This is a genomic window from Cupriavidus sp. IDO (assembly GCF_000812465.1).
GTDB lineage: Bacteria > Pseudomonadota > Gammaproteobacteria > Burkholderiales > Burkholderiaceae > Cupriavidus.
Map to the genome: position 1 here is coordinate 1 of NZ_JWMA01000013.1, position 46,128 is coordinate 46,128.

Genomic DNA, 46,128 nt, shown 5'->3' on the forward strand with positions numbered 1-46,128 from the left:
CCCATCCCCTTGGTTCCGGTTGTTCAGACGACCAAGGTTAACAGCTTGCCGGAAAGGTTAACAGCCCCCTCTGGGTCTTTTTGAAACGGTCTCTAAGGCAGGATGAACCGTTCTGATAACACTGTCTCGTATAAAGGCGTACGTGCTGGCCTTTACGCATCGCTGCAGCATGAGCTTGCCGGCAAGGGTGTGCGGGTCCAGGCCGTGCTGCCAGGGGCAACCCGGACCGAGTTCTGGAACACCGCCGGCTAGGCGATCGAGAACCTGCCGCAAGCATGGGTCATGCGTGCCGACGACCTGGTCGACGCCGGCCTGGCAGGACTGGCCTTGATGGGGAGGGAGGGTTTATGGTTTTGAGTCTTTTTGCAAGAGCTTCTCGTGCAACTCGACGGTCAGCGTTTCGACACGCACAGTTAATTTTTGGGTAAGTTCGGTCAGTTCCGTATTCCGCTGCAGCAACTCCAGCAGTTGTGCCGCGTTTTGCGCGGCAATTGCCTGCCGCTGCTCGTTAGCGACAGCAAGGGCCTCCCTGTGTTGCGCGTCAGCCTCGGCGTGCGCGTTGTCTCGCGCTGCCTGTCGCGTCTGAGCAAGCAAAATGAGCGGCGCGGCATAGGCTGCTTGGAGACTGAATGCCAGATTAAGGAGAATGAATGGGTAGACGTCGAACCTGGTGAAACCGAAGGCGTTCACCCCAATCCAGATGGCGACGATTACCGTCTGTGCCCCTAAAAAAACGGGCGTCCCAAAAAAACGCGCGAAGGCTTCGGCCTTGAGCGCGAACCTGTCGTTGCCGAACGCCGGGGCAAGATGTGCGTGAGGCCGGTGGAAGCGAAAGTGATCAACGTTCGGAACGTCGAACGGAGCGGCATGGGAGCCGGAGTTCGGTGTTTTCATACATTCCCCAAGTAAGTAATTGTTCGAGACCAGTCCGCAGCAACGTCTGCGGCACTATACCGAGGAAGGAGACACTCAATGAAGAACGGAAGCCTATCGTCAGACCATTCCTCACCGCAGGCAACGCGGCGGGGGAGCGAACAGAGTGTAGTACGAAACACCCGCAGAACGATTTCACGAATCCGTTGCATCCAGCGGATTCCATCAGGGACCGCAGGCATGTGCCCGAACCAAGTCCGGATACATGGCTGCAATCCTCCTTTCTCACCGTCGACGATGCGCGAAGCTTGGCAAATCGGGGGCGTCCATAGCTGACTCCTCGCTCCGGCTCGACGCCGTTGCCCTTTCAGGCATGAGGCGAGGTCTCCCCAGGTAAGAACGCACTCCTTCGCTGCACAACCGCCGGATTTATGCCGCCTTCCCTTGATCACGAGAACTTCGCGGTTCTATGCCCGCTCGCCCTGGTCGGCACCGCCTTCGATCCGGTTCGTGTTCCTCGGCTCGCAGCTTCCTCCCCACGGTCGGTCGCCCTTTAGCGGTGGTAAGTAGGCCGGAGGAATTTCACCTCCAGCCTCTCTCAGAACCGGACGTGAGCCTCGCGACTCATCCGGCTCCCATCATCCAACCTTTCACGTCATGCGCCAGTGCTCGAACATTCCTGGGCAAGCGTCCTTGATCTTGCACAGCCACTCTCCGCTGCCTCGTTTGCGACGTTGCAGTGATTTGTACTTGCGCCGCGCCCAACGCTCGAGCCTGTAGTCCATATAGCGCCACAGGTCGCGCAAGGCGCTCGGATAGAACGCTCCGTAGTAGTTCCACCACCCGCGCACTGCGGGATTGCATTGCTGTGCCAACTCCGCCAGGGTTGCTGGCGTTTGCTGCGTGAGTCGCCACCGTCTAACGCTCTGTCGCATCCGCTTCAAGGCCGCCTCACTCACTCCCGGTAGGAAGCTGGTGAATAGGCAGCCCTGCCGGTTCTTCGCGTAGCGCGGCCGGAACGTGAAGCCCAGGAACGTGAAACTCACGTCCGAATAGGCTTGCGTTCGGTTACTGTCCTTGCAATACACGACCTTGGATTTCTCCGGGTGCATCGTCAATCCACATTCGGCCAGCCGGCAGGCAATGGCCTTCATCACCTCTTGCGCTTCTTCCTCGCTGTGGCAGTGCACCACGGCATCATCGGCGTAACGGGCAAAGGGGCAGTGGACAAACATACGCTGCATCCAGCAGTCGAACGCGTAGTGCATGAACAAGTTCATCAAGATCGGACTGATCACACCGCCTTGGGGGGTACCCCTATCCCTTGTAAGGCGAGTTCCCTCCCCAGTCTCGAACGGCGCCCGTAGCCACCGCCCGATGTACAGCACGATCCAATCTTCCTTGATGTGCCTGCGAACCGCCTTCTCCAGCAGCGCATGATCGATTTGATCGAACGCTGCCTTGATGTCAAACTCCACGACCCAGTCATATTGCCAACACCGCTGTCGGGTGACAGCAACTGCCTGTTTCGCCGAACGCCCCGGTCGATACCCATAGGAATCCCTATGGAAGATCGGATCGAGAATCGGCTCTATGAGAAATTTGACGACGGTCTGCGCAATGCGATCCGCAACGGTGGGCACGCCCAGCTTTCTCGTCCCACCCGAGGCCTTGGGAATCTCCACTTGCTTGACCGGCGGCGGGAAGTACGACCCCGACGACATTCGGTTCCATAGCTTGTACAAATTCCTCGACAGGTCCCGCTCGAACTCGACGATGGTCTCATCGTCAATGCCGGCGGCCCCTCGGTTGGCCTTGACTTGCTGGTACGCCTCCCAAACAGTGCGCTTGGCAATGCTGTAAGGTTTCGCCGAGTTCACATCACTCCTCCCCGCAGGTTGGTAATGTTCGTCGGCAGGATAACGCCACCCCTTCGCTCCACCCTCATTACAAGGGCTTCATCACTACTACGGGCGGCTCCGCCCCTCGCTTCGGCATCGGTATTCTTCCTTGCGGTGTTTGCCACTTGTCATTTCCCTTCTCATCCGAAACAAGGTTCTCACGTTCCATGCCTGAGCCTGCATTGAGATCATGCCGCCTATACACCGGCTGCCACCGGGGCCGTAAACAGGTATCGCCCCGATTGCTCCTGGGGTAAGCGCACGCCCCCAGTTTTGACAGCGCCTTGGAAGTAACGATGCGTCATCGGACGGTTCACTTTCGTTCATCTTCTCAACGCCTACCTGCCACCCTCTTGGGTGACTTTTCCCCAGTCGCTCACCACCACGTCTTTTGCTCGCAGCAGCACTGGGCGGTTTGAAGCCTGCTCCTGCAAGCCGACTTCGGGAGGCCTACTCCCATCTCAGTCACAGCACCACGAACTCACGTTCGTGTTCGTGACACACTGCGCTTCGCTTCGCTCGCTGTGATCAACTTACGGGGGGACACCCACAAGAGTGCGCCCATGCTCGGCGCACATAAAAAATGCCGTTCGGTTCTTAACTGAACGGCCTTACCCCCCAGGAAGGCGTCCAACACGCCAGCCGACGCGAGTCCTGTGCACAGTGTATTGGTGCGCAGGACCTGGGCCCGCGGCGGGTAATGTGACAGCCTCCTCGAAGGTGCCGCCCGCCGACATGCTGCGCACATCAGGCAAAAAGCCGCCTTCACGCATGCACGCGGAAGCGGCGCTTGGCGGCGGCCTGGATTGCCGCCGCAAGCTCTTTTAGCCTTTATGCCAGCAGGTAATTAGCGCTGGCCTTGCTGGCCGCCCTTCTGGCCTTGCTGGTTCTGCTGCCCAGCCTGGTCGGTCCGTTGGCCTTGTTGCCCTCCCTTGTCGTGCTGGCCGCCTTGTTGGCCTTGGCCACGATCCTGTTGCTGTTGTTGGCCGCCCTTCTGGTCCTGGCTGCCGGACTGGCCGCCTTGCTGGCCGGATTGCTGCTGTTGCTTGCTTTGGTCTCGCTGGCCTTGGCCGGGTTGCTGTTGCTGTCCCATCGTGCTCTCCATGGCGCGGCGGAATGCCGCGTTTATGAAAGGGTGCAAGCTGCGTGCCACGCTTCGGGCCGCATGCCACCTCTCGATCAGTCGAAATCTAGCGCCAATAATTATTGCTAGCCAATAATTCACACTAATTGCTGGCCAGCAAACACGCTACCGGTCGCCCTCCATGCAGGCCCCATCGGAGAACACGGCGCGCCGATCACTTACATCCGAGCTCCATCGGAGAACACGTCGCGCCGGTCAGTCACCCGGGGCACCGTCCCTAGCATAGGCCCGTAAGCGTCACGCCGACACATCGCAGCAGATAGTTTTCTTATCGGGCTTATGACGCGCGGCTATATGAGATCGCGGCACCCGTGACGCGCACGCCGGGCGCGCGCAATACATACACCATTTCGTAATGGCCGCGGCTTGCAGGCAGAGCGGCGCGCCAGGTGCCGCAACCTTTGCACCTCAAGTCGCCGACAGGTCAGGCAACAAGCGATCAAACTCCCGCTTCACGACCGCGTAGCATTCGCATACGCGTTTTTCCAGCCCCACCCGGTCGAGTACCGCTATATGCCCATGGCTGTAGCGGATCAGGCCCGCGGCCTGGAGTTTCAAGGCGGCCTCGGTCACGCCGGAGCGCCGCACCCCGAGCATATTGGCAATGAGTTCCTGCGTCATCGTCAGGTCATTGGAGGGCAGTCGGTCGATGCTCAGCAGCAGCCATCGGCACAGTTGCTGGTCGATGGAGTGATGGCGGTTGCATACCGCGGTTTGCGCCATCTGGGTAATGAGCGCCTGGGTATAGCGCAGCAACAGGCGCTGCAGAGCTCCGCCCCGCACGAACTCCTGCTTCAGGATCGTTGCGCTCAGGCGGTATCCGTGCCCGGCGCTTTGCACGATGGCGCGGCTTGGGGTCGTTTCGCCCCCCATGAAAATGGCAATCCCGACCATCCCCTCATTGCCCACGATTGCAATCTCGGCGGAGGCCCCGTCTTCCATCACGTACAGTAGCGAAATGATCGAATCGGTCGGGAAATAGACGTAGCCTTGTTGATCTCCTGACTCGTACACGACATGGGCCAGCGGCAACTCAACCAGCGTCAGGTGTGGTGCGAGGCGCTCCCAGTCGACGGCCGGCAGCGCAGCGAGAAGGTGGTTGGACTTCGGATCGTGCGTGACGCTCATGACTACCGCTCAGGACAGGTTGATATCAGTCGACCTTGCCCGGGGCCTGGTGCCCAGACCACGGGACGGTAGAGGATCACTTGCCTTTGCCAATATAGGTCAGCGGGTGGACAAGGCAAATTCCGCACAAGAGTGCACTTAAAGCCACGCCAATTTCAGCGGATGCGCACTCCCGGGTTTTCCCCTGCCCGCTCCGGGCAATCTGACTGCAATGGAATAAATGTCCCGATCCGTACGCCTGCGGACGGCATTCGTCCCCTCTCCGGCTCATATTCCACAGCGGTGCGCAGCTTTCCGGCATCTGAAGTCAAGCAAGGGATGACGAGTGCCCGCGGCAACAATGGTGCCACGGCGCCTTTTTGCTTCCCGGACCGCTGATTGGTCCCGTCCATGGCTCGCGGAGGGGCCATTCACAGGCTATCCGCGCGTCTTCGGGCTGCCCTGGGCCTTTGTCGCCCACACCGACAGCTACCTCGACCCCGACATCCTGCGCCGCTTCATCGCCGCCTATCAGCGCGTCCAGCCGCTGACGATCGGCGAACTGTGGGCGGTGGCGATCACGCTGCGCATTGTTCTGATCGAGAACCTGCGCAGGCTCACCGGGCAAATCACCGCCGGCCGGGTTGCCCGCGCCGATGCGGATGCGCTGGCCGTGCGGCTGCTGGCCACAGGGGGTGCCCGCACGGCACTCGAAACGGATATTGCCGCGCGCCCTGCTGCGCCGCTTTCCGAGTTGTTTGCCGCGCAACTCGCCAGACGCCTGGCACTTCGGTCGATGAGGTAGTGCTGCACGCGCAGCAGCGGCAAGGCGCCCCCAAACGTGACGGTGCGCAACATCATCACGAGCATGCGGCTGATTATCGACTGGGCTGAGTGGTTCGAGAGCGTCAGCCTGGTCGACGCGCGGCTGCGCGGGGGCAGCGCCTTTGCCGAGATGAATTTTCCGACCCGAAACCTGTACCGCAACGCCATTGAGGAACTCGCGCGCGGCGCCTCCTGCCCGGAACTCAAGGTTGCCGAGCTGGCGCTCAGCGCCACGCCAATACCCTGACCCCATCTACAGCGCACAGCACGCGCACCGGGCCGGCTGGCGACAAGATCACGGCCGCATTTGGCCTGATCCTGGCGCTCGTCGCCATGTCCGCCGCGCCGGCATCTGGCGCAGTCGACCACCATGGGCCCACCTCGCAGCGGAATGCCTGGAGCCATGAGGATTCGCATGGCGCCAACCATCGGAACAGCCACCGCGATCAGCACAATACTTACTACCGGAGCGGCGGCAATGACTATCACGGCGTCTACCGCGATCCCTATGTCTACGCCCCGCCACCAGTGACCTATGTACCCGAGGCAACGCCGGGAATCACTCCCTTCTTCCCCCTGCAGTTTCGTTGAGCAGGGGGAGTACCGGAATGCCTGAAGGTGCCTCTCTCATGCGTACGGCACCGGACTGACTTGAGATTCCATCACAATTATCCTGGTCAGGATGAGGATGTTTCTCGAAGTGGGAGCAACAAGTACTTCAGCGAATCCCTCGAATCGGTGTTCTGGATTTCATGGCATGGCCATCGACAACGCGATCCGCTAGAACGGCTGCCATCCGCCTGGTTGAATCAGCGCAAGGCATGTTTTTGCAGAACAAGGAGCGCATCATGTCAATTGGACTCTTGTTGTTGATTGTCTTGGCTATCTTCCTCGTGGGGGCAATCCCCACCTGGTCGTACAGCAGCGGATGGGGCTACGCGCCATCAGGCACTCTCGGGGTGCTTTTGGTTGTGGTCCTTGTCCTGTTGCTGCTGGGCAGACTCTGAGGCGGGCTTTCGGAAACGTCCCGGACACCGTGAGCCGCCGTTGCAAGGCAGGCTCATGGCTGGCTTCCTGAATCGCCGAAATCCAATCTGAGGAGCGCGCTACCGGGCACGCGCTCGGTGACAACTTGGTTGCCACCTTCCATCGCACGTGCCAGGTTGCCTCAGCATCCGGCTCGCAACACCGATAAAGAGGGACACATCATGAACAAAGACCAAGTGAAGGGCCGGGTCACGGAGGCTGCCGGGAAAGTCAAGGAAGCCTTCGGCAAGATGACTGGAAACAAGCAAACCCAAGTTGCGGGAACGCTGAAGAAGGATCTTGGCAAGACGCAGGCAGCGTACGGCGACGTCAAGGCGGATATCAAGAAGGCTGAGTAACAGAATATGGAGAGGGCGAGCACCCGAGCCAATGCACTGCCGGCACGATGGCAAAGGCGGCGAGCCGACTGGCCGCCTTTGCCCGCCTTCGGCCTTTCCTCATTACATGCCGGCGTCAGGAGACAGCCATGCTGGACACGATGCTGAATCAATTCCCTCCCCTGGAGCAGGAGGCTTTCCGCGAGACCTGTCTGCGTAACGGGGTCGCACCCGACGGATTTACCGTGACAGCAATTGAAGACGCGGCAGGCGCTGTGCCGGCTCACGGCCGCACCATCTCGGTAGGCTTCGGCAGGGAAGTCCGCCAGTACGACGGAAACCTGGGTGCGCAATGGACCGTCGATTTCGAGGACGACCTGAAATCGCGCGTGTTCGGCTGAGCCTTGCTTCTTTGCGCCACCTTTGCGCCCGCGTACGCCAGCGGACCGACTTCTTGCGCCCATAAGGGGAACATTGTCTCGACACAGGCAGGCGACCGGGCCTTTGCAGCCGGATGCTCGGGACCTATGGAACAACGATACCCGGATCCCTGCGTGGCCGCAGGAGGTAGCAAGAAATGAAACGCACACAGATATTCCTCAAACGGGCGGCAATCCTTATCGCCGCACTTGGCATAGTCGCCTGTAGCGGCATGAGCCGGCGAGACACCGATACAGTAGTGGGTGCAGGCATCGGAGGCGTGGCGGGCGCCGTGCTGACCAGTGGCAGCGCGTTAGGAACTGTCGGTGGGGCCGCTGTAGGCGGCGTCATCGGCAATCAGGTAGGCAAGTAGCGGCAGCGGCGCGACGCAATGGACGCCGCGCAAACGATGCTCAGCGATTCGCGATGCTCGCCTTGCGCTGCCTCCATACGCTGTCGTACCACAATGCCATCCGCATTGACGTAGGCTGAATTCATACCTCGAACACTGGAGAGAATCATGCAACGGCGACGATTCATATTGATCTCGGTCGGATCCATTGTGGCCGCTGGCGCCTGATTGACTGGGATCGCGCTGCCAACGAGGGCTGGCCCAACCTGCGGTCGCCGTCCTGTCCCACGGTCAAGGGACTCTGCTCTGGAGCCTGGGGCCTCGGGCCTGGGCCGGAATGATTCCGCAAACATCCGCCGGTTCGCCGGAAGTGGAAATTGAAATTGAGTGAGGTAACACCATGCGTACGCTGCTGTATTTCAGGCTGAAGGACGTCATCACGGCGAGGCTGGCGCAAGCTCGATTAGACGAGCTGGCTGGTACATCTGCACTAGTCACGGGACCGTGGTTTGTCCAGCGCGACAATCAGCCAATTGACGGATTGCCAAGGGTTGATGCCGGTCAGACCACGTATCGCGAAGAAGCGGCGATCACCGGAATTTTTGTCGGCGCGATCGTCGCGGCGCTGGTAATTTTCAAATACGGAGTCTCTGTCGGTACGGGCGCCACTGCCATTGCGTATGTTGGCGCTATCGCGCTTGGCGCGATGATTGGCTGGTGGATCGGCGGATTGGTCGGCGTCAAAGTCGGTCGCCTCGAGCTGGGGCGGCAGAAAGCGCAAATGGCACCGGGCCAGTTGCTGATGATTGCCAGTTGCGACTCGAAATCCAAGGAATCCACGAAGCGGATGATCAACGAACTGGGCTGCGTCAGTATCGACGAGCACAGCGACGTGATGCCAAACTTCAGGTGGGTATGATTGCCAGAACGGATCTGCCGATGTACGGTCTCGGAAATATACGGTACGCGGCTAAAAAAAGGTTCTTCGCCGATTTGCGTGATCGTTTAGAAACAAAAAGGGCCAACCGCCCACCGCTGGTATCTTGGAGTTGCGACACAACAAGAATCAGGAAGGTGGAGGTTGGCCCCACGCGATTGTATGGCCCGGCTCGGCTGCTGGGAAGGCTATCGCTTGCGCGATAGCTGGGAGGAGACCCGTAATGGGCAGCGTTTTTGCATCATCCGGCTGGAACCCAAGGCACGTCGGAGGCGGTGCTGCGATGGCTGTGGTCGAGGTGTTAGCGGTATCCACGACCGAGTGGAGCGGCGCGTGCGGGATCTTCCGGTGTTCGAGATTCCGGTAGAGCTGGTCGTGCCGCGGCTTCGTCTAGCTTGCCGGCGATGTGGCCCGAAGCTGGAGCGCCTGGACTGGCTCGCACCCTATGCACGGGTCACGACGCGGCTAGCGGCCAGCGTAGCGCGACTGTGCAAGGTTATGTCATTGCGCCATGTCGCGGGTTTCTACCGGTTGGCCTGGACTACGATCAAGCGCATCGATCTTCGCCATCTGGAGCAGGAACTGGGGCCGGTCGACCTACGTGGCGTCACGGTGATTGCGATGGACGAGTTTGCTATCCAGAAGGGCCATCGCTATGCCACGGTCATCGTCGAGCCTTCGAGTAAGCGGGTGCTCTGGGTTGGACGCGGGCGCTCGCGTGAGGAAATCCGGCCTTTCTTTAAGCTGCTTGGCCCTGAGGGCTGTGCCCGACTGCGCGCCGCGGTGATGGACATGAATACCGCCTACGATCTCGAAGTACGGATGCATTGCCCGCAAGCCGAGGTCGTTTATGACCTGTTCCATGTGGTGGCCAAGTACGGCAGGGAAGTCATAGACCGAGTCAGGGTCGATGAAGCCAATCGGCTGCGCGGCGACCGGGCCGCCCGCCAGGTGGTGAAGTCATCTCGCTGGTTGCTGCTGCGCAATCGGGAGAACGTCACGCGTGAGGCCGATCAGATTCGGCTTGAGGAAATACTGGCTGCCAATAAGGCACTGATGACCGTCTACGTGCTCAAGGACGACCTCAAAACGCTTTGGGCATATCGGCATCCCGGCTACGCCAGGCGCTTCTGGCATGAGTGGTACGGCCGGGCCATGGCCAGCGGCATCGCCCCACTATGCCTCTTCGCCAAACGGCTCAAGCCATACCTGCCAGGCATCCTGGCCCACAGCCGCTGGCCACTGGGGACCAATCTGGTGGAAGGCATCAACAACCGGATCAAGGTCATCAAACGCATGGCCTACGGCTTCCGCGATGACCATTACTTCTTCCTGAAGATCCGGGCAGCCTTCCCCGGAAATCGGTGAAGAACCTAAAAAAATCCTCGGGGCCAAAGCCGAGGGCGTAGTGCGCCTGACGGACATTGTTGACCGCTTGGTCCGGTCATTCCCATGGCGCCTGGCTCCGACAGGAGGATGGACATGAAAGTCTTTCGTTTTCTTATGTGTGTTGTAACGTTGCCGCTTGTGCAGATGGGTTGTGTGTAGGTACCCGTTGATAACGATGGCGATGGACCAAATGGCGATCACCGCCGCGGCCCGGATGCCCAGTATGAAAGCCGTCCGGACTGGAACAACTACCATCTTGATGATCACGACCGGATTAACGCAACGGATCGGCGCGTTGACGACCGGTCGCGTGACCCGTTCATCAGGAAAGGATGGATGCAATAGGCATCGGAGAGTTGGGCAACGTCGATCACGCCGCCAAGCGTGTTGCCGCTGCCGCATCATCCGCTCGTCGCCTTCGCATATCGACAGCGGTTCTGCCGCGCCGCGTGCATGTCCGCCATCTACACCCTGGCGGAATCGTGCCAGTCTTCGCCCATGTGCGGGTAGATGAAAGGGCACGCCCAGCATTGAAGGTCTCAAGGGGAAGCCATGCTAAGTGTTCTCGTCGTCATACTGGCGATGGCCCTGACGGCAGCAGTTCCACCAATACCTCGATCCGCCGCTACCGCCGACTTCGGGAGGGAAGATCATGAAACTGGGCTACGACACACCGCTCTACTTGTTGCCCTTCGACCATCGCCAATCCTATGTGAGTGGCATGTTCGGATTCCGGCCGCCGCTGACGCCCGAGCAGCGCGATGCCATCATCGACAGTAAGCGGCTCATCTACGAAGGCTTCGAGGAAGCGGTCGATAACGGCGTGCCAGCGTCCAGGGCGGGCATTCTGGTCGACGAGGAATTCAGCACCGCCGTCCTCCGCGACGCGGTCAGGGATGGTTATGTCACCGCACTAGCGGTGGAGAAAAGCGGCTCGAACGAGTTCGAATTCGAGTACGGGAATGAATTTCCCCGGCATATCGAGGCGTTCCGGCCCACCTTCGCGAAGGTGCTGGTGCGCTACAACCCCGAAGGAGACATTGCGCTCAATGGGCGGCAGGTCGCGCGCCTGCGGCAACTCACCAACTACTGCCGCCAGTGCGCCCAGCGCTTCATGTTCGAGTTACTGGTGCCGGCCACGGCGGAGCAGATGGTGCAGGTGCAGGCGGACAAGGCGGCCTATGACCTGCAGCTCAGGCCCGCACTGATGCGCGGGGCGATCCGCGCCCTGCAGGATGCCGGCATCGAACCCGACGTCTGGAAGATCGAGGGGTTCGATAGCGGTGGACACTACGAGCAATTGGTGGATCTGATGCGGCGCAACGGCCGGCGCCAGGTCGGCTGCATCGTACTGGGACGGGGCGCCGACGAACACAAGGTCGTGAACTGGCTCGAAACCGCCGCGCCGGTGCCGGGCCTCATCGGATTTGCGGTGGGACGCACCACCTTCCGGGATGCCATTGCCGACTTCGGAAAGAAGAAGATGTCGCGCCAGCAGGCTATTTCACGCATCGCGGGGCAGTATGCCGAGTGGGTGGAAGTATTCGAGCGCGCTAGCGCACACAACACCAACACCAACAACACCACATCAGGGCACGGCGATGCCGGCACGCACGGCGCCACATCATGAATATCAGCCCGCTCGCAGGGAAACCGGCCCCGCCGTCTATCCTGGTGAACATTCCCCAGCTCATGACGGCGTACTACACCGATACACCCGATCCGTCCGTGGCCGCGCAACGGGTGACGTTCGGCACCTCCGGCCACCGGGGCTCCTCGCTGACGCGCAGCTTCAACGAATGGCATGTGCTCGCCATCAGCCAGGCCATCTGCGAATTCCGCGCCGGGGAAGGCTACGACGGCCCGCTCTTTCTGGGCATCGACACCCATGCCCTGTCGAAATCAGCCTGCGCCAGCGCGCTCGAGGTGCTGGCCGGCAATGGCGTAGACGTGTTGCTCGCAGAACATGACGAGTACACCCCCACGCCGGCGGTCTCGCTCGCCATTCTCGCTCACAACCGTGGCCGCACCAACCGCTTGGCCGATGGCATTGTCGTCACACCGTCACACAACCCGCCTGACAACGGTGGTTTCAAGTACAACCCGCCCAACGGCGGCGCCGCCGATACCGCCACCACCAGCTGGATCGAAGCCAGGGCCAACGAGCTGCTGCGGCGGGAGTTGCGGGGTGTCAGGCGGATGCCCTTCGAGCGCGCCATACGCCTGCCCACGACGCAGCGGTACGACTATCTCGATGCGTACGTCAGCGAAATCGGGAAGGTCATCGATATGGCGGCCATTCGCGCCGCCAACATCCGCCTCGGCGTGGATCCGCTCGGTGGCGCGGGCGTCCACTACTGGGGCGCCATTGGCGAGCGCTATGGCCTGGATCTGACGGTGATTGACGACGAAGTCGACCCGACCTTCCGCTTCATGTCAGTCGACTGGGACGGCCAGATCCGCATGGATCCGTCGTCGCCCTACGCCATCCGGCGCCTGCTCGAACTGAAGAGCCGCTTCGACATCGCCTTCGCCTGCGACACCGACCACGACCGGCATGGTATCGTCACGCAGAGCGTGGGCCTGCTCGCGTCGAACCACTATCTTGCGGTGTCCATCGACTATCTCTTCCGGCACCGGCCGATGTGGCCCAGCGCCGCGGGCGTGGGCAAGACCGTGGTCAGCAGCCAAATGATCGATCGTGTCTGTGCCCGGCTTGGCCGCAAAGTCTACGAGGTACCGGTCGGCTTCAAATGGTTCTGCGAGGGGCTATCGAACGCCAGCCTGGGTTTCTGCGGGGAAGAAAGCGCGGGCGCCTCCTTCCTGCGCCTGGGCGGTACCGTCTGGACGACGGACAAGGACGGCCTCGCGCCATGCCTGCTCGCTGCCGAGATGACGGCGCGCCTTGGCCTCGATCCGGGCGAGATCGATCGCAAACTTACGCAGGAGCTGGGCGATCCGCTCACCACCCGCGTCGAGGCGCCCGCCACGCTGGCGCAAAGGACGGTCCTGTCGGGACTCTCGCCGCAACAGATCAAAAGCACGGAACTGGCTGGTGAAAGCATTGAGCGTATCCTGGTACGGGCGCCGGGCAACGACGCGCCCATTGGCGGGCTGAAGGTCATCGCCAAAAGCGGCTGGTTCGCGGCGCGGCCTTCCGGCACCGAGGACCTCTACAAGATCTATGCCGAGAGCTTTCGCGGCGAGGAACATCTGCGCCGCGTGGTGGAAGCGGCCCAGGCCATCGTCGATGCCGCACTCAAGGGCTGAGGGCCGTCCGCTACGCGCCCAGCAACAGGGCTGCGCGCCTGCAGACGTTCTCCACCGTGAAGCCGTATTCGCTCATTATCGCCGCGCCCGGCGCAGAAGCGCCAAAGCGGTCCACCGCGAGCACATCGCCGTGCTCGCCGACGTAGCGCTCCCAGCCTTGCGAGACGCCCGCCTCCACCGCCAGCCTCGCACACAATGCGGGAGGCAGCACCGCTTCCCGGTAATCCAGTTGCTGGGCGTCGAAGAGCTCCCAGCTCGGCATGGAGACGACCCGCGCCTGGATGTCGCGCTGCGCCAGTTCCTGCTGCGCGGCGAGGACCAGTGAAACTTCCGAACCGGTGCCTATCAGAATCAGTTCCGGCTTGCCGTGCGGGGCATCTGCCATGACATAGGCGTCGCGGCGCAAGCCGTCCGCATCGGCAAAGCGGGGGCGGTCGAGCGTGGGCACGCTCTGCCGTGTGAGCACCAGCGCCACCGGACGATCGGCGGATTCCAGCGCAACGCGCCAGGCAACGGCGGTTTCATTGGCGTCCGCGGGACGGATCACCACCAGGCGCGGCAGCGCGCGCAGGCTGGCAAGCTGCTCCACTGGCTGATGCGTAGGGCCGTCCTCACCCAGCGCAATGCTGTCATGCGTGAAAACGTAGATGACATGCAGGCCCATGAGCGCGGCCAGACGGATGGACGGACGCATGTAGTCGGAGAAGATCAGGAATGTTGCACCGAAAGGAAGCGCCGCCGTGCGCCGCGATACCGTTCATGATCGCGCCCATGGCATGCTCGCGCACGCCGAAATGCAGATTGCGGCCGGCGGCTCCAGCCGCCGCCGCTGGAACCCTGGCGATCAAGCGCACAAATGCTGGTCGGCTCAAAGTCCCCGGCGCCATTCAATGCCGTGTAGGTGGATGGGTCCAAGTCAGCCGAGCCGCCGATCAGCGCGGGGTAATGCGCCGCGATGGCATTCATGACCTTGCCCGATGCAATCCGCGTAGCCATGCCCTTGTCATCCGCGTCAAAGCGCGGGATCGCCGCCGCCCATCCGGCCGGCTCGCCAGAGGCCGCGCCTGGCATGCGCTGCTTCAATTCGCGCGCCAGCGCGGGGAACGCCTTTTCGTAGGCTGAGTACTTTTCCAGCCATTCCGCCTCAGCGCGTTCCCCGCGAGCGCCCGCTTCGAGCCAATGCAGGCGCGCCGACTCGGGTACATGGAAGGAAGGTTTTTCCGGCCAGCCAAGATTCTGCTTGGTCAGTCGCACCTCTTCCACGCCAAGCGGCGAGCCATGAGCCTCGAAGCTGTCCTGCTTGTTCGGAGACCCATAGCCGAGATGCGTGCGCACCAGGATCAGGGACGGCCGGCTCGTCTCGGCACGGGCGGCATGCAGCGCCTGCTCGATCGCCGCCAGGTCGTTGCCGTCCTCCACACGTTGGGTATGCCAGCCATAAGCGGCGAAGCGTTGCGCTCGGTCTTCGGTAAAGGTCATGCCGGTACCGGCGGAGAGCGTGACGGCGTTGTCGTCATACAGGTAGACCAGCTTGCCCAGTTGCAGGTGGCCAGCCAGTGAGGCTGCCTCGGAGGCGACGCCCTCCATCAGGTCGCCATCACTCACGATGCCATAGGTGAAGTGGTTGACGATGTCGAACCCGTCGCAGTTATAGCGCGCCGCCAGGTTGGCCTCTGTGATGGCCATGCCCACGCCGTTGCCGAAGCCCTGGCCGAGGGGGCCGGTCGTCAACTCGACCCCGGGGCGTCAGGCCCCGCTCGGGGTGGCCCGGCGTGATGCTGCCCCATTGCCGGAAACGCCGCAGTTGTTCGAGCGGAAGCGCATAGCCGGCGAGGTGGAGCAGGCTGTATAACAACGTCGAACCATGGCCCGCGGACAGCACGAAGCGGTCTCGGTCGAACCAGTGCGGGTTGGCCGGATGATGTCTGAGAAAGCGGGTCCAGAGCACATAGGCCATCGGCGCCGCGCCCAGCGGCATGCCCGGGTGTCCGCTGTTGGCGTTCTGCACGATGTCCACCGACAAGAAGCGCAGGGTGTTGATGCAAATCCCATCCAGCGCGGCGGCAGGAAGACCGGAGGAAGTTATCGGGTCCACTCTGATCTCCTGAAATCGGCTCCCATATGACACGGTGGAGGCGGAAACAAGGCGCGAAAAACGTAGTGGTCTGTTCGGCTCGCCGCAACTGCGGCGTCATCCGGTCCAAACGCGTTGAGCGGCTTTTGCCGGGTCCCAGCCCTCGGCCGGATGGCCGAGGGCTGGGGAACACCGGGCTATCGTCCAGTGTGCCTATGCAAGCCTCGGAAGGATTCTCGGCGCTGCACTTGACTGGCTTTCTGTCACTTTCCCCACCCGTTCCGCATTCCGGAGGATCATGAGCGCGTCGTCATCAGCCGATACAGACGGACCCGCCACTTCAGACACCGGTACTTCGGGGAATAGTACCGGCAGGCTTTCCTTGATGAGCTTGTGCGACCCGAACGGTCCGAAGCGATAGGTGCACTTCTCTTCGATCTCGGCAAGGTGCCATCGCCGGACCAGGTCGGCAAAAACGTTTAACGTGTGTCCCGAAATCCTGGATTGCATATGCCCTTTCACCGTGACTGAGGTGCGATGGTTCCTCCGAAGCCAGGCGTGAGATCGATCAAGCTTGCTGCCTTGAAGGGCCAACTCTTCAGACTGGGGGAACAACATCTGCAGCGAGGATAGGCATGCGCCTGTCCGCTGTCGGTACGGTTCCGTACCGTGATGCGGTGTTCCCGTGCAGTCAGTCTGGCGCGGCGCCGGATATGCGTAAACATTTCGAGCACCGGTCCGCTATCTCCAGCGAGCTCCCGACGCGCTTGTGAAGTGCCTACTTGTCCGCCAGCGTACCGACTTCAGCATGGATTGGTGTCAGCCTTGGTCCCTCGGGGCTGCGTGATAAAGGAATGCTTCCTTCGTGATGCCACGGCGCGCGGCTGCCTGTTCAGGGCGGCTCGCATACCCCGGGGACACTCCGCGCCTGCAAACACTGATTTCGTCCGAATCGAGGTAGCTCAAATGAGATCCACCCGCTCCATCAGCTTCACCACCGGCGCAGCGTTACTCGCGCTCGCAGCTGGCTTCTACGCTCCCCTTGGCCAAGGGCAAGGCAATGCACCGCCTGCCTCGCCCACGAACCCCAACCCCACACATGAGACGGTCAGCGAGGGCATGTCTGATACGGCGATCACAACCAAGGTCAAGGCCAGCCTGCTTGATCAGAAGGATCTGAGTTCGGCGCACATCCACGTACGCACGCGCCAAGGCGTGGTACGCCTGACCGGCAGCGTTCCAACCACGAAGGAACGGCATATGGCAACCGAGGTGGCCAAGGGCGTGTCCGGGGTGACGTCAGTGGAGAACCATCTGGGCGTCCACAAGTCCTGACAGGTTGGCTGGTTCCTGGCGCGCCGCTGTCGGCCGGAGAGGCTGCGCCCGTACCTCGCCGACGTGCGCCGGTGGCCGTGGCCGGCCGGTTCACACCAACACAGGAGCAATCATGCACAGGGTCATTACCTCCGCACAGCACCGCAAGTCCGAGCCCCATGGCTGCGCGTCACAGCCTAGTCCCGAGGAAGGCGATACCTATCAGGCCGCCGTGGACGCCTCGCTGGAGATGACATTCCCGGCGAGCGATCCCATCTCGCCGGGCGCCGCCATGTACGCGGAACGACAGGTCAGTACCCCGCGCGACGAGACAGACTGGAAGCTGGCCGTCGGCAGTAAAAGCCAGCCTTCCGGCGCCGAGCCGGGCGCGCAACGCAAGGGCAAAACCCGTGCGCATTGACAAATTGCCCAGGCCAGCGCTCGACGCCGGTCCGATGGGCTAACCTGGAGTCACACCATGAGCATCAATGAATTAGACCATCGCAGCAGCGAACCGCGCGCTGCCATCGTCGGCAACAGCGAGCCTGACAACTCCGGACCCGGCCCCGTCATCATGGCTGCCGACACGCTCGAGGGCAATCTGGTTCTCGGCCCAGGTGGCGACAAGCTTGGCAAGATCAATCACATCATGCTGGATGTTCCCCGCGGGCAAATTGCCTATGCGGTGCTGTCATTCGGAGGTTTTCTGGGCGTAGGAACCAAACTGTTCGCCGTGCCCTGGTCGGCGCTGACGCTCGACACCGTGCGCAAGAGCTTTGTGCTGGGCATCGACAAGGAGCGGCTGGAAGCCGCGCCAGGCTTTGATCAGAACCATTGGCCGAGCATGGCGGATCCGCAATGGGCCACCAGTATCCACGAGTACTATGGCGCGCCCCCGTACTGGAAGGCAGGCCGGCACGAGCGGGAACTGGATCGCTGATCGCGGCTTGCGCAACGCGTCCTGAACAGTTTCGCAGCGGACTATCACCCGCACCGGGCCACGAGGCCACATCCGCATCGTCTCCCTGACCCGTCCCGACCTGGTCGCCTGCACGCATCATTCTGACGCGTGCCTGCGGGCAGGGTGACATGCGGCGTGGCAGATTTTCTGCGAGCCCGTGATCATGCCTGAACCGGCTGAACCGCGCCCCGCGAGGCAAGCGGCGCATCTGAAATTTTCCGAGTCCCCCAGCCTGCATGGCCTGGTCAGCCTCGCCATCGCCGTGACCGTTGTCGCCGGGCTCTATGTTGGGCGAGACGTTCTGATCCCCATCACGCTCGCGATCTTCCTCAGTGTCCTGGTAACGCCACTGGTCAGTTTCCTTTGTCGTATCAAGCTCGGCCGGATCGTCTCGGTTCTGGTCGCCGTGACAATTTCGGTCTCGGTATTGGTCTTGCTAGGCGGCGTGATCGCCGCCCAGATAACGGCGCTTGCGGTCGACATGCCTCGCTATCAGGCCACCATCGAGCAGAAAATCAACACCGTGCATCGTCTGACAATTGGAAAGCTCAGCAGTATGGCGGGCACCGCTGGCAGGGCGCTTCAGCAGGCAACCGTTGATTTGCCACAAGTAGCTCGCGAGCCCCGCTCTGCCTCATCGCAGGCACAGCCCCCCGCAGCGCTTCCGGTCGAGGTGATCGAGCCGGCTCCGAGCGCCTTTCATCTGGCACAGCAAGTGCTCTCCCCTGTCGTCAGGCCGCTTGAGACCGCCTTTATCGTATTCATCGTGACCATCTTCATCCTGCTACAGCGCGATGACCTCAGGGATCGGGCTATCCGGCTGTTCGGGTCGGGCGATTTGCACCGGACCACCACGGCGATGCATGACGCTGCGCGGCGCCTCAGCCGGTACTTCCTTTCGCAATTCGCTGTCAATGCTGGCGTGGGCGTTGCTATCGGGACCGGGCTCTTCCTGATTGGCATACCAAGTCCGGTGCTGTGGGGCATGTTGGCCGCACTGTTGCGCCTGGTGCCCTATGTGGGAATCTGGATTGTCGCCGTTCTGGCAACCGCCCTTGCCGCAGCAGTCAGTCCTGAATGGTCGTTGGCGATCTGGTCACTGGCGCTTTTCGTGATCGTCGAACTGCTGGCCGGTCAGGTCATCGAGCCGATGCTATATGGCCATAGCACCGGCATTTCCCCGTTCTCCGTTGTGGTTGCCGCGATCTTCTGGAGCTGGCTATGGGGCCCGGTCGGGCTTATCCTGTCCACCCCGCTGACGCTCTGCCTGGTAGTCCTCGGCCGGCATATCGGGGGACTCGAAATCCTCGACGTTCTTCTGGGTGATCAGCCGACGCTCACGCCAGTTGAGAACTTTTACCAGCGAGCGCTGGCAGGCGATCCGGATGAGATACTCGAACAAGCCGAAGTTCTGCTGCGCGACCGGTCACTCTCCTCGTACTACGATGAGGTCGCCATCAAGGGATTGCAGCTTGCGGCCAGCGACGTGTTGCGCGGCGTGGTAACAGCCGCACAACTGGCGCGAATAGAAACTACGGTGAACGATCTTGTCGAAGGTCTGGACAGCTTTGCCAACATTGAACCGAATCCAGGCGGGCCTGATGACCACACGGCTACGTTGGCACCGTACATCGCTGAGCAGGATTCGCACCAGCCTGGTCCCTGCCCCCCTTGCCGGGTATCGAAACGCTACCGGCGAGACGCGCCGACGGCCACGTCCTTTGCATCGCGGGAAGGGGCCCGCTTGACGAACTGGCGTCGACCATTCTCGTCCAGCTCCTCGGAAAGCACGATCTGGATTGCAGGGTTGTCCCTCATGACGCTGCCTCGCGCGCCGGGATGCAAGGTATGGTGGTCACCGCGCCGACGATTGTGTGTATTTTTTATTTGAACATTGAAGGCATCCCGTCCCACTTGCGCTATCTTGTCCGGCGCGTGCAGCAGCGTTTCCCGGATGCGTCGATCGTCGTCGGCCTCTGGCCAAGAGGTGATACGGATCATTGGAGCGAAACGCTCCAGAGCGCAATCGCGCGCCAATCACTATGCCACTTCGGTTCAGAGTATGGTTGAGGCATGTCTGGCCACGATCAGAACCGAAAATGCGATCGATCCTGAGCCACTTCCTGGCGACGTGGGAACATAGGCCTGTTCGCCAAGGCAAGGGAAGAATCACAGTGTCAGCTCAATAACGTAGACGGGCTGCGACATGCTCCTCTCCCGGCAACATTCGCCAACGCTTGCATTCTTGCGTCGCAACGATGTCTGGCTGATCATCCTGGCGCTGCTGCCAGTGTGGATGTTGTTGGCGGTGGTGATCACGGCATTTGCGCTGGGTGTACGTGTCCAGGGGCTCGGTTGGCAGAGCGGGCTGGAACTGGCGCATTGGCAAAGGCTACAAAACGGCTGCGTGCAGGCACGCGGCGAACGATTGCGGATCACCGGCTGGCGGCCCGTGACGATTGCCGTAGCGAGCGTGAGCCTGGCCAACTGCCAAGCTGGCGGCGAGACACTGCCTCCCCCATGGACGCCGTCATTCGATCTCATCATCGATGCACTTTCCATTCCCGGCTTGCCGCCGATAGCAGTCACCGTCCGCCAGCGCGATCAGCGCTGGCAGGTATGGGGAAAGTATCAGCACAGCAATGCGACCGCTACCTATGACCGCATTTCCGGGCGCTGGAGCGCGCAGGGCCAGATTCAGGCGGCTGACATCGCGCCCAGGCTCCTGGGCGCGCTGACCTTCACGGCCCATGGGTTGTGGCAAGCCAGCCGACTGGACGGCGATTTGCAGGCACAGGGGCAACAGCTGGGTCATCGCGGTCAGTCTCAACGGTCCGACATGAGGCTCGAGGCCAGCCTCGCCGCCAAAAAATGGCAATTGAATGCCGAACTGGGGGCACCGTTGACACTCGGCGGCGACTGGAGCCTGGAAGCCCGGCAAGTGCTACGGGCCAGCGGCAATCTGGAGGGGGTGGAGTCCCTGCGCCTGGACCTGCGAGCGGCAGGCCCGCAAGGCACCATAGTGCTGACCCTGGATACCGAGGGCACCGGCGTAGCACGCGGCCAGGGCATGCTGACACTGGCCGGGCCCTCGCTAGCTGGCAGAGTGCCTATTCGCTGGAATCAGCAAGGCTTGGAACTGTTGCCGGCGTCGATACAACTTCCCGGGGGGCTTCTGCTGCGCTGGCCTCGGCCTTTGACACTGCCGCTGGCATTGGCCGGTGAAAGCGCAATCTCGGCCGAGCTTCAGTATCACGATATGGAAATGAAAACCGTCGACAGCCGGTTAGCCTGGCAGCAAGCCAAGTGGAACTGGCAAGGACGGATTGACCTGGCAGGCAAAACCGCCGGATACAACCTGACCGGGTCTTGGCAAGGCCGCATCGATGCCTCCGGCCTGGCGGGCGAGCCAGCCAGCCTCACGGTCAGGGGGCCAGATCTGTTACTGGCGGTGCGCGTGCCGGTGCTCGACTTCCAGGCGCCGGGCTGGATCACACGCGCGGAGTTCAATGGTAACTATGGCAATTCCCCACTCACGGGAGCGCTCAGTGCCAACTTTGTGCGAGGGCGCTGGGAAGGTACGATTGATGGCAACTTGCGGCTCCCCTTCTATGCACGGGGCGGGGGCCTGAAGCTCGTCGCATCCTGGTTTGGCAAGGACGGGCAGTGGTACCTGGGCATTGGCAGTCGCGCCACGATAGCCGACGGGCTGGTCGGAACGACATTGATCAAGCCCATCGCCGTGGTCGCCACAACGCCTCTGCGCGTCGGGCCCCAGAGTGTATTCGGCAATCTGGAGGTCAAGGCGGAGGGCGTCGTTGCGACGCGCTGGGCACTGCCTGCCGTCACTGGGAAAATCGCCGTCGCCGGGCAGCAAGGCAGGGCCACGCTGCGTATGCCGGCCTGGCAATCCGAGCTGACCTTCACCGCAGAGCTGGCTGGCCGCGGAAGGAACACCGGAGCGAAAGGCATGATGGAAATCAGGACACCGCTGTCTGCATCCATGAGCCGCAGCCTCGGCTTCACCTTGAAGCAAGGCATGCTCAATGGCCAAGGCCACTGGCAGTGGCAGGATGACTGGCGGCTGCAAGGCGACATATTCGTGTCCGGGCTGGCGCTGGACTGGGGAGGCGTTCTGGCCACGGGTGGCAATGGGGCAGCGCATATTGAGCTGCACAGAAATGGCGTAACGCTCACAAGCATCGGCCCGATCATGCTCGCCAAACTGGATGTGGGCACCCTGGTGCGCAATATCCGCATGACGGTCCAATCTGACTTGACCACCTGGCACGCCGTCGATGTTTCCGCCGACGTGCTAGGAGGCCATATGCACGCCGCCACCTTGCAATGGCCGTCCTCTCAGTTTCAGGCCGTGACCATCAGTCGCATCAACCTCGCAGAGGTGGCCGCGCTGCAAAGCGATCCGAACCCGACCGTTCAACTCGCTGGCCGCGTGGGCGGCAATCTGCCGCTACAACTGACAAAGGACTCCCTGGCCTTGCGGGCGGGTCACGTGAGCAACGAGGGCCCATTATCACTCAAGGTCTTGCCATCTGCCGGGGTCACCGCGATGGGCCAATCCAATCGCGCAGTGGAACTGGCGCTTGATGCCCTGAGCAATCTGGCGATTAACGAACTCGAGGCGCGTCTGAATATGAAACCGGACGGCTGGCTGGACGCCGCGGTCACCATCAAAGGCCAGAACCCGCAGAAGACCAGCTTGCCAATCGTACTAAACTACACGCACCGGGAGAACGTGTTCGAACTATTGCGCAGCTTGCGCATTGGGGATGATATCTCCCGGCGAGTACTGAACCGGATGCCTGCAGAAGGCTCGCGCCGCGATGACGTGGGGGACACGCCATGAAACCCGTTTTACTTGTCGCTTTACTGCCTCTGGCTGCCTGCACGCCTCGGATCGCCCTCGAGGCCCCCAAAGACCCGATCACCATCAATCTGAATGTGAAGATTGATCATGAGATTCGCCTCAAGGTAGAAAAGGATGTCGATAAACTCATCAGTGAAGACCGCACATTGTTCTAGGAGCCAACCATGAAAATGGCGACACGATTGATGGCAGTGCTACTGCTGTCTTGCAGTACGCTGGCCATGGCATTGGGCCTGGATAATGCCAAGTCACAGGGGCTCGTAGGGGAGCAACCAGATGGTTATCTGGGTGTTGTCAAGGCGACCCCGGACGCAGTGGAACTTGCCGCGGATATCAATGCGAAGCGCCGCGCGGCGTACGACGCCATTGCCAAGAAGAACGGTGCCACCCTGGAGCAAGTGGCGATCCTCGCAGGACAGAAAGCCATAGAGAAGGCGGCGCCTGGATCCTTCGTCAAGACTCCTGAAGGTCAGTGGATAAAAAAGTAGTGCTCAGCGGAATCACGAATGCGACCTCGCCCGCTTTCTGGTGAATATCCGGTCAGAACCAATTCTAATTATATGGTCCAGTTGCTGTAATCAGTCTCGGCAGAGGGATTTTTTGGATCTGACTAACTGGCGTCAATTGGGATGGCCGAACTTTTGAGGGGGCCGGAAGGCAGTAATCGACAAAAGCAATTGCATAGAAGGTATTATTATCACAAATCGTGTTCAGTAATGCAATCTAATCGTAAAACTCAAGTCACCCCCATCGTAGGAGAAGCTGGCGGCGGAAAACGGCGGTGCGCCGAGCCATCCTACTGCATCGTTTGAAAAACCATATCCTTCGGTAGGAATTCCAAGCCCATTTGTATCCAGCTTACCGTTCATATTCTCATCATGTGCGACCGCTATGGCATACGTTCCTGGGGGGATTCCTTCAAAATTGCATTGCGCCTGATTATTCTTAACCCTTACTGACATGATATTCCTCGCTGAATGCAGATAGTCTGCAGGGAATCCGACTGGCGATTCAAAGAGAGTGCAGGCCACCATGCCTATGCTGCTTCGAATGCCTAGAATCTGTATATGAATCGATTGCGAAAAGGCGGGATATGGATAAGCTGAACACAGCAGTACCGCAAACCATGTTGCGTAACGAGCCGTCTTCGGCGTACGGGTCATGGGGATATTGCCTGAAACGGAAGCCAGAGCCTTCGGAGCAGTTGATTCAATCATGATTTTCCTCGCCACTACCAGATCGTTGGCAATGTTTCGGTCGCGGTGGCCGCACCACTCCCTCAATGGGCAACCTAAGCTCACTTTAATGCCTGTGGGAGCGCCCCGCCATGACGAGCGCACATCGCTGAACCGACCAATGATGAGCCGATACCAGGCCTGCTGAGAGGTCGAATTTTGGTGTTGATGCTCTGTTGCCCCCGGGGCAAATAGGGTGCGCACCGTCGAGGGCAAACGGGCCCACCCAAATCGCCGGCGGACTACTCATCCACGTCGCCACCGGCCCAGTTTTTCGTCGCCGTTTTCGCCGCATCGCCATGCACGCGCTCCAAGTGGCAGTGGGTCACGCGTTAGCGTGACGCGCGAGGCTCATCGGCATGAAGGCAGCAACTTGCAGGACGCGGGGATAGACACGCCGCATCGTCTCGCTGCGAACCACGCCAGCGGTGTCCCCACCGCAAGATCATACAAGGAGTCGCAAAAGCCACACCGCCGGCGGCGCAGGCCGCCACCATCACGCCTCGATGCGCCAGAGTATGCACATCAATTTTGTAGCTTTGTCTACCTAAACTTTATGCATGTTCCATGCTGGGCCCTTCCTGAGCATTCTTGGCAGACAACCTCGGTGGCCAATTGCAAAGCGTCAGACGCGTTTCGAGCACTACGTTCGCCTTTGAGGACTTGGGCAGATATTACGAGATGTATAAGGCCAAACATAGGCGAGTCGTCTGCGCAACAAGGAAAACGCCTCATTCGGGCTTGCCGAGAATTTTCCAAACTGCCAGGAAGAAGAACATGCCATACATTCGTGCCCTCATCGCCGTATTCGTGGTCCACGGTGGGCTGAACCATTTGCTGGGATACGTCCTTGAGCCTAGCTCGCTCGTCTCCGTCGCAACGGGCACGTGGTTCGGCCTTGGATACGCGAGAGTCTTCCAAGGCTTTCCAAAGGCCGACACCTTCAAAGCTGCGTTCAAGGGAGTAATCATGGCAATGCTCTGGCCGATCGTGCCGGTCCAGCATCGACCACGATGACCACGAACGCCAGAACCGCCTGCGGGCGGTTATTTTTCAGCCCACCTAACATGCCGAAAATGCGGAGGGTTTTTTGGATAGGATCGCGGGCTCGTCGGCAGGTTGTGTCGCAATTGGATTGCGAAGCGGCTACGAGCCCCTGGACTCCTGATGACCTTAGCCGCGTGCCATCGGTGTATGGATCGAACGTACCCGCCTTGCCGCCATCGGTATAGGGATCGCGCGGCCCCTTGATGCTGCTGGCATCCGTGAACACATCCCTTGTTGCGCCCGCATACTCCTTGGCGTGTTCTAGCCAAAGGGGCCAACATCAGAACCATGATGTCGGCCCCGGCTGTTCGCGGAGCGACGGCGCTTGCATGCTGGCGCCAGCCCTGCCCGATCACTTGCCGTACTTGGCCTTCACGTCAGCCGTGCACTTGTCCTTGGCATCGCCAGACAAGGCATCGCATTTCTCCTTGTCGGCCTTGTACTTGGCGTCCATGGTGTCCTTCTTGGCGTCGCGGCGAGCCTCGGCGACATCTTTGCTGGTGCCGGTGTCGGCGGCCTTCTCGACCTTGACCGCTCCAAGCGCCTTCTCGTGGGCGACCTTGGCTTCCTTCACACAAACGTCCTTGTCGTTGCCCTTCCTGTCGTCGCACATTTCCTTAGCCACGTCGTAGTCTCGATCGGCCTTGACCTTGTGCGCCTTTGCCCGGGCCTGGGCGGTGCCGTCGCGCATGGCTTCGGCGTTCGCCTTCGCGACATCCCGATCGCGCTTGGCCTCCGCCTTGCAAACGTCCTTGGCGTTGGCCTTCATGCCGCCGCATTTGGCGCTGGCGGCTTTGTAGTCAGCGTCGGCCTGCTTCACTGTGGCGTCGTAGTCTGCCTTCGAACCCGCGGCAGGCGCAGTTAGTGCCAGTACAGCCCCTCCCGGCGCGACAGCCATCATCCCAAACAAGGCAGCGAATAGCCATTTAGTCATCATGTCGCACTCCCTATCAGTAGCAGGACTTCTCCGCGTTGCCTACTGGTATTTCCAGCGGCGATTTTGCGAAGGCCCTGCAAAGAGACTACATCACTTGCATGCCTGGCGTCAGAATCCAAATTCCGAAACGCGCGTCGGACAACTCCCACAGACCGAGCACAGCCTGCACACATGACTACGCGAGAACCGGTGTCACATCGGTGCAGAACGGGGGCTGCCGCTCCAATCTTCCGGGATACCAGGCACGCAATGGGATCGTCGTCGAGCCGGCTTCTGGGTGCAGTCAAGATGAGATAGCGGCGATTGAGTGTGCCGTCCAGATATGCGCCGCGGAACAGGCCAGCGTTGCATTCAGCAATCTACAACCAGTAGGCCCACACGCGCGCGATCATTTCCTTCATGCGCATGCCGATCGAACGGTCGTTCCATTGTTCAAGCGTGATGGGATTGGACGCGGCGAGATCCACCTCGAACATGGCCTGCATCTGCGCGCCGAACTCCTGTCCCAGGACAACGGCGTTGACCTCGTCGTTGTATAGGAAACTCCGCCAGTCGAGGTTGGTCGATCCGACGGTGGACCAGACACCGTCGATAACCGCTGTCTTCGAATGCAACAGCACATCGCGCCGTTCGTAGATCTTTACACCGGAGCGCAACAGCTCCTCGTAAAAGGAGCGTCCGGCGAAGAACACCAGCCAGGAATCGGTCTTGCTCGGGAGGATGAGTCTGACATCGACACCGCGAACTGCGGCATCCTTGAGCGCGGCCAGCAGCTGCGGATCGGGAACGAAATACGCGTTGGTCAGATATACGCTCGTTACCGCGCTGCCGATTGCCGAGAGCAGGGTCGCGTAGATGAGGCTGTAGGGCTCGTCAGGCGAACTGCCGATGGCGCGCACGACCTCCTTTCCTATGTTGCCGAGTTGAGGGTAATAGTTCTTCGGCGCGAGCGGTTCACCCTTTTGCTTTGCCCACGTTGCCATAAACAGCTTCTGGAATTCGCGGACCACCGGGCCTTCCACTCTCACGTGGGTATCGCGCCAGGCAGGGCTTCCATCGGGCCGAGGCCTGGATCTAGGCCTGAACGATCCACTTGAGTAGACACTGCTGATATTGATCCCGCCAAGGAAGGCGATCTGACCATCCACAATCAACAGTTTGCGGTGATCGCGTTGATTGACCTCCCAGCCTTTCTTTGCAGACAGCGGGTTGACCGGATTGAACTCCAGCACCTTGATGCCGCTGTCGGAAAGGCGCTTGAAATACTCTTTGGGTGAGTTAATTGCCCCCACGCTGTCGTAGATAAGATTCACCTGCACGCCCTGGGCCTGCTTCTCGATGAGCGCATCCGCAAAGCGATTTCCTACGGCATCGTCCTCGATGATGTAGGTTTCCATGTTGATATGGTCTTTCGCACTGCGGATGGCGGCAAACATGGCCTGAAACGTGGCTGGACCGTCCTGCAGCAGAAGCACCTTGTTTCCCACCACCAACGGGCTGCCGACGATGGCCGCTTCGAGTGCCAGATGCCGATCGAAGATATTGGTTTCATCGCTGTGGTTACTGAGTCGACTGAGAATCTCCTTGCTTTGCTGGGGCGAAAGGGGACCGTGCGCGCCCCCTAGCTGCACAGGCTTGGCGGGACCGCTCCCCATATCCGGAACAATGGTTGGCAGCACACTGCATCCGCCAGCGAGGGCGAGCAAGATCGCCAGCCATCCCGCCACCCTGCCCAGCCTGACGCACCACTGAATCCATTCATGAAACAAGGCTGTCTCCGTCAACTGCGGGCATCCTTGGAGTCCGGCCAAGTCCGGCCAGGCAACTGCGTCACGGCAGGGCCCACTCAGCCGCACCCCACCAGGCACAACCGCGGCACATCGCGCTATATCTTGCCCATCAGCAACAGTACGAGCAGGATTACCAGCACCAGCCCAAGACCACCGCTCGGACCATAGCCCCACCCCCGGCTGTGCGGCCAGGCTGGAAACGCGCCGATCAGCAGTAAGATGAGCACGATCAATAGTATTGTTCCCAACGTCATTTCATGTCTCCCAATAGTCAGGCATAGCAGCGGAGCTTCCCGGAAAACTCCTGCAACGCACGGATTCCGCTTTGGTCGGCGCGCCGGCACCAGTCTTCCAGCTGCTTGATCAGTTGCTCCTCCGGGATGGCAGAGCGGCTCCACAACGCGGTGAGGTCCTGGCGCATCGCGTAGACGGTGCGCAGCAACGCACTGGCATGCAGGGCCTGGTGCAGGACTGCGCGCTCACGCGCCGGTAGGGCGCCCGCCTCCCTTTGTAGCCAGTGCTTGAGCGCTTCCTTCGCCTTGGCCTCATTCAGACCCGGTAGGGCACGCGCCCGCAGGGTGCGGATTTCCCCCAGTGCGGTTTTCCGCAGGGTGCTGGCGAACTTGGCCAGTACGTGGTAGCGGTGCGTGGAGATGGCCTGCAGGGTCTGCGCGTCGCAGCCTGTCCTGGCCGGATTGAAGCGGATCTTTGGCGCCACCCTGCGTACCCTGGCAAGACGCAGCGTCACCAGCAAGCGGATGTACACCCAACCAAGGTCAAGTTCCCACCACTTGCTGGACAGCCTGGCTGAGCTGACATAGGCATGATGGTTGTTATGCAGTTCCTCGCCGCCGATCAGAATGCCCCACGGCACGATATTCGTGGAAGTGTCATTTGGCGCGTACGTGCGGTAGCCCCAGTAGTGGCCGATGCCGTTGATCACGCCCGCGGCGAAGAACGGAACCCACAGCATCTGTACGGCCCAGATGCTCAGTCCGATCGGGCCGAACAGCACCAGGTCGATCGCCAGCATGAAGCCAATCCCTAGCCCGACGTGCTTCGCATAAAGATTGCGCTCAATCCAGTCATCGGGGGTGCCGTGCCCATACCTCTCCAGCGTTGCAGCGTTCCTGGCCTCACTGCGATAGAGTTCGGCACCTTCCAACAGCACTCGCCAGATGCCGTAGAACTGCGGGCTGTGCGGGTCTTCCGGGGTTTCGCACTTGGCGTGGTGCTTGCGATGGATCGCCACCCACTCCCTGGTCACCATACCGGTGGTCAGCCACAGCCAGAAGCGCAGGAAATGGCTGGCGATGGGATGCAGATCGAGGGCGCGGTGGGCCTGGTGACGGTGCAGGAAAATCGTGACCGACGCGATGGTGACGTGGGTCAAGCCCAGCGTCACAAGCGGGTAACCCCACCAGGGGAGACTAAGCAAGCCGAAGTGCATCGCCGGCTCCTTCGCAACAGTTTCGGCGTCGATAAGCCTCAGAGATCTGTCCGAGCTCCAGAAAGCTCTATCTCAATCCAAAGTATCCAAGCACGAACAAAACGATGACGACGGCCCCGACAAGCCAGATGATGTTATTCATAATGCGCTCCTTGAACTATTCCCCTGCATGAACTGCAGGCGCGATGTGAATCTGTCCGCGCGGACATGCCATGCGAGGTGCCCATGGCTTTTCGCAGGGGTAGTGCCACTTTGTCACATACGACACGGAGACGTCTGTACGGTAGCGGTCAACACCACATTGGATGACTGGCGGCGCGGCAAGGCGGCATGTGGTACGGTCTGCAGGGTCTGCGCGTCGCAGCTTGCCCTGGCCGGATGAAGCGGATTCTTGGGAGGCACTACCAGTCAAAGCGGTAGTCTCTGGTCGGATGCAGTTGCCATCTCCCGTCCCCGGGCAGCTCCAGAACCTGGTGGTGATATTTAAGGAGTGTGGGTCGATGGCTAACGCTGACAAGCGTCGTCGGCATGCCGGCCAGCTGCAAGTACAGACCTTCCTCGTTGCCAATATCCAAGGCGCTGGTGGCCTCATCCAGCATGGCATAGCGCGGCTTTGCGAGCAGCACACGTCCGATCGTGAGTCGCTGCTGCTCCCCGACGGATAGCACTTTTCCCCAATCCAGCTCCGCGTCCAGCCCGCCAAATCTGCCGACGATATCCGGCAGGTTGACCATCTCCAACAGCAGCAGGAGTTCCTCGTCGGATATCTCCCTATCATTGTTGTTGGGATATAGCAGCTGGTTGCGCAGGCTGCCGACCACCATGTAAGGGTGTTGCGGCAAAAACAACATTTCGTCCGGCTTGGGGCGCATGATGCATCCCGTGCCGCAGCTCCACAGGCCCGCGATCGCGCGCATCAGAGAACTCTTCCCACCTCCGCTGGCACCGACAATGAGCAGGCCCTCTCCCGGGTTGATCGACACCGTCAGGTCCCTGACCAGCGTCCTCTCATGATTCGGCGTCTGCAAGGTGACATGTTCCAGCGCCAGGCGGGAGTCCTGCATGGCTTCGATCCTGCCCCCTGCATTCGGGGCTGCTTCTACCTTTCTGGCCAGGGAGTTGGAGAATGTGTCCAGCCGATCGAGCCCCGCCACAAATCGGCTCAGGTTTTCAAAGTTGTCAACGATCACGGCCAATGCGCTCAGTATGGCCGCAAACGCGCCGGCAGCCTGGATCGCACGACCGACTTCGAGCTCGCCCGAAAGAACGCGCGAAGCGACAATGGCGCTGGGCAGCATGATGGTCAGGAAGCCATAGCCATACTGAAATAAATTCAGATTCAGTTGCCAGTTGATGAGTTTGTTGAAGTTGCGGAAAGCCTGTTCAAAACGCCCCCTCACATGAAAAGACTCCTGAGCTTCACCCCGATAGAACGCAATAGACTCAGCGTTCTCACGAACCCGGATCAGGCTGAATCGAAAATCTGCCTCCCGCTTTAACTGATAAAAATTCAGACCAATCAGGACTCGCCCGAAGAAATATATCGATATCGAGGTGCCAGCGACGGCGTAGAGAACAAGAAAGAGGACAAGCGACCTGGAGATCGACCACAGGACGTTGCTGAACGCAATGAGTTGCAGCAGTGCACTAATGCTAACCAACAGAAAATATAGAGACTGGTGCGTAAACGTACTGATGTCCTCCGTCATCCGCTGATCCGGATTGTCTATCGTGGCATCTGAATTGAGTTTGTAGAAAATCCTGTCCTTGAAATACCCGTCCAGATAGTGGTTGGTCAGCCAGCGCCTCCAGCGAATGCCGAGTTTATTTCTCACATAATAGTAAAATGCATAGATCGGCACCGCCAGGATCAGAATGTAGACGCACTTCGCGATGGAGATCCAGAAGCGATCAGCATCCTTGGCCGCCAATGCCGATGTAAATTCCCCGGATTGCTCGTTGAACAGTACATTGGTTTCGGTTTGCCCCAACAGCAACAGTATCAACAGAACAAGCAAGCCAACTGCCGTCCATTTATCCCGGGAGAACCAGTACGGCTTCGCAATGGCCCAGAATCGAGTCCACAGGTATCGGTTGGAAGCGCCAATACCATTCTCAGACGCCGAACTGCCGTGCGGCCTCGGATCGTTATCGACGCTCATGTCACAACTCCCGGAACAGAACGGATCACGTACTCGTCACATTGATCCCGGCGTGGGCAACACCGCAGGATGGCAGAAGATCACTATCGAAATATAGGTCAGCAATATGGTGAGAAGAAGGGAAGGCATGTGCGCAAGGAGGAGAGTCGCGTGCACTGGGCCTTCTGACCGGATCTGACCAGAATTAAAATAAATATCACGGACTGTGCGCTGGCGGACGGCGCCCGGCTCAAGGGTGAACTATATATAAATTCGATGCAGTGCTCGCTGCCGATTGAACGCACGGGAAATCCGCGTACCATTCTCGTCTACAACACTCCGTTATTTTCCTGCCGGATTAATAGGACCGGATTAAATCGTGTGAATTATCAGTCTCTTTGACTGGGCGTTTATGCCGATTTGAAGTGATTTCTTCCGGGGTTTCCGGGTATCGTAGCAGCCTTCTTGAAAAGGCGAGGAAAATGCCAACAGATTATCCCATTACCGTCATCGTCATTTTTCATGACGACCCCCGTAATTGGTACTTTGCGGAGGTTGATCCGACGGCGTGCATCTACCGGCTTGGCCCGTTTGACAGCGAAAATGCAATTCATGAAATTCTTTCTGTCATCTACCCTGCCGATCTGCCACGTGAAACCATCGACGCCCCCGGCGACTACGACGATGGCACAATCCTGCGCACAGCAAGAGGGGCCGTCGATGCCCTGTTAGTCAGCCCTTGCCCGACTGGAGAAGTAGGAGCAGGGACATCCACTTCCTGGTGGCGACTTCTCTTCGGCCGCCGCGCTCCTGCGCGTGGCGCTCTTCGGGTACTAGGATCGAATAACTAGAACCCATCAGAAAAGGGGACGGTCATGCTACAACGTGTCCCTGTCGGTGACCATCAGGTTTCGATCGAAGGGGGAGTAAAAGTACGGTCCCGTCGCGCCCGCAGTTGCCATCGGGTATACGGTGCGCTATTCGATTGCGCGTACTGACAGGCGGCCGGTCAGGGACGGCGCAATGGTCGAAGCCGGCTTCGGATCAGGAAACCGGCGCATACTGGGGCTGGCACCGCTGTGCCGATGCCTGTAGTCAAGGGCGCCCGGCGTGCCATCACTGGATCAAAGGAGTCCACCATGGCACTGAATTTCCCCAATCCCAGCCGGAGCTATGATGCGGCGCGGCACTGCGTATGCTTCTGGGGCTACGACAACGCCCGCGAGGTCGCATTCCAGGTCTCTGACAATATCCTTCTGCGCCTGAGTCAGGAGGTGGCTTCCGAAGAAGCGGCCTTTCTAGCTACATTCGACCGTCATCGCGAACGCATATTGCTGCTGGCAAAAAATATGTACACGTCGGGCGCGCGCAATACATACACCATTTCGTAATGGCGGCAGCTTGCAGGCAGAGCGGCGTGCCAGGTGCCCCAGCTTTGCGCCTCAAGTCGCCGACAGGTCAGGCAACAAGCGATCAAACTCCCGCTTCACGACCGCGTAGCATTCGCATACGCGGTTTTCCAGCCCCACCCGGTCGAGTACAGCAATATGCCCATGGCTGTAGCGGATCAGGCCCGCGGCCTGGAGTTTCAAGGCGGCCTCGGTCACGCCGGAGCGCCGCACCCCGAGCATGTTGGCAATGAGTTCCTGCGTCATCGTCAGGTCGTTGGAGGGCAGTCGGTCGATGCTGAGCAGCAGCCATCGGCACAGTTGCTGATCGATGGAGTGATGGCGGTTGCATACCGCGGTTTGCGCCATCTGGGTAATGAGCGCCTGGGTATAGCGCAGCAACAGGCGCTGCAGAGCTCCGCCCCGCACAAACTCCTGCTTCAGGATCGTTGCACTCAGGCGATAACCATGTCCGGCGCTCTGCACGATGGCGCGGCTCGGGGTCGTCTCGCCCCCCATGAAAATGGCAATCCCGACCATCCCCTCATTGCCCACGATTGCAATCTCGGCGGAGGCCCCGTCTTCCATCACGTACAGCAGCGAAATGATCGAATCGGTCGGGAAATAGACGTAGCCCTGCTGATCTCCTGACTCGTACACGACATGGGCCAGCGGCAACTCCACCAGGGTCAGGTGTGGTGCGAGGCGCTCCCAGTCGACGGCCGGCAGCGCAGCGAGAAGGTGATTGGACTTCGGATCGTGCGTGACGCTCATGACTGCATCTCACCGCTCAGGACAGGTTGATATCAGTGACTCCGACCTTGCCCAGCGCTTGGCGCCCAGGCCACGGGACGGTAGAGGATCACTTGCCTTTGCCAATATAGGTCAGCGGGTGGACAAGGCAAATTCCGCACAAGAGTGCACTTAAAGCCACGCCAATTTCAGCGGATGCGCACTCCCGGGTTTTCCCCTGCCCGCTCCGGGCAATCTGACTGCAATGGAATAAATGTCCCGATCCGTACGCCTGCGGACCGCATTCGTCCCCTCGCCGGCTCATATTCCACAGCGGTGCGCAGCTCTCCGGCATCGTGAAGTCAAGCAAGGGATGGCGAGTGCCCGCGGCACCAATGATGCCAAGGCCCCTTTTGCTTCCCGGACCACGGAATGGTCCCGTCCATGAACCTCAACCTGAATCTCACCTTTCCGCTGCGTGCATTCGGCGCGCCGTCTGTGCCGTCACCATGGGACAGCACAGCGCCGGTGCGGGAGGAGTTGTTTGGCATCGAACGGCTGGAGCAGCACGCGCAAAGCCTCGCCGCAGCCCAGCCGGTGACAGCATTGCCGCCACGCGTGCCATCGCTGCGCAGCCGGCTCAGCGACAATGCGACCATCCTGCTGGCCGCCTATCGGGCCAGCGCCGCCGAGGTGGAAGGCGGCGCCGAGGTGGCGCCAGCGGCGGAATGGCTGCTCGACAACTATCACATCGTCGAGGAGCAGATCCGCGAGATCCGGGACGACCTGTCCCCCGGCTACTATCGCCAGCTGCCCAAGCTCGCGGAGGGGCCATTCACAGGCTATCCGCGCGTCTTCGGGCTGGCCTGGGCCTTTGTCGCCCACACCGACAGCTACCTCGACCCCGACATCCTGCGCCGCTTCATCGCCGCCTATCAGCGCGTCCAGCCGCTGACGATCGGCGAACTGTGGGCGGTTGCGATCACGCTGCGCATTGTTCTGGTCGAGAACCTGCGCAGGCTCACCGGGCAAATCACCGCCGGCCGGGTTGCCCGCGCCGATGCGGATGCTCTGGCCGCGCGGCTGCTGGCCACAGGGGGCGCCCGCATGGCACTCGAAACGGATATTGCCGCACGCCCTGCTGCGCCGCTGTCCGAGTTGTTTGCCGCGCAACTCGCCAGACGCCTGCGCGACCAGGACCCGAGAATCATGCCGGCACTTGGCTGGCTTGAGGCCCGCCTCGGGCTGCAGGGCACTTCGGTCGATGAGGTAGTGCTGCACGCGCAGCAGCGGCAAGGCGCCTCCAACGTGACGGTGCGCAACATCATCACGAGCATGCGGCTGATTTCCGATATCGACTGGGCTGAGTGGTTCGAGAGCGTCAGCCTGGTCGACGCGCGGCTGCGCGCGGGCAGCGCCTTTGCCGGCATGGACTTCCCGACCCGCAACCTGTACCGCAATGCCATCGAGGAGCTCGCGCGCGGCGCCTCCTGCCCGGAACTCCGGGTTGTCGAGCTGGCGCTCAGCGCCACGCAAGCGCCCTGCGCATCGGACGATGAGGCCGAGGCCGAGCGCCGGCGCGATCCCGGTTATCACCTGATTGGCTCAGGCCGGCGCGCGCTCGAACGTACCATCGGGTTTCGCGCCCCACCCCGCCTGTGGATCAGCCGCTTCAGCAAACAGCTGGGCATCGGCGGCTACGTTGGCGCGCTCCTGTTCGTCACGCTCGGCCTGCTGGCCTTCGCGCTATGGATCTTGCCAGTTGCCAGCCTGACGCCCGGCTGGCTTGTCCTGCTGGGACTGATCTGGATCGTACCGGCCAGCGAGATCGCGGCAACGCTGGTCAACCGCGCGCTTGCCGGGCGACTGGGTGCGACGATCCTGCCCGGCCTGGAACTCAAGGCGGGCGTGCCGCCCTCGCTGCGCACGCTGGTGGTCGTGCCAACGCTGCTGACCGGCGAGGCTGACCTGAGCGAGCAGATCGAGCGGCTGGAGGTGCATCACCTCGCCGGCGCAGGCGGCGACCTGAGCTTCGCCTTGCTGACCGATGGCATCGACGCCGACCAGCAGGTGCTGCCTGGCGACGCCCACCTGCTTGCCGGCGCCAGCGCGGCAATCGCCCGCCTGAACCAACGCCATGGCCCGGGCCCGGCCGGCGACCGCTTCCTGCTGCTTCACCGCCGGCGCGTCTTCAATGCCGCGCAAGGCAAGTGGATGGGATGGGAGCGCAAACGCGGCAAGCTGCTCGAGCTGAACCGGCTGCTGCGCGGCGCGACCGACACCAGTTACGTGGCCATCGATGGTCAGGCGCCGCAGTTGCCGGCCGGCATCCGCTACGTCATCACCCTCGACGCCGACACGCGGCTGCCACGTGACGCCGCACTGCGGCTGATCGGCAAGATGGCCCATCCGCTGAACCGGCCACGCTTCGATGCGGCCCGGCAGCGCGTCGTGGGCGGTTACGGCATTCTCCAGCCGCGTGTCACGCCTTCGCTGCCGATCGGCCGTGAGGGTTCGCTCTACCAGCGGGTCTTCTCCGGGCCGGGCGGCATCGATCCCTACGCGGCTGCCGCCTCCGACGTGTACCAGGATCTCTTTGGCGAGGGTTCCTTTACGGGCAAGGGCATCTATGACGTCGATGCTTTTGAAGCCGCGCTCAGCGGCAGGGTCCCGGAGAACGCGCTGCTCAGCCATGACCTGTTCGAAGGGGTGTTCGCCCGCGCCGGGCTGGCCTCCGACGTTGAGGTGGTGGAGGAGTTTCCCCCGCGCTACGACGTGGCGGCCAGGCGGCAGCATCGGTGGACCCGTGGCGACTGGCAACTGCTTGGCTGGATCTTCGGGCACCACCAGGGCATCCACGCGGTGCCGGCCATCGGCCGCTGGAAGATGCTGGACAACCTGCGCCGCTCGCTGCTCGCGCCCCTGTTGCTCCTGAGCCTAGTGCTGTCCTGGTTCCTGCCCTGGCCGGCGGGGGCACTGGCGACTATCCTGCCGCTGGCTGCCATTGCCATTCCGGCCGTCCTGCCCGGCATCCTGTCCGGGCTGCGGCACCGCGGCGGCATGCGCCTGCGCAACCATGTGCAGGCGCTGCTCGCGGACCTGCAGCTAGCCGCCACGCAGACCTTGCTTGTGCTTGCGTTCGTGCCCGACCAGACCTGGCGCGCGGTGGATGCGATCGCCAGAACGCTGGCGCGGCTGTTTTACACGCACCGCCATCTGCTCGATTGGACCACGGCCGCGCAGTCCGCCACGCGCCCGCGGCTGGACCTGGCCGGCTTCTACCGGCTGATGGCCGGCGGCACGCTGCTAGCGCTATCGATGGCCACCGTCGGCGTGGGACTGTTGCCATCGTCATGGCCGCTTGTGCTGCCCTTTGCCCTGCTATGGCTGACAGCGCCAGCCCTTGCCCTGTGGACCAGCCGTGCGCCGACCGTTGCGCGCCGGCTCGCCCTGCCAGCGACCGACGCGCTTGCGCTGCGCCTCGCCGCGCGCCGCACCTGGCGCTTCTTCGAGACCTTCGTCACCCCGGCGGACAACATGCTGCCGCCCGACAACTTCCAGGAGACGCCCAGGCCCGTGGTGGCACACCGGACCTCGCCGACCAATATCGGGCTCTACCTGTTGTCGGCCGTCGCCGCACGCGACTTCGGCTGGGCCGGGACCACCGAAACGGTCGAGCGCATGGAGGCGGCGTTCGCCGCGATGCGCAAGCTGCCGCGCTACCGGGGCCACTTCCACAACTGGTACGAGACGCTGAGCCTGCAGCCGCTGCATCCCGCCTATATCTCGTCGGTCGACAGCGGCAACCTGGCCGCGCACCTGATCGTGGTCGCCAATGCGTGCGAGGAATGGACAAGCATCGCCGCTCCAGATCCCTGCCGCGGCCTGGCGGACACTGCGCGGCTGGCAAACGAGGCCCTGGCTGCGCTGCCCCTCGCGCACAGCGACCCCGGACAACAGCTTGGCGAATTGCTGGCCGAGATCGACACCATGCTCGCTGGCTCCCTCACCATGGCAACAGGAGCGACGGGGGCACCGGAGCTCAGGCCCCTCACAGACAAGGTCGTCAGGCTGGTGCACGACAACCACTGCGCCGCCAGCGATGACAGCGTTGCCGACCTGACTTTCTGGGCCGGCGCGCTGCAGCGTGCCGTCATCGAGCATGAGCGCGACCAGTTGCAGCAGGCTGAAGCACCGCAGGCACTGGCTGCCCGGCTGACGGCGCTCGCCCATACCGCGCGCGAACTGGCGATGGCAATGGACTTCGCATTCCTGCTCGATCCGGCGCGCAAGCTGTTGTCGATCGGCTATTCGCTTGCCGACAACCGGCCCGATGTCAGTTGCTACGACCTGCTCGCCTCCGAAGCGCGGCTCGCCAGCCTGTTCGCCATTGCCAAGGGGGACGTGTCGACCCCGCACTGGTTCCGGCTGGGGCGCATGGCGACGCCACTAGGCAAGGGCTCGGCACTGATCTCGTGGTCGGGCTCGATGTTCGAATACCTGATGCCGTCGCTGGTGATGCGCGCCCCTGCCGGCAGCCTGCTTGAACAGACCGCGCGCCTGGTGGTGGCGCGCCAGCAGGGCTACGGGCAGTCGCTGGGGATTCCCTGGGGCGTATCCGAATCGGCGTACAACGCCCGCGACAGGGAGTTCACCTACCAGTACTCGAACTTCGGCGTGCCCGGCCTGGGGCTCAAGCGCGGCCTGTCCGAGAACGCGGTGATCGCCCCCTATGCCACGGGACTGGCGGCCATGGTCGATCCGAAGGCTGCATGCGACAACTACCGTCGCCTGGCCGAACTCGGCGCCCTTGGACGCTACGGATTCTATGAGGCGCTGGATTACACGCGCGCGCGCCTGGCCGACAGCGAGACGGTCGCCATTGTGCGCAGCTTCATGGCGCACCACCAGGGCATGACCATCGTTGCCATCGCCAACGCCCTGCACGATGGTCGCATGCGCGCGCGCTTCCATCGCGAGCCGATGATCCAGTCCTGCGAACTGCTGCTGCAGGAACGCATGCCGCGCAACGTCGCCGTAGCGCATCCCCGCGCCGAGGAAGTGAAGGCCTCGGCGGCAGCGGTACTGCCCCAGGACTCTGCGGTGCGACGGTTCACGGCGCCGGCAAGTGGCAATCCGGTCACCCATCTGCTGTCCAACGGCCGCTACACCGTGATGCTGACCACCACGGGAATGGGCTACAGCCGCTGGCGCGACCTGGCCGTGACGCGCTGGCGGGAAGATGCCACCCGCGACGATTCGGGCTCCTTCATCTTCCTGCGCGATACGCAAAGTGGCGCCACCTGGTCTGCCAGCGCGCAGACGGGCGCCGATGGCGAGCGCGGCGGCGAAGTGGTTTTCGCCGAAGATTGCGCCGAGTTCGTCCGGCACGACGGCAGCCTGACAACCATCCTGGAAGTCCTGGTTTCCGGCGAGGACGACGGCGAGGTCCGCCGCGTATCGCTGGTCAACAACGGGCGCCGCCCACGCGAGGTCGAACTCACTTCCTATGCGGAAGTGGTGCTCGCCACGCGCGCGTCCTATGATGCGCATCCAGCCTTCTCCAGGATGTTCATCCAGACCGCACACCTGCCCGAGTCCGGCGCGCTGACCGCGACGCGCCGCCTGCGCTCGCCCGACGAGCCGCCAGTGTGGGCTGCCCACCTCAGCGTAGTCGAAGGCGACCTGGTCGCCGACCAGCAGTACGAATCCGACCGCGCGCGCTTCCTGCAAGGCGGCTGCACGCCCGCTGCGTGCGCAGTCGTCACAGCCGGACTGCCGCTCTCGAACACGGTCGGCACGGTCCTCGACCCGATCTTCTCGCTCAGGCAGCGCGTGCGAATTGCGCCCGGGGGCAGCGCGCGGGTGGCCTTCTGGACGGTCATTGCGTCGTCGCGCGCCGATCTGCTCGCCCTGATCGACAAGCACCAGGACCGCAACGCCTTCGACCGGGCCAAGACCCTGGCCTGGACGCAGGCCCAGGTCGAGCTCCGCCATCTTGACGTCGACGCGACGGAAGCCGCGGACTTCCAGCGCCTCGCTGCGCCCCTGCTCTACGCCGACGCCCGCTTCAGGGCCCCGCCGGACGCCATCCTGCGCGGGGCCGGTCCGCAGTCGGCACTGTGGCCGCTGGCGATTTCCGGCGACTTACCGCTTGTCCTCCTGCGCATCGACGAGATCGAGGACATCGTCCAGGTGCGCCAGTTGTTGCGCGCCCACGAGTACTGGCGCATGAAGGGGCTTGCCGTCGATCTGATCATCATCAACGAGCGCGCCTCTTCCTATATCCAAGATCTGCAGATAGCGATCGAGACCGCGGTTCGCAGCAGCCACTCGCAAAGCCACGCGAGCGAGGAAGGGGTCCACGACTCGATCCGCGGCTCGGTCTACACGTTGCGTGCCGACATGATGCAGCCCGAAGCCCGCGCGCTGCTGCAGTCAGTCGCACGTGTCGCGCTGATTGCCCGACGCGGCGCCATCGCGGACCAGCTCGCCCGCCTGCCCGCAGTGGCAGGCCCGCTTCCTGTACCTGTCCGGCGCCGCAAGCCCGCGCCACAGTCACTGCCGCCGGTGCCGGCGCAGCCCGGGCTCGAGTTCTTCAATGGCCTGGGCGGCTTCGACCAGGACGGCCGGGAATATGTGGTGGTGCTGAACGCCGGCCAGTCGACCCCGGCCCCATGGATCAACGTGATCGCCAATCCCGGCTTCGGCTTCCATACGTCGGCCAGTGGCAGCGGCTACACCTGGGCGGAGAACAGTCGCGACAACCAGTTGACGCCCTGGTCCAACGATGCGGTTGCAGACCCGTGCGGCGAAGCGATCTATGTCCGCGACGAGAACAGCTTCCAGATCTGGAGCGCCACCGCGCAGCCGATCCGGGACAACGGCACCTATACGGCCCGCCATGGGCACGGCTACAGCCGCTTCACGCATGAGGCCAACGAGATTGCGCTGGCGTTGCTGCAATACGTTCCACTGGACGATCCGATCAAGATTTCGCGCCTGACGCTGCGCAACCTCTCCAGCGTTTCCCGCCGGCTTTCTGTGACGGCCTATACGGAATGGGTGCTCGGCACGTCCCGGGGTGCTTCGGCGCCGTTCATCGCCACGGCGCCCGACGAAGCCACCGGCGCCATCCTGATCCGCAATCCGTGGAGCACGGGGTTTCCGGGTCGCGTGGCCTTTGCCGATCTTGGCGGCAGGCAGACCGCCTGGACCGCCGATCGTACCGAGTTCCTTGGCCGGAATGGCGGCCCCGAAGCGCCCGCGGCGCTGCTCGGCAAGGCGCCCTGGTCCGGCACGACCGGTTCGGGCCTGGATCCCTGTACGGCCTTGCAGTGCAATGTCGAGCTCGCGGCCGGCGAGACCGTCGAAGTCGTTTCGTTTATCGGACAATGCGCTTCGGCTGCCGAGGCCAGCGCGCTGATTGCGCTCTATCGCGAGACGGATCTCGACGCGGCGCTGGCTAGTGTGACCCGGCACTGGCAAGGCCTGCTTGGCGCGGTACAGGTCAGGACGCCGGACCGCGCCATGGACATCATGCTCAACGGCTGGCTTCTCTATCAGACACTCGCCTGCCGCATCCGGGCACGCTCGGCCTTCTACCAGGCAAGCGGCGCCTACGGATTCCGCGACCAGTTGCAGGACCACATGGCGCTCACCGTTGCCAGTCCGGACGCAACGCGACGGCATCTGCTACGCGCCGCCGGGCGGCAGTTCGTCGAGGGCGACGTCCAGCACTGGTGGTTGCCGCATTCTGGGCAAGGCGTGCGAACACGGATCTCCGACGATCGCGTGTGGCTCGCGTTTGCGACCGCCAGCTATATCGCCAGCTCGGATGACACCGCCGTGCTGGACGAGATGGTGCCGTTCCTGGAAGGCCAGATCCTGGGCCCCACCGAGGCCGACGCCTTCTTCCAGCCGATGGTCTCGGATGTATCGGCCTCGCTGTTCGAGCATTGTGCGCGGGGGATCGACAGCTGCATGGCGCACGCCGGCGACCACGGGCTGCCGCTGATCGGCGGCGGCGACTGGAACGATGGCATGAACCTTGTCGGGGCCGGCGGCAAGGGCGAAAGTGTCTGGCTGGGCTGGCTGCTGGTACGCACCCTCGCCATGTTTGCCCCGCTGGCGCAGACCCGTGATGCCGGGCGCGCCCGCCGCTGGCAGGCGCATGCGGCCTTGCTGCGCGAGGCGCTGGAGCGAGAGGCCTGGGATGGCGACTGGTATTGCCGCGCGACCTTCGACGACGGCACCTGGCTCGGCTCGAAAGACCGTGAGGAATGCCGTATCGACGCCATTGCGCAGTCCTGGGCCGTGCTGTCGGGCGCGGCCGATCCCGCCCGTGCCCGTGCGGCGATGGCCTCGCTGGAAAAGTACCTGGTGCGCCACGAAGACGGGCTGGCACTGCTGTTCACCCCTCCCTTCGACAAAGGCCCTCTCGACCCCGGCTACATCAAGGGCTACCCGCCCGGCCTGCGCGAGAACGGCGGGCAATACAGCCATGCCGCGATGTGGGCAGTTCTCGCTTTTGCGAGGCTCGGCGCGGCCGACAAGGCTGTCGAACTGTTCTCGCTGCTCAACCCGATCAACCATGCGCTGACACCTGTAGCGGTCGAGCGCTACAAGGTTGAGCCCTATGTGGTTGCGGCCGACGTCTACTCGGTGCCGCCCCACATCGGCCGCGGTGGCTGGACCTGGTACACGGGTGCCGCGGGATTGATGTATCGCGCCGGGGTGGAAGGCATCCTCGGCATCAGGAAAGAGGGAAACCGGCTGGTCATTGCCCCTTGCATTCCTGCCTCGTGGCCGGGCTTCAAGGCCACCGTGAACGTCGCGTCGACTCGTTATGAGATCAGCGTGGAGACGCCGTTGCACTGCGCCAGCGGTGTCTCGCAGGCGATCCTTGACGGCGTCAGCATCCCATGTAAGGACCGCCAGGCTAGTGTCCCTCTTGATGGGGGCGAGCACACGCTGCTGGTCCTGGTCTAGCTCCACGTATCCGGGCAGTCAATCCGTGTCGGCGCCGCGTCAAGCGTACGGCACCGGACTGACACGAGATCCCATCCGAACTACGCTCTGAGCAGGATAGAGCTGTCGCTATCGAGACAACGTACCGGCGACAAGTACTTCAGCGAATCCCTCGAATCGGTGTTCTGGATTTCATGGCATGGCCATCGACAACGCGATCCGCTAGAACGGCTGCCATCCGCCTGGTTGAATCAGCGGAAGGCATGCAGAACAAGGAGCGCATCATGTCAATTGGACTCTTGTTGTTGATTGTCTTGGCTATCTTCCTCGTGGGGGCAATCCCCACCTGGTCGTACAGCAGCGGATGGGGCTACGCGCCATCAGGCACTCTCGGGGTGCTTTTGGTTGTGGTCCTTGTCCTGTTGCTGCTGGGCAGACTCTGAGGCGGGTTATCGGAAACGTCCCGGACACCGTGAGCCGCCGTTGCAAGGCAGGCTCATGGCTGGCTTCCTGAATCGCCGAAATCCAATCTGAGGAGCGCGCTACCGGGCACGCGCTCGGTGACAACTTGGTTGCCACCTTCCATCGCACGGCCAGGTTGCCTCAGCATCCGGCTCGCAACACCAATAAAGAGGGATACATCATGAACAAGGACCAAGTGAAGGGCCGGGTCACGGAGGCTGCCGGGAAAGTCAAGGAAGCCTTCGGCAAGATGACTGGAAACAAGCAAACGCAAGTTGCGGGAACGCTGAAGAAGGATCTTGGCAAGACGCAGGCAGCGTACGGCGACGTCAAGGCGGATATCAAGAAGGCGGAGTAACAGAATATGGAGAGGGCGAGCACCCGAGCCAATGCACCGCCGGCACGATGGCAAAGGCGGCCAGCCGACCAGCCGCCTTTGCCCGCTTTCGGCCTTTCCTCGTTACATGCCGGCGTCAGGAGACACCCATGCTGGACACGATGCTGAATCGGTTCCCTCCCCTGGAGCAGGAAGCTTTCCGCGAGACCTGTCTGCGTAACGGGGTCGCACCCGACGGATTTACCGTGACAGCAATTGAAGACGCGGCAGGCGCTGTGCCGGCTCACGGCCGCACCATCTCGGTAGGCTTCGGCAGGGAAGTCCGCCAGTACGACGGAAACCTGGGCGCGCAATGGACCGTCGATTTCGAGGACGACCTGAGATCGCGCGTGTTCGGCTGAACTCTACTTCTCTGCGCCACCTTTGCGCCCGCGTACGCCAGCGGACCGACTTCTTGCGCCCATAAGGGGAACATTGTCTCGACACTGGCAGGCGACCGGGCCTTTGCAGCCGGATGCTCGGGACCTATGGAACAACGATACCCGGCTCCCTGCGTGGCCGCAGGAGGTAGCAAGAAATGAAACGCACACAGATATTCCTCAAACGGGCGGCAATCCTTATCGCCGCACTTGGCATAGTCGCCTGTAGCGGCATGAGCCGGCGAGACACCGATACAGTAGTGGGTGCAGGCATCGGAGGCGTGGCGGGCGCCGTGCTGACCAGTGGCAGCGCGTTAGGAACTGTCGGTGGGGCCGCTGTAGGCGGCGTCATCGGCAATCAGGTAGGCAAGTAGCGGCAGCGGCGCGACGCAATGGACGCCGCGCAAACGATGCTCAGCGATTCGCGATGCTCGCCTTGCGCTGCCTCCGTACGCTGTCGTACCGCAATGCCATCCGCATTGACGTAGGCTGAATTCATACCTCGAACACTGGAGAGAATCATGCAACGGCGACGATTCATATTGATCTCGGCCGGATCCATGGTGGCCATCGGCGCTACCTTGCCGGCCTGCACAACCACCGGCACCTCTTCCGAGAGTGCCGCCAGCCGGGCCGATGACCGGCACAGCATCGACGCCGAAGTGGATTCCACGCTCACCCGCCTCTACGCCTCCGCCCGTGGCTCGCATGAACTCGTCGGCAAGGCCCAGGGCGTGCTGGTCTTCCCTTCGGTGATCGCGGCAGGCTTCTGGCTTGGCGGCGAATACGGCAAAGGCTCGCTGCGCGTACGGGGCACCACGGTGGGATACTACAGTACCACCACCGGCTCCATCGGGTTCCAGTTCGGTGCGCAGTCCAAGGCCATAATCTTTCTGTTCATGACCCGTGATGCGCTCGACCGCTTCCGCAACAGCGAAGGCTGGGCAGTTGGCGGCGATGCCACCGTAGCCGTGCTTAAAGTTGGCGCCAACGGCAACATCGACTCCAACACCGCCAGCGCACCAGTCGAGGCCTTCGTGCTCACCAACAGCGGACTGATGGCGGGCGTCAGCCTCGAAGGTACCAAGGTCAGCAAGCTGGCTGCCTTGTAACCAGCAACAGAGACGTCATCATGCGTACCCTGCTCTGCCTCCGCTTCAAGAATGCCGCTTCCGCCCGGGACGGCTGGGCAAGACTGCTTCCCCTCGTCCACGCGACTGCCCATGTGACCGGCCCCTGGTTCGTGGGCCGGGGCCTGCGGCCGGTCGAGAGCTTTCCGGGCGCGGACACCACGCACACCACCTTCCGGCATGAAGGCTCGATCGCCGGCTATGCGATATTTGCCATACTTGGCCTCGCGCTGGCAGGGTATTACGGCGACCATTCCGCCCCGCTGAGCGGCCTTACCACCTATGGCCTTGGCTTCGTGGCCTTCGGCGTCTGTGGCTGGTTCCTTGGTGCGTTGTTCGGCTCGATGTTGCCGCGACAGCGGCTGGCCCGGGCCGCTGCACTCCTGGCGCAGGATGAAATCATCATGATCGTCGGATGCAAATCCTCTGAGAAGGAAACGATCAAGACGCTGCTATACGAGCTGGGCGGGGTCAGCATTGACGAGCATGGCGACTTCTTGCCACATCTGCGCTGGACTTAGCGCCCATTTCATGAAGAAGAAGGGGACGCGTTCAAGCCAGGGAAGGCTGTTGCCGGTAGGAGAATGGCCTGGTGAAAGCCAGATGTCCGCTTTCAGAGATGGATCAGACCTGCTGCCACGTTTACGCACAGTCCCAGTACAGCGATATTGAAGTAGAACGAGAGCACGGACTGCGCAAGTACCGCTTGGCGGATGGGCCGCGATCTCAATGCCACGTCCGACGTCTGCGAAGTCAACGCGATCGTGAACGAGAAGTAGAGGAAGTCCCAATAATTCGGCTCAAGCGCGCTATCGGGAAAGCTGAGTGTCGGTTCGTCGGTACGCTCCTGCGCTGAGCCGTAGTAGAGCCGCGCATAGTGCAGCGCGAACATTGTCGGAATCAGGAACCAGGCGCCGAACAGCGTCGCCACGGTGAAGGCAAGATGCGCCAGCCCCGCGCCGAGCCCCAAATCCTTCACCGTGGCCAGTTCGAGCACGATAGCGGCAATGCTAGCGACCGCAGCAATGCAAACGACTAGCAGAAACGTCGTGGCCGTCTCGTCCTCGCGAATGGCAATTTCCCTGACCCTGTCTTGTGGCGCCCTGGCCATCAGCCACCAGATCAGCACGAGATACGACCAAACGGCGATGTCCCAGCCGAGGACGACGCGCACTAGCCCGAAGTTTGACTCGGAGACCAAGCTAACCTGTTGAAGCGCCGAGAGATTTTTAAGCAGCAGAGGGTTGGCTACTGGGAACAGCCGGGGTCGA

General features: G+C 61.8%; 38 protein-coding genes and 3 pseudogenes. 28 read left to right on the plus strand and 13 right to left on the minus strand.

Features of this window, described 5'->3' with window-relative positions; all coding sequences use genetic code 11:
• Nucleotides 1-133: 133 nt before the first annotated feature.
• Nucleotides 134-324: pseudogene (locus tag RM96_RS39820) on the plus strand (SDR family NAD(P)-dependent oxidoreductase); the annotation flags it as partial.
• A 21-nt stretch (nt 325-345) separates the two neighbouring features.
• Here RM96_RS39820 and RM96_RS04545 read toward each other — a convergent pair.
• Both RM96_RS04545 and ltrA read right to left on the minus strand, forming a co-directional pair.
• On the minus strand, nt 346-894 hold the full coding sequence (locus tag RM96_RS04545) for a DUF1003 domain-containing protein (RefSeq protein WP_039008186.1): 549 nt from the start codon (nt 892-894) through the stop codon (nt 346-348).
• A 629-nt stretch (nt 895-1,523) separates the two neighbouring features.
• The gene (gene ltrA, locus RM96_RS04550) at nt 1,524-2,753 is read right to left on the minus strand and encodes a group II intron reverse transcriptase/maturase (protein WP_039008187.1); all 1,230 of its coding nucleotides are present in this window, start codon (nt 2,751-2,753) and stop codon (nt 1,524-1,526) included.
• Between the two features lie 880 nt (nt 2,754-3,633).
• Between ltrA and RM96_RS39255 the strand changes: the two genes are divergently transcribed.
• Complete coding sequence (locus tag RM96_RS39255) at nt 3,634-3,987, plus strand: hypothetical protein (RefSeq protein WP_052279324.1); 354 nt, start codon at nt 3,634-3,636, stop codon at nt 3,985-3,987.
• Between the two features lie 339 nt (nt 3,988-4,326).
• Here RM96_RS39255 and RM96_RS04560 read toward each other — a convergent pair whose 3' ends face one another.
• The gene (locus tag RM96_RS04560) at nt 4,327-5,046 is read right to left on the minus strand and encodes a Crp/Fnr family transcriptional regulator (RefSeq protein ID WP_039008190.1); all 720 of its coding nucleotides are present in this window, start codon (nt 5,044-5,046) and stop codon (nt 4,327-4,329) included.
• Between the two features lie 388 nt (nt 5,047-5,434).
• On the opposite strand from RM96_RS04560, the pseudogene RM96_RS40795 reads away from it, so the two are divergent.
• The 9 genes and pseudogenes from RM96_RS40795 to pgm form a co-directional block, all read left to right on the plus strand.
• Nucleotides 5,435-6,079, plus strand: a pseudogene (locus RM96_RS40795) (hypothetical protein); the annotation flags it as partial.
• A 619-nt stretch (nt 6,080-6,698) separates the two neighbouring features.
• Complete coding sequence (locus RM96_RS04580) at nt 6,699-6,857, plus strand: DUF3309 family protein (protein WP_039008246.1); 159 nt, start codon at nt 6,699-6,701, stop codon at nt 6,855-6,857.
• A gap of 201 nt (nt 6,858-7,058) precedes the next feature.
• Nucleotides 7,059-7,235 carry a CsbD family protein gene (locus tag RM96_RS04585; RefSeq protein WP_039008202.1) on the plus strand — a complete coding sequence of 59 codons (177 nt, stop codon included), beginning with the start codon at nt 7,059-7,061 and terminating at the stop codon, nt 7,233-7,235.
• A gap of 128 nt (nt 7,236-7,363) precedes the next feature.
• A complete protein-coding gene (locus tag RM96_RS04590; protein WP_039008204.1) occupies nt 7,364-7,615 on the plus strand; it encodes a hypothetical protein in 252 nt (83 codons plus the stop codon).
• Between the two features lie 176 nt (nt 7,616-7,791).
• A complete protein-coding gene (locus RM96_RS36760) occupies nt 7,792-8,007 on the plus strand; it encodes a glycine zipper 2TM domain-containing protein (protein ID WP_082016421.1) in 216 nt (71 codons plus the stop codon).
• A 379-nt stretch (nt 8,008-8,386) separates the two neighbouring features.
• A complete protein-coding gene (locus tag RM96_RS04595; protein WP_039008206.1) occupies nt 8,387-8,905 on the plus strand; it encodes a hypothetical protein in 519 nt (172 codons plus the stop codon).
• Between the two features lie 162 nt (nt 8,906-9,067).
• Nucleotides 9,068-10,291 (plus strand): ISL3 family transposase, encoded by a 1,224-nt coding sequence (locus RM96_RS04600; protein ID WP_443112237.1) that lies wholly within the window; start codon nt 9,068-9,070, stop codon nt 10,289-10,291.
• 673 nt (nt 10,292-10,964) lie between these two features.
• Nucleotides 10,965-11,942: a 2-deoxy-5-keto-D-gluconate 6-phosphate aldolase domain-containing protein gene (locus RM96_RS04605; RefSeq protein WP_052279326.1), complete on the plus strand. Its 978-nt coding sequence runs from the start codon at nt 10,965-10,967 to the stop codon at nt 11,940-11,942.
• Nucleotides 11,939-13,582, plus strand: coding sequence for a phosphoglucomutase (alpha-D-glucose-1,6-bisphosphate-dependent) (gene pgm / locus RM96_RS04610; protein ID WP_039008210.1), 1,644 nt, complete (start codon nt 11,939-11,941; stop codon nt 13,580-13,582). Before RM96_RS04605 ends, pgm begins: the two co-directional genes overlap by 4 nt.
• Nucleotides 13,583-13,592: 10 nt before the next feature.
• Here pgm and tkt read toward each other — a convergent pair.
• Nucleotides 13,593-15,668: pseudogene (tkt, locus tag RM96_RS04615) on the minus strand (transketolase).
• Between the two features lie 201 nt (nt 15,669-15,869).
• The gene (locus RM96_RS04620) at nt 15,870-16,166 is read right to left on the minus strand and encodes a hypothetical protein (protein ID WP_039008213.1); all 297 of its coding nucleotides are present in this window, start codon (nt 16,164-16,166) and stop codon (nt 15,870-15,872) included.
• 456 nt (nt 16,167-16,622) lie between these two features.
• Here RM96_RS04620 and RM96_RS39260 point away from each other — a divergent pair, with 456 nt between their 5' ends.
• The 7 genes from RM96_RS39260 to RM96_RS04655 all read left to right on the plus strand — a co-directional run bounded on the left by RM96_RS39260 (nt 16,623) and on the right by RM96_RS04655 (nt 23,307).
• Complete coding sequence (locus RM96_RS39260) at nt 16,623-16,991, plus strand: BON domain-containing protein (protein WP_193752390.1); 369 nt, start codon at nt 16,623-16,625, stop codon at nt 16,989-16,991.
• 112 nt (nt 16,992-17,103) lie between these two features.
• Nucleotides 17,104-17,391: a hypothetical protein gene (locus RM96_RS04630; protein WP_193752391.1), complete on the plus strand. Its 288-nt coding sequence runs from the start codon at nt 17,104-17,106 to the stop codon at nt 17,389-17,391.
• Between the two features lie 57 nt (nt 17,392-17,448).
• Nucleotides 17,449-17,910: a PRC-barrel domain-containing protein gene (locus tag RM96_RS04635; protein WP_039008214.1), complete on the plus strand. Its 462-nt coding sequence runs from the start codon at nt 17,449-17,451 to the stop codon at nt 17,908-17,910.
• A 184-nt stretch (nt 17,911-18,094) separates the two neighbouring features.
• Nucleotides 18,095-19,822 carry an AI-2E family transporter gene (locus tag RM96_RS04640; protein ID WP_238587089.1) on the plus strand — a complete coding sequence of 576 codons (1,728 nt, stop codon included), beginning with the start codon at nt 18,095-18,097 and terminating at the stop codon, nt 19,820-19,822.
• A 315-nt stretch (nt 19,823-20,137) separates the two neighbouring features.
• A complete protein-coding gene (locus RM96_RS04645; RefSeq protein WP_039008217.1) occupies nt 20,138-22,798 on the plus strand; it encodes a YdbH domain-containing protein in 2,661 nt (886 codons plus the stop codon).
• Entirely contained in the window at nt 22,795-22,974 is a 180-nt protein-coding gene (locus tag RM96_RS04650) for a YnbE family lipoprotein (protein WP_039008218.1), read from the plus strand. Before RM96_RS04645 ends, RM96_RS04650 begins: the two co-directional genes overlap by 4 nt.
• Before the next feature lie 9 nt (nt 22,975-22,983).
• On the plus strand, nt 22,984-23,307 hold the full coding sequence (locus tag RM96_RS04655; RefSeq protein WP_039008220.1) for a YdbL family protein: 324 nt from the start codon (nt 22,984-22,986) through the stop codon (nt 23,305-23,307).
• A 222-nt stretch (nt 23,308-23,529) separates the two neighbouring features.
• Here the strand turns inward: RM96_RS04655 and RM96_RS36770 are convergent, their stop codons facing one another.
• Nucleotides 23,530-24,036 (minus strand): DUF2141 domain-containing protein, encoded by a 507-nt coding sequence (locus RM96_RS36770; RefSeq protein WP_238587090.1) that lies wholly within the window; start codon nt 24,034-24,036, stop codon nt 23,530-23,532.
• A gap of 795 nt (nt 24,037-24,831) precedes the next feature.
• Here RM96_RS36770 and RM96_RS04660 point away from each other — a divergent pair.
• Nucleotides 24,832-25,071: a hypothetical protein gene (locus RM96_RS04660; protein ID WP_039008222.1), complete on the plus strand. Its 240-nt coding sequence runs from the start codon at nt 24,832-24,834 to the stop codon at nt 25,069-25,071.
• A 382-nt stretch (nt 25,072-25,453) separates the two neighbouring features.
• On the opposite strand, the gene RM96_RS04665 is transcribed toward RM96_RS04660, so the two are convergent.
• From RM96_RS04665 to RM96_RS04685, 5 genes are all read right to left on the minus strand, one after another.
• On the minus strand, nt 25,454-26,038 hold the full coding sequence (locus tag RM96_RS04665; protein WP_039008225.1) for a hypothetical protein: 585 nt from the start codon (nt 26,036-26,038) through the stop codon (nt 25,454-25,456).
• Nucleotides 26,039-26,397: 359 nt separating this feature from the next.
• On the minus strand, nt 26,398-27,807 hold the full coding sequence (gene cls, locus RM96_RS04670) for a cardiolipin synthase (RefSeq protein ID WP_238587092.1): 1,410 nt from the start codon (nt 27,805-27,807) through the stop codon (nt 26,398-26,400).
• 116 nt (nt 27,808-27,923) lie between these two features.
• Nucleotides 27,924-28,082, minus strand: coding sequence for a DUF3309 family protein (locus RM96_RS36775; protein ID WP_039008227.1), 159 nt, complete (start codon nt 28,080-28,082; stop codon nt 27,924-27,926).
• A gap of 17 nt (nt 28,083-28,099) precedes the next feature.
• Nucleotides 28,100-29,278 (minus strand): DesA family fatty acid desaturase, encoded by a 1,179-nt coding sequence (locus RM96_RS04680; protein WP_039008229.1) that lies wholly within the window; start codon nt 29,276-29,278, stop codon nt 28,100-28,102.
• A 401-nt stretch (nt 29,279-29,679) separates the two neighbouring features.
• The gene (locus RM96_RS04685) at nt 29,680-31,440 is read right to left on the minus strand and encodes an ABC transporter ATP-binding protein/permease (RefSeq protein WP_039008231.1); all 1,761 of its coding nucleotides are present in this window, start codon (nt 31,438-31,440) and stop codon (nt 29,680-29,682) included.
• Between the two features lie 461 nt (nt 31,441-31,901).
• Between RM96_RS04685 and RM96_RS38470 the strand changes: the two genes are divergently transcribed.
• Together RM96_RS38470 and RM96_RS04690 are read left to right on the plus strand one after the other, a co-directional pair.
• Nucleotides 31,902-32,270, plus strand: a complete 369-nt coding sequence (locus RM96_RS38470; protein ID WP_152624039.1) for a hypothetical protein — start codon at nt 31,902-31,904, stop codon at nt 32,268-32,270.
• Nucleotides 32,271-32,558: 288 nt separating this feature from the next.
• Entirely contained in the window at nt 32,559-32,810 is a 252-nt protein-coding gene (locus tag RM96_RS04690) for a DUF1488 domain-containing protein (RefSeq protein ID WP_039008233.1), read from the plus strand.
• A gap of 51 nt (nt 32,811-32,861) precedes the next feature.
• Here the strand turns inward: RM96_RS04690 and RM96_RS04695 are convergent, their stop codons facing one another.
• A complete protein-coding gene (locus RM96_RS04695; RefSeq protein WP_039008235.1) occupies nt 32,862-33,581 on the minus strand; it encodes a Crp/Fnr family transcriptional regulator in 720 nt (239 codons plus the stop codon).
• A 402-nt stretch (nt 33,582-33,983) separates the two neighbouring features.
• Between RM96_RS04695 and RM96_RS04700 the strand changes: the two genes are divergently transcribed.
• The 7 genes from RM96_RS04700 (at nt 33,984) to RM96_RS36235 (ending at nt 45,378) form a co-directional block, all read left to right on the plus strand.
• Nucleotides 33,984-42,530: a GH36-type glycosyl hydrolase domain-containing protein gene (locus tag RM96_RS04700; RefSeq protein ID WP_193752392.1), complete on the plus strand. Its 8,547-nt coding sequence runs from the start codon at nt 33,984-33,986 to the stop codon at nt 42,528-42,530.
• Nucleotides 42,531-42,793: 263 nt separating this feature from the next.
• Nucleotides 42,794-42,952, plus strand: coding sequence for a DUF3309 family protein (locus RM96_RS04705; protein WP_039008246.1), 159 nt, complete (start codon nt 42,794-42,796; stop codon nt 42,950-42,952).
• Nucleotides 42,953-43,152: 200 nt separating this feature from the next.
• Nucleotides 43,153-43,329 (plus strand): CsbD family protein, encoded by a 177-nt coding sequence (locus RM96_RS04710; protein ID WP_039008202.1) that lies wholly within the window; start codon nt 43,153-43,155, stop codon nt 43,327-43,329.
• A 128-nt stretch (nt 43,330-43,457) separates the two neighbouring features.
• Nucleotides 43,458-43,709, plus strand: a complete 252-nt coding sequence (locus RM96_RS04715; protein WP_039008237.1) for a hypothetical protein — start codon at nt 43,458-43,460, stop codon at nt 43,707-43,709.
• A gap of 176 nt (nt 43,710-43,885) precedes the next feature.
• Entirely contained in the window at nt 43,886-44,101 is a 216-nt protein-coding gene (locus tag RM96_RS36780; protein ID WP_082016421.1) for a glycine zipper 2TM domain-containing protein, read from the plus strand.
• A 147-nt stretch (nt 44,102-44,248) separates the two neighbouring features.
• Nucleotides 44,249-44,839 carry a BPSL1445 family SYLF domain-containing lipoprotein gene (locus RM96_RS04720; protein WP_039008240.1) on the plus strand — a complete coding sequence of 197 codons (591 nt, stop codon included), beginning with the start codon at nt 44,249-44,251 and terminating at the stop codon, nt 44,837-44,839.
• Between the two features lie 20 nt (nt 44,840-44,859).
• The gene (locus RM96_RS36235; protein WP_052279329.1) at nt 44,860-45,378 is read left to right on the plus strand and encodes a hypothetical protein; all 519 of its coding nucleotides are present in this window, start codon (nt 44,860-44,862) and stop codon (nt 45,376-45,378) included.
• A 92-nt stretch (nt 45,379-45,470) separates the two neighbouring features.
• On the opposite strand, the gene RM96_RS04730 is transcribed toward RM96_RS36235, so the two are convergent.
• A complete protein-coding gene (locus RM96_RS04730; protein ID WP_039008242.1) occupies nt 45,471-46,118 on the minus strand; it encodes a DUF1345 domain-containing protein in 648 nt (215 codons plus the stop codon).
• Nucleotides 46,119-46,128: the final 10 nt, after the last annotated feature.

Coding starts and splice junctions, on each gene's coding strand:
- RM96_RS04695 (WP_039008235.1), bottom strand. CDS start 33,581: ATGAGCGTCACGCACGATCCGAAGTCCAATCACCTTCTCGCTGCGCTG.
- RM96_RS04635 (WP_039008214.1), top strand. CDS start 17,449: ATGAGCATCAATGAATTAGACCATCGCAGCAGCGAACCGCGCGCTGCC.
- RM96_RS04650 (WP_039008218.1), top strand. CDS start 22,795: ATGAAACCCGTTTTACTTGTCGCTTTACTGCCTCTGGCTGCCTGCACG.
- RM96_RS04545 (WP_039008186.1), bottom strand. CDS start 894: ATGAAAACACCGAACTCCGGCTCCCATGCCGCTCCGTTCGACGTTCCG.
- RM96_RS04715 (WP_039008237.1), top strand. CDS start 43,458: ATGCTGGACACGATGCTGAATCGGTTCCCTCCCCTGGAGCAGGAAGCT.
- RM96_RS39260 (WP_193752390.1), top strand. CDS start 16,623: ATGAGATCCACCCGCTCCATCAGCTTCACCACCGGCGCAGCGTTACTC.
- pgm (WP_039008210.1), top strand. CDS start 11,939: ATGAATATCAGCCCGCTCGCAGGGAAACCGGCCCCGCCGTCTATCCTG.
- RM96_RS04660 (WP_039008222.1), top strand. CDS start 24,832: ATGCCATACATTCGTGCCCTCATCGCCGTATTCGTGGTCCACGGTGGG.
- RM96_RS04620 (WP_039008213.1), bottom strand. CDS start 16,166: ATGCAATCCAGGATTTCGGGACACACGTTAAACGTTTTTGCCGACCTG.
- RM96_RS04710 (WP_039008202.1), top strand. CDS start 43,153: ATGAACAAGGACCAAGTGAAGGGCCGGGTCACGGAGGCTGCCGGGAAA.
- RM96_RS04705 (WP_039008246.1), top strand. CDS start 42,794: ATGTCAATTGGACTCTTGTTGTTGATTGTCTTGGCTATCTTCCTCGTG.
- RM96_RS04680 (WP_039008229.1), bottom strand. CDS start 29,278: ATGCACTTCGGCTTGCTTAGTCTCCCCTGGTGGGGTTACCCGCTTGTG.
- RM96_RS04720 (WP_039008240.1), top strand. CDS start 44,249: ATGCAACGGCGACGATTCATATTGATCTCGGCCGGATCCATGGTGGCC.
- RM96_RS04590 (WP_039008204.1), top strand. CDS start 7,364: ATGCTGGACACGATGCTGAATCAATTCCCTCCCCTGGAGCAGGAGGCT.
- RM96_RS04700 (WP_193752392.1), top strand. CDS start 33,984: ATGAACCTCAACCTGAATCTCACCTTTCCGCTGCGTGCATTCGGCGCG.
- RM96_RS04640 (WP_238587089.1), top strand. CDS start 18,095: ATGCCTGAACCGGCTGAACCGCGCCCCGCGAGGCAAGCGGCGCATCTG.
- RM96_RS04560 (WP_039008190.1), bottom strand. CDS start 5,046: ATGAGCGTCACGCACGATCCGAAGTCCAACCACCTTCTCGCTGCGCTG.
- RM96_RS04690 (WP_039008233.1), top strand. CDS start 32,559: ATGGCACTGAATTTCCCCAATCCCAGCCGGAGCTATGATGCGGCGCGG.
- RM96_RS36775 (WP_039008227.1), bottom strand. CDS start 28,082: ATGACGTTGGGAACAATACTATTGATCGTGCTCATCTTACTGCTGATC.
- RM96_RS04605 (WP_052279326.1), top strand. CDS start 10,965: ATGAAACTGGGCTACGACACACCGCTCTACTTGTTGCCCTTCGACCAT.
- RM96_RS04685 (WP_039008231.1), bottom strand. CDS start 31,440: ATGAGCGTCGATAACGATCCGAGGCCGCACGGCAGTTCGGCGTCTGAG.
- RM96_RS36770 (WP_238587090.1), bottom strand. CDS start 24,036: ATGATTGAATCAACTGCTCCGAAGGCTCTGGCTTCCGTTTCAGGCAAT.
- RM96_RS36780 (WP_082016421.1), top strand. CDS start 43,886: ATGAAACGCACACAGATATTCCTCAAACGGGCGGCAATCCTTATCGCC.
- RM96_RS04655 (WP_039008220.1), top strand. CDS start 22,984: ATGAAAATGGCGACACGATTGATGGCAGTGCTACTGCTGTCTTGCAGT.
- RM96_RS04580 (WP_039008246.1), top strand. CDS start 6,699: ATGTCAATTGGACTCTTGTTGTTGATTGTCTTGGCTATCTTCCTCGTG.
- RM96_RS36760 (WP_082016421.1), top strand. CDS start 7,792: ATGAAACGCACACAGATATTCCTCAAACGGGCGGCAATCCTTATCGCC.
- RM96_RS04595 (WP_039008206.1), top strand. CDS start 8,387: ATGCGTACGCTGCTGTATTTCAGGCTGAAGGACGTCATCACGGCGAGG.
- RM96_RS04585 (WP_039008202.1), top strand. CDS start 7,059: ATGAACAAAGACCAAGTGAAGGGCCGGGTCACGGAGGCTGCCGGGAAA.
- RM96_RS04665 (WP_039008225.1), bottom strand. CDS start 26,038: ATGATGACTAAATGGCTATTCGCTGCCTTGTTTGGGATGATGGCTGTC.
- RM96_RS04630 (WP_193752391.1), top strand. CDS start 17,104: ATGCACAGGGTCATTACCTCCGCACAGCACCGCAAGTCCGAGCCCCAT.
- RM96_RS04645 (WP_039008217.1), top strand. CDS start 20,138: ATGCTCCTCTCCCGGCAACATTCGCCAACGCTTGCATTCTTGCGTCGC.
- RM96_RS38470 (WP_152624039.1), top strand. CDS start 31,902: ATGCCAACAGATTATCCCATTACCGTCATCGTCATTTTTCATGACGAC.
- RM96_RS36235 (WP_052279329.1), top strand. CDS start 44,860: ATGCGTACCCTGCTCTGCCTCCGCTTCAAGAATGCCGCTTCCGCCCGG.